General features: G+C 72.0%; 41 protein-coding genes and 6 pseudogenes (1 of these 47 running past the window's edge). 20 read left to right on the top strand and 27 right to left on the bottom strand.

Annotation, left to right across the window (positions count from 1 at the left end):
- Together SM793_RS25900 and SM793_RS25895 are read right to left on the bottom strand one after the other, a co-directional pair.
- A protein-coding gene (locus SM793_RS25900) for a hypothetical protein (protein ID WP_320440684.1) crosses the window boundary here: on the bottom strand, positions 1 to 167 show its start. It extends 253 nt beyond the left edge of the window; only the first 167 of its 420 coding nucleotides appear in the window; the start codon lies at positions 165 to 167; the stop codon falls past the left edge of the window.
- A gap of 449 nt (positions 168 to 616) precedes the next feature.
- Positions 617 to 1,711: a hypothetical protein gene (locus SM793_RS25895; protein WP_320440683.1), complete on the bottom strand. Its 1,095-nt coding sequence runs from the start codon at positions 1,709 to 1,711 to the stop codon at positions 617 to 619.
- A 196-nt stretch (positions 1,712 to 1,907) separates the two neighbouring features.
- Between SM793_RS25895 and SM793_RS25890 the strand changes: the two genes are divergently transcribed.
- A complete protein-coding gene (locus SM793_RS25890; RefSeq protein WP_320440682.1) occupies positions 1,908 to 2,066 on the top strand; it encodes a hypothetical protein in 159 nt (52 codons plus the stop codon).
- Between the two features lie 286 nt (positions 2,067 to 2,352).
- Here SM793_RS25890 and SM793_RS25885 read toward each other — a convergent pair whose 3' ends face one another.
- The 3 genes from SM793_RS25885 to SM793_RS25875 all read right to left on the bottom strand — a co-directional run bounded on the left by SM793_RS25885 (position 2,353) and on the right by SM793_RS25875 (position 6,355).
- Positions 2,353 to 3,840, bottom strand: coding sequence for a S1 family peptidase (locus SM793_RS25885; RefSeq protein WP_320440681.1), 1,488 nt, complete (start codon positions 3,838 to 3,840; stop codon positions 2,353 to 2,355).
- Between the two features lie 72 nt (positions 3,841 to 3,912).
- On the bottom strand, positions 3,913 to 5,727 hold the full coding sequence (locus SM793_RS25880; RefSeq protein WP_320440680.1) for a trypsin-like serine protease: 1,815 nt from the start codon (positions 5,725 to 5,727) through the stop codon (positions 3,913 to 3,915).
- A gap of 109 nt (positions 5,728 to 5,836) precedes the next feature.
- Positions 5,837 to 6,355 carry a hypothetical protein gene (locus tag SM793_RS25875; RefSeq protein ID WP_320440679.1) on the bottom strand — a complete coding sequence of 173 codons (519 nt, stop codon included), beginning with the start codon at positions 6,353 to 6,355 and terminating at the stop codon, positions 5,837 to 5,839.
- A 432-nt stretch (positions 6,356 to 6,787) separates the two neighbouring features.
- Between SM793_RS25875 and SM793_RS25870 the strand changes: the two genes are divergently transcribed.
- Positions 6,788 to 10,144 carry an ALF repeat-containing protein gene (locus tag SM793_RS25870; RefSeq protein WP_320440678.1) on the top strand — a complete coding sequence of 1,119 codons (3,357 nt, stop codon included), beginning with the start codon at positions 6,788 to 6,790 and terminating at the stop codon, positions 10,142 to 10,144.
- A 1,034-nt stretch (positions 10,145 to 11,178) separates the two neighbouring features.
- Here the strand turns inward: SM793_RS25870 and SM793_RS25865 are convergent.
- A complete protein-coding gene (locus SM793_RS25865) occupies positions 11,179 to 11,799 on the bottom strand; it encodes a condensation domain-containing protein (RefSeq protein ID WP_320440692.1) in 621 nt (206 codons plus the stop codon).
- 650 nt (positions 11,800 to 12,449) lie between these two features.
- Between SM793_RS25865 and SM793_RS25860 the strand changes: the two genes are divergently transcribed.
- The 7 genes and pseudogenes from SM793_RS25860 (at position 12,450) to SM793_RS25835 (ending at position 23,015) form a co-directional block, all read left to right on the top strand.
- Positions 12,450 to 14,159 (top strand): AMP-binding protein, encoded by a 1,710-nt coding sequence (locus SM793_RS25860; RefSeq protein ID WP_320440677.1) that lies wholly within the window; start codon positions 12,450 to 12,452, stop codon positions 14,157 to 14,159.
- 119 nt (positions 14,160 to 14,278) lie between these two features.
- Positions 14,279 to 15,940 (top strand): condensation domain-containing protein, encoded by a 1,662-nt coding sequence (locus SM793_RS25855; RefSeq protein WP_320440676.1) that lies wholly within the window; start codon positions 14,279 to 14,281, stop codon positions 15,938 to 15,940.
- 68 nt (positions 15,941 to 16,008) lie between these two features.
- Positions 16,009 to 16,257 (top strand): acyl carrier protein, encoded by a 249-nt coding sequence (locus SM793_RS25850; protein ID WP_320440675.1) that lies wholly within the window; start codon positions 16,009 to 16,011, stop codon positions 16,255 to 16,257.
- Positions 16,199 to 17,743: an AMP-binding protein gene (locus SM793_RS25845; RefSeq protein ID WP_320440674.1), complete on the top strand. Its 1,545-nt coding sequence runs from the start codon at positions 16,199 to 16,201 to the stop codon at positions 17,741 to 17,743. The genes SM793_RS25850 and SM793_RS25845 overlap by 59 nt, the downstream gene beginning before the upstream one ends.
- Positions 17,740 to 21,123, top strand: a pseudogene (locus SM793_RS25840) (ABC transporter ATP-binding protein); the annotation flags it as partial. The gene SM793_RS25845 and the pseudogene SM793_RS25840, both read left to right, overlap by 4 nt.
- Positions 21,124 to 21,204: 81 nt before the next feature.
- Positions 21,205 to 21,390, top strand: a pseudogene (locus SM793_RS36500) (hypothetical protein); the annotation flags it as partial.
- A 128-nt stretch (positions 21,391 to 21,518) separates the two neighbouring features.
- Positions 21,519 to 23,015, top strand: coding sequence for a thiamine-phosphate kinase (locus tag SM793_RS25835; RefSeq protein WP_320440672.1), 1,497 nt, complete (start codon positions 21,519 to 21,521; stop codon positions 23,013 to 23,015).
- Positions 23,016 to 23,063: 48 nt separating this feature from the next.
- Here the strand turns inward: SM793_RS25835 and SM793_RS25830 are convergent, their stop codons facing one another.
- Positions 23,064 to 24,875, bottom strand: coding sequence for a phosphoenolpyruvate carboxykinase (GTP) (locus SM793_RS25830; RefSeq protein ID WP_320440671.1), 1,812 nt, complete (start codon positions 24,873 to 24,875; stop codon positions 23,064 to 23,066).
- 139 nt (positions 24,876 to 25,014) lie between these two features.
- Between SM793_RS25830 and SM793_RS25825 the strand changes: the two genes are divergently transcribed.
- Genes SM793_RS25825 through SM793_RS25815 form a run of 3 tightly spaced genes read left to right on the top strand, consistent with a single transcriptional unit; the run spans position 25,015 to position 26,749 of the window.
- The gene (locus tag SM793_RS25825) at positions 25,015 to 25,458 is read left to right on the top strand and encodes an HIT family protein (RefSeq protein ID WP_320440670.1); all 444 of its coding nucleotides are present in this window, start codon (positions 25,015 to 25,017) and stop codon (positions 25,456 to 25,458) included.
- A 23-nt stretch (positions 25,459 to 25,481) separates the two neighbouring features.
- Complete coding sequence (locus SM793_RS25820) at positions 25,482 to 26,210, top strand: HIT domain-containing protein (RefSeq protein WP_320440669.1); 729 nt, start codon at positions 25,482 to 25,484, stop codon at positions 26,208 to 26,210.
- Positions 26,207 to 26,749, top strand: coding sequence for a bifunctional adenosylcobinamide kinase/adenosylcobinamide-phosphate guanylyltransferase (locus tag SM793_RS25815; RefSeq protein WP_320440668.1), 543 nt, complete (start codon positions 26,207 to 26,209; stop codon positions 26,747 to 26,749). The genes SM793_RS25820 and SM793_RS25815 overlap by 4 nt, the downstream gene beginning before the upstream one ends.
- A 52-nt stretch (positions 26,750 to 26,801) precedes the next feature.
- Here SM793_RS25815 and SM793_RS25810 read toward each other — a convergent pair whose 3' ends face one another.
- The 8 genes from SM793_RS25810 to SM793_RS25775 form a co-directional block, all read right to left on the bottom strand.
- Positions 26,802 to 28,073: an iron-containing alcohol dehydrogenase gene (locus tag SM793_RS25810; protein ID WP_320440667.1), complete on the bottom strand. Its 1,272-nt coding sequence runs from the start codon at positions 28,071 to 28,073 to the stop codon at positions 26,802 to 26,804.
- Positions 28,073 to 28,636, bottom strand: coding sequence for a flavoprotein (locus tag SM793_RS25805; protein ID WP_320440666.1), 564 nt, complete (start codon positions 28,634 to 28,636; stop codon positions 28,073 to 28,075). The genes SM793_RS25810 and SM793_RS25805 overlap by 1 nt, the downstream gene beginning before the upstream one ends.
- Before the next feature lie 3 nt (positions 28,637 to 28,639).
- The gene (locus SM793_RS25800; protein WP_320440665.1) at positions 28,640 to 29,557 is read right to left on the bottom strand and encodes a hypothetical protein; all 918 of its coding nucleotides are present in this window, start codon (positions 29,555 to 29,557) and stop codon (positions 28,640 to 28,642) included.
- A 319-nt stretch (positions 29,558 to 29,876) separates the two neighbouring features.
- Positions 29,877 to 31,241, bottom strand: a complete 1,365-nt coding sequence (locus tag SM793_RS25795; RefSeq protein ID WP_320440664.1) for an aromatic ring-hydroxylating dioxygenase subunit alpha — start codon at positions 31,239 to 31,241, stop codon at positions 29,877 to 29,879.
- Between the two features lie 34 nt (positions 31,242 to 31,275).
- Complete coding sequence (locus tag SM793_RS25790; RefSeq protein ID WP_320440663.1) at positions 31,276 to 31,932, bottom strand: AAA family ATPase; 657 nt, start codon at positions 31,930 to 31,932, stop codon at positions 31,276 to 31,278.
- Between the two features lie 88 nt (positions 31,933 to 32,020).
- Entirely contained in the window at positions 32,021 to 33,364 is a 1,344-nt protein-coding gene (locus tag SM793_RS25785; RefSeq protein WP_320440662.1) for a type III PLP-dependent enzyme, read from the bottom strand.
- 1 nt (position 33,365) lies between these two features.
- On the bottom strand, positions 33,366 to 33,656 hold the full coding sequence (locus tag SM793_RS25780) for a phosphopantetheine-binding protein (protein WP_320440661.1): 291 nt from the start codon (positions 33,654 to 33,656) through the stop codon (positions 33,366 to 33,368).
- Positions 33,653 to 35,167: a class I adenylate-forming enzyme family protein gene (locus SM793_RS25775; RefSeq protein WP_320440660.1), complete on the bottom strand. Its 1,515-nt coding sequence runs from the start codon at positions 35,165 to 35,167 to the stop codon at positions 33,653 to 33,655. Before SM793_RS25775 ends, SM793_RS25780 begins: the two co-directional genes overlap by 4 nt.
- A 305-nt stretch (positions 35,168 to 35,472) precedes the next feature.
- Here SM793_RS25775 and SM793_RS25770 point away from each other — a divergent pair, with 305 nt between their 5' ends.
- Entirely contained in the window at positions 35,473 to 36,513 is a 1,041-nt protein-coding gene (locus SM793_RS25770; RefSeq protein WP_320440659.1) for a LacI family DNA-binding transcriptional regulator, read from the top strand.
- A 34-nt stretch (positions 36,514 to 36,547) separates the two neighbouring features.
- Here the strand turns inward: SM793_RS25770 and SM793_RS25765 are convergent, their stop codons facing one another.
- Positions 36,548 to 38,182 (bottom strand): condensation domain-containing protein, encoded by a 1,635-nt coding sequence (locus SM793_RS25765; RefSeq protein WP_320440658.1) that lies wholly within the window; start codon positions 38,180 to 38,182, stop codon positions 36,548 to 36,550.
- 1,902 nt (positions 38,183 to 40,084) lie between these two features.
- Positions 40,085 to 40,623, bottom strand: a pseudogene (locus tag SM793_RS25755) (transposase).
- Between the two features lie 954 nt (positions 40,624 to 41,577).
- Between SM793_RS25755 and SM793_RS25750 the strand changes: the two are divergent.
- The gene (locus tag SM793_RS25750; RefSeq protein ID WP_320440657.1) at positions 41,578 to 41,811 is read left to right on the top strand and encodes a hypothetical protein; all 234 of its coding nucleotides are present in this window, start codon (positions 41,578 to 41,580) and stop codon (positions 41,809 to 41,811) included.
- 92 nt (positions 41,812 to 41,903) lie between these two features.
- Here SM793_RS25750 and SM793_RS25745 read toward each other — a convergent pair whose 3' ends face one another.
- A complete protein-coding gene (locus tag SM793_RS25745; RefSeq protein ID WP_320440656.1) occupies positions 41,904 to 42,140 on the bottom strand; it encodes a hypothetical protein in 237 nt (78 codons plus the stop codon).
- An 895-nt stretch (positions 42,141 to 43,035) separates the two neighbouring features.
- On the opposite strand from SM793_RS25745, the pseudogene SM793_RS25740 reads away from it, so the two are divergent.
- Positions 43,036 to 44,036: pseudogene (locus SM793_RS25740) on the top strand (IS5 family transposase).
- 19 nt (positions 44,037 to 44,055) lie between these two features.
- Here SM793_RS25740 and SM793_RS25735 read toward each other — a convergent pair.
- The gene (locus SM793_RS25735; RefSeq protein WP_320440655.1) at positions 44,056 to 44,247 is read right to left on the bottom strand and encodes a hypothetical protein; all 192 of its coding nucleotides are present in this window, start codon (positions 44,245 to 44,247) and stop codon (positions 44,056 to 44,058) included.
- An 891-nt stretch (positions 44,248 to 45,138) separates the two neighbouring features.
- Here SM793_RS25735 and SM793_RS25730 point away from each other — a divergent pair.
- Both SM793_RS25730 and SM793_RS25725 read left to right on the top strand, forming a co-directional pair.
- Entirely contained in the window at positions 45,139 to 46,329 is a 1,191-nt protein-coding gene (locus SM793_RS25730) for a Mucin-2 (RefSeq protein WP_320440654.1), read from the top strand.
- 121 nt (positions 46,330 to 46,450) lie between these two features.
- The gene (locus SM793_RS25725) at positions 46,451 to 46,783 is read left to right on the top strand and encodes a hypothetical protein (RefSeq protein ID WP_320440653.1); all 333 of its coding nucleotides are present in this window, start codon (positions 46,451 to 46,453) and stop codon (positions 46,781 to 46,783) included.
- A 343-nt stretch (positions 46,784 to 47,126) separates the two neighbouring features.
- On the opposite strand, the pseudogene SM793_RS25720 reads toward SM793_RS25725, so the two are convergent.
- Positions 47,127 to 47,312, bottom strand: a pseudogene (locus SM793_RS25720) (NADP-dependent oxidoreductase); the annotation flags it as partial.
- 30 nt (positions 47,313 to 47,342) lie between these two features.
- Between SM793_RS25720 and SM793_RS25715 the strand changes: the two are divergent.
- Positions 47,343 to 47,612, top strand: a pseudogene (locus SM793_RS25715) (zinc-binding dehydrogenase); the annotation flags it as partial.
- A gap of 202 nt (positions 47,613 to 47,814) precedes the next feature.
- Here the strand turns inward: SM793_RS25715 and SM793_RS25710 are convergent.
- The 4 genes from SM793_RS25710 to SM793_RS25695 form a co-directional block, all read right to left on the bottom strand.
- Positions 47,815 to 49,281, bottom strand: coding sequence for a hypothetical protein (locus SM793_RS25710; protein ID WP_320440652.1), 1,467 nt, complete (start codon positions 49,279 to 49,281; stop codon positions 47,815 to 47,817).
- Positions 49,282 to 49,546: 265 nt separating this feature from the next.
- Positions 49,547 to 51,016 carry a CHAP domain-containing protein gene (locus tag SM793_RS25705; RefSeq protein WP_320440651.1) on the bottom strand — a complete coding sequence of 490 codons (1,470 nt, stop codon included), beginning with the start codon at positions 51,014 to 51,016 and terminating at the stop codon, positions 49,547 to 49,549.
- A 281-nt stretch (positions 51,017 to 51,297) separates the two neighbouring features.
- Positions 51,298 to 51,420, bottom strand: a complete 123-nt coding sequence (locus tag SM793_RS25700) for a hypothetical protein (RefSeq protein WP_320440650.1) — start codon at positions 51,418 to 51,420, stop codon at positions 51,298 to 51,300.
- A 446-nt stretch (positions 51,421 to 51,866) separates the two neighbouring features.
- Positions 51,867 to 52,913, bottom strand: coding sequence for an Lrp/AsnC family transcriptional regulator (locus SM793_RS25695; protein ID WP_320440649.1), 1,047 nt, complete (start codon positions 52,911 to 52,913; stop codon positions 51,867 to 51,869).
- Positions 52,914 to 53,064: 151 nt separating this feature from the next.
- On the opposite strand from SM793_RS25695, the gene SM793_RS25690 reads away from it, so the two are divergent.
- Both SM793_RS25690 and SM793_RS25685 read left to right on the top strand, forming a co-directional pair.
- Positions 53,065 to 54,249: a M20 family metallopeptidase gene (locus SM793_RS25690; RefSeq protein ID WP_320440648.1), complete on the top strand. Its 1,185-nt coding sequence runs from the start codon at positions 53,065 to 53,067 to the stop codon at positions 54,247 to 54,249.
- Between the two features lie 31 nt (positions 54,250 to 54,280).
- On the top strand, positions 54,281 to 54,607 hold the full coding sequence (locus tag SM793_RS25685) for a nuclear transport factor 2 family protein (RefSeq protein WP_320440647.1): 327 nt from the start codon (positions 54,281 to 54,283) through the stop codon (positions 54,605 to 54,607).
- A 410-nt stretch (positions 54,608 to 55,017) separates the two neighbouring features.
- Here the strand turns inward: SM793_RS25685 and SM793_RS25680 are convergent, their stop codons facing one another.
- From SM793_RS25680 to SM793_RS25670, 3 genes are all read right to left on the bottom strand, one after another.
- Positions 55,018 to 55,488: a hypothetical protein gene (locus SM793_RS25680; RefSeq protein WP_320440646.1), complete on the bottom strand. Its 471-nt coding sequence runs from the start codon at positions 55,486 to 55,488 to the stop codon at positions 55,018 to 55,020.
- 626 nt (positions 55,489 to 56,114) lie between these two features.
- Positions 56,115 to 56,492: a hypothetical protein gene (locus SM793_RS25675; protein WP_320440645.1), complete on the bottom strand. Its 378-nt coding sequence runs from the start codon at positions 56,490 to 56,492 to the stop codon at positions 56,115 to 56,117.
- Positions 56,493 to 56,963: 471 nt separating this feature from the next.
- On the bottom strand, positions 56,964 to 57,455 hold the full coding sequence (locus SM793_RS25670) for a hypothetical protein (protein ID WP_320440644.1): 492 nt from the start codon (positions 57,453 to 57,455) through the stop codon (positions 56,964 to 56,966).
- Positions 57,456 to 57,671: the final 216 nt, after the last annotated feature.

The raw sequence follows: 57,671 nt of genomic DNA, 5'->3' as shown, positions 1-57,671 counted from the left end.
GACGCCGTGTAGCCGCTCGTGAAGTGGATCGAGCCCGACGTCTGGCTGTTGCCGTACGTCATGGCGAAGGGCTTGGTCACGTCGCCGGTGGCCGCCTGCGCCGGTGCGGCGGCGAAACCGAGCGCGGCGGCAGCCGCGATGATGGTCGTCAGGAGAGTCCTGCGCATGATCGGCACCTTCTTCGTCGGACGAGATTTCGGTGGACGAGCGTGAGCGACCGACATCATCGTGCCTCCCGGCGACCGCGGGCAAGGGCGCCACACCGGCCGCCGGTCACGGTGAGCCCCTCCCGCGCGTAACCCCGTGGCACAACCCCCGCAGGACTACCCTGTGGCCGGAGCTGACGCCACGGCGACAGCGGCGAGCAGGGCGATCATGCGCACGGTGGGCTGACCAGCTGGAGGTCGTGGTCGAGCAGGCGGCAGGCGTCGGCGAAGACCGCTGCCGGTCCCGGGCCCAGTCGGGCGAGCCGGGCGGCCACCCGCGCGCGGCGCGTCCTCCCGCTCGGGCGGCTGCGGGGCGGAGGCTTGATGCTCAGTCATCCATCCAGGATTTCATACCAGTCGGTCACCGTCACCCGCCTGACCGCGGCACGTCGCGGGCCGGCGGGCCGGTCTCAGGGGCGGAGGCGGCCGTCGATGGCGGCGTCGATCAGGCGCTTCGCGCTGTCGCGGACGGTGGGTGCCGCGGTGCGGAGGTTGCGTTCTACCTCGGCAGCAGGGATGTCCAGCACCCGGTCGAGGCCGCTGAGCAGGGTGGGGAACGGCGCCGCCGCAGTCGCGACGTGCATCAGCTGCTCGGCCCAGCCGTGACGGATCATGGCGGCCGCCATACCCACCAGCAGCAGGCGCAGCAGGGGGTCCTGGTCGAGGGCGGCGGCATTCTGCAGGCCGGCACTGTTGGGCTTGCCGGTGGCCGCGGTCAGCATCCGCGCGGCAGTGGCCAGGCCTCCGGCCAGCACGACGGCGATGCGACGGGCCTGGTCCAGCTCGGCGTCGCTCGCCTGCGCGAGCGCCCGGGCCATGCTGGGCAGCGAGGTGACGGCAGCACCGGCGTCGAACATGTCGACGGCCGGTCCGACCAGCGACGGTCCCGCACCGGCCACCCGCTCACGGCGGCCCGGAGAGATCCCCAGGACCCGCTCGGCCACCAGCGCGTCGCTCTCGCTGACCTGCGGCTGCTCGCCGAACGCGAAGGTGCGTATCAGGGTTTCCAGGGTGCCGGCGCGCTCCGCCGCCGTCACCCGGACCGTGCGTGGCAGGGCGTCCGGTCCGCGGGGGGAGGCCATCTGTGCGGCCAGGGCCGCCAGCGCGGTGTCGCGATCGGCCGGCCGGCTGTCCCCGAGCCGCGCGGCCTGCGCCGCCACCTCCTCGTCGAGCCCGGTGCGTATGCCCTCCAGGACCGCGGCGAGGGCTTCGCGGGCGGCGGCCGGCTCGATCCGGTGGTCGTCCAGCCATAGCAGGGCGAGCAGCTGGGCGCGGTCCTTGGTGCGGGTGCGGTGGGTCATCAGGTCTACCAGCTGGCGGTCGGCACCGGCGGGGTACAGCCACACCGGACGAACGCCGGCGTTGGCCACGCGTGAGGGCCTCGGGATCAGGCCCTGGGAGCGGAAGGTCTCCAACAGCCGCGCGCTGACCTGGTGGCCGGCCGTCGCTGCGGCGTGCAGCAGGTCCTCACCCCGGAGTCGGGGGCCGGCGATGTCGTCCGTCATGGGCCAAGGGTAGTGGCCGCCGCCGGACACGGTTCGAGGGCTCCGGGCCCGGTTCGGGCAGGTACTCCCGGCCACGGTCCCCACAACGTGCAAACAGGCAAGTCACGCTTGATGCAGCGCAGTTCCCGTTGGTTGTGTGGTCTTGGGCCCGCTGCGGGGCCTGCTCGGGAATTCGATGCGAAAGGAACTATTGATCATGAAGACGAAGTCGGTGTCCGTGGTGGCGCTCGCGGCGCCGTGCGCGCATCTGCTCGCCCGCCGGTGGGCCCTGCGCAACGGCCTCCGCCCGTGGGAGGTGTCCCTGGTCGCGTGGGCGGCCGGCGCGCTGGTGTCAGCGGCGGTAGTGCGGCTGTAGCGGTTGGCGGCGTGTCGCCCCGGGTGAAGGCGCCATTGCCCAGGGCGTGCACGGCACTCCTAGGCCATGCCGAGTAACTACTCCGGCCTGCGGGCCGAGGGCCTGGCGGGTGCCCGGCCGGGGCCGGCCAGCACGCCCGCCGGGCCCGGGCCGGGACCGCTGTGCTGTCAGTTTGCCGCGGGGCCCTCCGACAGAATTCGTTCGACCTGTGGGGACGTCCGGTCCACCGGGATTCATTTCCCAGGCCGCCGGAGAAGGTCTCCCAGGGCACTCGTTGCGGGATGCTTCATCGGCCGGGGACGGCGATGCCCTGGGTCGTCCTGCCGCTTCCGCTCCAGTCGCCGGTGACGGGGAATCCGCTGTCGCCGTAGGAGACGGAGGTGGTGGAGCCGTCGGGGGCGCCGCCACGGAAGTGGAACACGCTGCCGGCGGCCCGGTAGACGCCTACCTGGGTGGTGCCGCTGCCGTTCCAGTCGCCGGTGAGGGGTGTGTCGCCGCGGTTGCCGAATCCGATGACGGTGTCGGCCTCGCCCCCGTGCGGGGAGTTCACGAGGTAGAAGGTGGCGGTGTCGGGGTCGAACAGGCCCGGGGTGTCGTAGCCCTTGTGTGTCCAGTCTCCGGCGATCGGCTTCCAGTTGCCGCCGTCGCCCAGGCCGAAGGACGTCACGGTGCCGTCGTGGTGGCGCAGGTGGAACTCGGCGGTGCTCGGGCGGTAGATCCCGACCTCGGTGGTGCGTCCGCCGTCCCACCGGCCGACCACGGGGACGTCGCCCGGATTCCCGAACCCGAACTCTGTGCTGCTGGGGCCGCCGTCGAGTGAGTTGGTCAGGTAGAAGTGGGCGGTGGTGGGGTCGTAGGCGCCGGGGGTGTCGCCGCCGATGCCGTCCCAGTTGCCCGTCAGCGGGATCATCGGGCTTTTGCCGAAGTCGACCGCGACCCGGGTGGCGACGTTCGACTGGGCGGAGTCGGAGAGGAACCAGCGCAGGACGCCAGGGGCCTGGGGCGGCAACGGGCGGGAGCGCACGAGCATGATCCATTCGGCGAGGTCGTCGGTGCGGGTGTCGTAGGCTCCGGTGCGGGTGGTCGGGGCTGCGCCGAGGCAGCCGTTCTGCCAGGAGCGGCTGTTGAGGGCGGCGAGTTCGTCGTGGTCGCCCACCTTTCGCAGGGCGGGGCCGCCGGTGTCGCCCTTGCAGACGGTGGCGTCCGCGGGAGTCTTGGCGGCGATGGCCAGACCGGTCGGATCGACCGTGCCGACCGAGAAGAGCGCGGTGTGGAGCTTGTCGGGCACCCACTCGGTCCTGGTGCGGCCGTAGCCCGTCACCCGGAGTTCCTCGCCCGGAGTGGGGGCGGTAGCGGACACGGCGAGCGGGGTGATGCCGGTGACAGGGGTGGCGAGCCGGGCGAGGACGACGTCGCGATCGGCCCGGGGGACGAGTTCGGCGATGTCCCGGACCTGACCCGCGGTGGTGGTGAGGTCGGTGCGGCCCACGGTGGCGACGGTCCTGAGGACGGGCGGGCCGGCGGGGACCGTCGTCGGCAGGGCCGGGTCGTCGGCGAAACAGGAAGCGGCGGTGACGATCCAGTACGGGTCGACCAGCGCACCGGTACAGGCGCGCTTGCCGTCGCCGATGTCCAGCTTGGCGGTGAACGCGTACGAGCCTGTGGGTGCGGTGTCGCCGCTGACGGCGGGCGCGGGCGTGCCGGCCAGCAGCGTGCCGGCGAGGGCGGCGGCGGTGAGCGTCCCGGCCGTCCGTGCGGAGCGTGGGCGAAGCATGGGGTGGTTCTCCGTTCCTGGATCTGGGGGCGCGGTGGGTGCGGTCAGCCGGTTGCACTCGACCGGTGGCGGTCAGCCCGTCGTGGGGATCTGGCCGACGATGGACCAGCCGGACCAGGCCCCGTCGGCGACCTTGGTGGCGTGGGCCATGACGCCGTCGGTGCCCTGGCCGAAGACCTCGGCAACCCTGGTGTCCGGGTTGTAGACCGCGGAGGGAGAGTTGCCGAACCTCCAGGCGCCGGTCATGGTCCAGGGCCCCCAGCCGGTGGCACGGCTCCACGTCGCGCGGTACATGGACCCGTCGGTACCGACCGCGAACACCTCCAGGGTGTTGCCGGCCGGATTGTGGAGGACACTCGGCACGCCCGTGAACCGGCCCCCGGGGTTGAGGGTGAAGGGGCCTTCCCAGCCCACGCCGTCGGTGTTGTAGAGGTGGGCCATCACGCCGTCGGTGCGCAGGGCGAAGACCTCGGCCGTCCTGGTGTCCGGGTTGTAGACCGTGACGGGGGAACCGCCGTACTTCCAGTCACCGGCCATGATCCAGGACGTCCAGCCGGCGGCGCGGCTCCACGCGGCCCGGTACATGGACCCGTCGGTGCTGGTGGCGAACAGCTCGAGGGTGTTGGTGACGGGGTTGTGGACGACGGCCGGCGTGCCGACGAATGCGCCGGAGGGGTTGAGGGTGAACGGGCCGTGCCAGCCCACGCCGTCGGTGTTGTAGAGGTGGGCCATCACGCCGTCGGTGCGCAGGGCGAAGACCTCGGCCGTCCTGGTGTCCGGGTTGTAGACCGTGACGGGGGAGCCGCTGTACTTCCAGTCACCGCTCATCGTCCACGGTTGCCAGCCCGTGACACGGCTCCACGCGGCCCGGTACATGGACCCGTCGGTGCTGGTGGCGAACAGCTCGAGGGTGTTGGTGACGGGGTCGTGGACGACGGCCGGCGTGCCGACGAACCGTGCGCCGGGCCCGACCAGGTGCCAGCCGTTCCAGCCTTGACCGTTGGTGTTGTAGGCGTGGATGAGGGCGCCGTCCGCGCGCAGGGTGAAGAGCTCGGCCGTCTTCGTGTCGGGGTTGTAGACGGTGTTCCGCGTGCCGAATCGGCCGCTCACCACAGCGTTCCAGGCGGCGACGGTCTGCTGGATCCAGCTGCCGAGGTCGTCGGTGCGGGTCTCGTAGGCGCCGGTACGGGTAGTCGGGGCGGCCCCGAGGCAGCCGTTCTGCCAGGAGCGGCTGGTGAGGGCGGCGAGTTCGTAGCGGTCGCCGGCGCGGCGCAGGGCGGGGCCGCCGGTGTCGCCCTTGCAGAGGGCGGCGTCGGCTGGGCTCTTGGGGGTGATGCCGAGGCCGGTCGGGTCGACGGCGCCGACGGTGAACAGGGCGGTGTGGAGCTTGTCGGGTACCCACTCGGTCCTGGTGCGGCCGTAGCCCGTTGCCCGGAGTTCCTCGCCTGGGGTGGGGGCGGTTGCGGTCACCGCCACCGGGGTGATGTCGGTGACGGGGGTGGCGAGTCGGGCGAGGACGAGGTCGCGGTCGGTGCGGGGGACGAGTTCGGCGATGTCCCGGACCTGGCCGGTGGTGGTGGTGAGGTCGGTGCGTCCGACGGTGGCGGTGGCTTTACGGGCGGGCGGGCCGGCGGGGACGGTCGGTTGGGCGGGGGTGTCGGCGAAGCAGGAGGCTGCGGTGACGATCCAGTACGGGTCGACCAGGGCGCCGGTGCAAGCGCGTTCGCCCTCACCGATCACCAGGCGCGTGGTGAAGGCGTAGGTATTGTCCGCAGCGGCGTCACCGACCACGGCGCCCGCCGGGACGAGTGCGCTCAGGGTGACGACGGTCAGGGCCGCGGCCAGTACTCCGGCCCGCCGCGAACGGGGAGGGGCCTTGCGGGGCATGGGAGTGCCTTTCGGAAGAGTGAGTGAGGCGGCCCGGTCGGTGTGGAACGGTCTTCCTCCGCTGTCGTGCGGCGGCCGGTGACCGTCGGATGGACGCACGGACCGGGCGTCAGGCCGTGGCGGTGATCTCCAGCAGGGTGAACACGCGCTCCTGTGGGTCCGCGGTCTCGCCGACCTGCGTCCACTTGTTCTTCTCGACGTCGAAGGACTTGGCCTCGGTGCCTGTCCGCATGTCGAGGCGTACGGCGTAGTCGTTGCCCTTGGCGGCGTAGACGGAGGGGAGTTCGAGACTCAGCCGGCCGGTGGAGCCGCTGACCTGGAAGCAGAACCGGCCGCGGCCGACCGGGTCCGTGGCCGTCATACCCCGGGCATTGACCTCGAGCAGGCCGGGACGGCTGTCGCAGGTGACGAGCAGGATCCGTCCGTCGCCGCTCTTCAGTCTGATGCCGCGCTCCTGGAAGATCCTGTCCGCCTGCGGGTATGTGAAGTCCTCGACGGCCGGCGGCGGGGTGTCGTCTGCGGAGGGGGCGCCTGCCCCTGTTGCGGCGGGTACGGGGGCGGCGCCGACCGCGGTCAGTCCCCCCAGGGCGACGACACCGACGGCCAGGCAGCGGTACAGGGTCTTCATGCTGGCATGCCTCCTCGTGCAGGAATTGCGTGGGCAAGGTAATGGTGCAATCGAAGTAAACGATGCGTGGGCGCCGGCCGGAGCCAGGTGCTTCGCCATCGGACCGAAGGCCCATTGGTATCACGACCACCGAGTTCCACAAAGAGTCGGGTTCGAGCCAATGCCACGACCGGAACGACCTGCGAAAATCTCTTCCGGAATCCGGCCATCCGGCTGTCAACTCCGTACCCTTCCATGGCAACCAGCGATTTCCTCCAGCTGTTGGCCCCGACGCGATCGATCCGTGGAATGGCTCGTAAGTTCAACATCAAGTCCGTGGGTTCACGACCTGTGCGACAGTTCGAAAATCTGTTGCAGATGAACCAGAAAAGCCTTCTATTTCCCATCGAGAGGCACTCAAGAAATGGGGGAGAAATGGTCGACAGGCGACCCGTGACCGTGCCGATTCGTCGGCGCCGCGCCCGGTTCACTGCGGCGACGGCGCTGTCGCTGGTTATTGCGGTCTTCGGCACGACGGTGGCGGCGGCGGTCCCCGCCGAACCGGGGCCGGCGCCGCTGCCCGCGGGCGCGCGGGCCCAGGTGGTCGAGGCGTGGACCACTGGAGGGTCGGCGGTCAAGGACGCCGCGGCCGCCGCCCTGCTCGGCGGTGACGGCGAGATCGGCGACTTCCTGGCCACCGGCCTGCAGTGGGCGACCACCGAGGACGAACGCCTCGCGGTCCTGAAGATGCTCGCCTTCTCCGGTACCGGTGTGCGGACCGCCGCCCAGACGGCATTGAGCGGTTCGGACGAGGAACTTCACCAGTTCGTGCTGACCGGCTTCCAGGCACCGCTGCAGGAGGACCGGCGCGCTGCCGCCCTGGTCGCGATCGGCACAGGCGGCCGCGCGGTCCAGGAGGCGGCGCGGAAAGCGCTCGACGACGGTTCCGTCAAGGCGTTGACGGACTTCATGGGTGAGGGTCTCGCCCGGGCGAGGGAGGAGGACGACCGGGTCCGGGTCATCAAGGTCCTGGGGACCGGCGGCCCCGAGGTGCAGGAGCTCGCGCAGCGGGCCCTGAACGGAACGGCCGAGGACATCACAGATTTCCTGGAGAACGGGCTGGAGCTGGCCCGGGCACGTGACCAGGAGACTCTGACGATCGGCCAGCTCGTCGAGGCCGCCACAGAGGCAGGCAAGCGCGCCAAGGCCGAGACCGAAGCGGCCAAGGCGGCGGGCGAGCGAGCCCAGGAGGCCTCCCGGCTGGCCAAGGAGGCCGCGCAGAAGGCCGCCGCCGAAGCCGAGGCGGCCAAGAACGACCTTGTGAGAGCGGGACAGGCGGCGAACCGCGCGGCCGAGGCGGCGGAGGGCGCGGCCAACGCCGCGCGGACCGCGATCCAGGCCTCCAACATGGCGGTGGCCGCGGCCCGGACGGCGGCGAACGCGGCCCGAGGCGCGGCCAGTGCCGCAGCGGCCGCAGGGCAGGCCGCCACACGCGCCTACCAGGCAGCCTCGGCGGCTCGCCAGGACGCGGGCCAGGCTCAGGCGGCCCGCAACGCGGCGCAGGCCGCCCGGGAGGCGGCGGCCGGCGCCCGCAGTGCCGCGGACGCCGCCGCGAGCGCGGCCGTCGCGGGCGGGCAGGCCGGGCTCTCCGCTGCGAGCGCGGCCGGCGCGGCGCGCCACGCGGCGGATGCCGCGGACGCGTCGCGCGCGGCCGGCGTGTCCGCCGGCCAGGCCACCGCGCAGTCCCGGCGGGCGACGGAGGCGGCCGCTGTCGCGCGCAGCGCTTCCGCCGCCGCGGACGCGGCATCCAAGCGGGCCAGCTCGCTGGCCTCCCGGGCGGCTTCGGCCGCGAGGGACGCCCAGTCGGCCGCCGCCGGGGCCGCCACCCACGCGGAGAACGCCGCGAAGGCAGCGGACGACGCCGCCAACCAGGCGGGCAACGCCCAGGACTGGGCGAACAAGGCCACCGAGCACGCCAACGCGGCCGTGGCAGCCGCCCAGTCGTCCACGAACGCGGTGACGGTGGCGCAGGGCGTCGAGGCGCTCGCCCGCGAGAGCGAGCAGGAGCAGCTCGACGCCGACAGCAAGGTGGGGGTCGAGGAGGCCACAACGCTTCGCAAGGCCGAGCAGGAGCTGGAGCGGTCGCGGGAGACCGCCGCAACCCAGGCGGAAGCCGTCGACGAGGCCACCCGGCAGTTGGTCGTCAAGGCCGCCGACCCGGCGGTCGACACCGCGACCGCCGTCGCCGCCGGCCGCAGGGCCGCCGTCAACCTGCTGGCCAGCGGTGGTGCGTGGACCAGCCGGGCGGCCCAGACCGCGCTCTCCGGCACCGACCGGGAAGTGATCGACTGGGCGGTGTCGCACTACCCGCAGGCCCTGCGGCAGGACGATCGGGAGAAGGCCCTGGTGCTCGCCTCCGTCGGCGGCCCCGGCCTGGCGGAGGCGGCCCAGCGGGCGCTGGCGGCCGACAGCCCGGCACAAGTCCAGGCCTTCCTCACCCAGGGCGTCCACGACGTCCAGGCCGAGGACAACCGGGTCCGGATTCTCAAGCTGATGAACAACGCGGGCAAGGCGGTCAGCGCCGCCGGGAACGCCGCCCTGAACGACGGTTCCTCGAAGACCCTGACCGACTTCCTGGTCACCGGCTACTGGCCGGCCAAGGCCGAGGACGACCGGGTGTCCGCGACCGCCGTCATGGGTCGTGGCGGTCCCGCCGTGGCGGCCCTCGGGCAGGTCGTGCTGTCGGGTCCGGACACGATGCAGAGCGACTTCGTCGCCTGGGGCCAGTACCGGGCGGCCCAGCAGGACCAGGACACCGCCGCCCACGTGGCGGCGGTTCGGGCGATGATCGCGAACGCCGCCGGGGTCGCTGCGCAGGCGAACCAGGATGCGGCCGAGGCGTCCGCGGTCGCGGCCCGGGCCCGTTCGGCCTCCGAGGAGGCAGGCCAGTGGGCCGATCGGGCCCGGGCATCGGCCTCCCAGGCCAAGGGCTACGCGGACGAGGCACGCAACAGGGCCGCGGAGGCCACGGCCTCCGCCACCGCTGCGGCGTCCTCCGCCCAGCAGGCGACGACCGCCGCGGTCACGGCGAGGCTGGCCAGCCGGCAGGCCAACTACTCCGCGAGCCAGGCCGCGTCGGCGGCCCACGCCGCGGTCGCCTCAGCGGCCGGCGCCGCCGCGTCGGCGGCCGGCGCCAAGGAGGCGGCGCTGGCCGCCGGCAAGAGCCAGGAGGAGGCCCAGCAAGCCGCGAACGACGCCGGGGCCATCGCGACCCGCAAGTACGCGCAGGAGCAGGCGGCGGAAGCGGCCAGGGCAGCGGAACAGGCCCGCCAGGACGCCGCGAACCACGTCAACCGCTTCGACAACGCGGCCTACGAGACCGTCCAGCTGTTCTCGACGCCGGGCCCCGATACCTTCATCGACCCCAAGGCCCTGGCCCGCAGGTATGCCACGCTGACCGGTGACGTGAGCACCTGGCTGGGCGGCGCGTCGGCGCTGAGCCTGTTCGCCGGCCCGCCAGGCCTGCCCTTCTCCGAGATGTTCGGCGTGACGTCACTGGTCACCGGCGGCGTGAGCGCCCTGCTGTCCGGATACGGGCACGGCTGGACCAGCTCGCAGTTCAAGTCCTCCGTCACGATGTTCGGCTTCAACCTCCTCCTCGCCGGGCAGGGGTACACGGTCAAGAACTTCGCCCAGCTCGGACCGGAGATCGCGGACAGGGGGGCCCAGGCCCTCATCGGCGGAGGATCGGCCGCCGTGAACTTCATCACCTCGAAGCCCTGGAAGCGAATCCCTCACCCCCACTGGTGACGAGCGCCCGTGCGGCGGCGGCCCCGGCCCAGCCGCCTGTCCGGCGCCACCCGCCCGGCCGTCATCCGGCAGGGCGGGTTCCGTGGCACAACGTCGAGGGCCCCTCACGAAACCGTGAGGGGCCCTCGACGTATCCGCACAGCAGAACAGCCGGTCAAGTCGGCATGGTGTCGGATCGACCGGCCGCATTGGGTCGGTTGACCCGCGGGCACGGCAGGTGCCGGACGGCGTCGTCGTGGTGATCGTCACCACTCACACGCGCGGCTGCCCGGTGTGGGCACGGTGCTGATCCGGATACCTGCGCGTCGGCTGTGGCCCGTGGCGCCGCGCCGGTCAGCGCTGCGTCCGAGCTGGTCTGCCTGGCCGCGGCCCAGGTGCTGCTGGGCTTTCACTCCGAGGCGCGCTGGACCGGGTGAGGTCGTCGGCCTCGCGCCACTCCTCCTGGTCGGCAGCCCCGCCGAGCTCGCGGTGGCGGGCGCTGACTGAATCCGGCACCAACGCAACGCGATGACCGTTGCTCTCAGCGACGTCTACTCCAGCCTGCGGCGGACAGGGAAAGGCATTTTCTTCCGCGCCGCCGTCGGCGCACTGTCCAAGGGAGATTCCTGACCTGGCAGTCCGGCAGGCCATCGACCTCTACGACTGCCGCGTCGCTGAGGGAGAGGACGCATTGATGCATGTTGGCACCTGCATCTTGTCGCCAGACCTGCGCGCCGGGGCCCGGCACCGCTGGTCGTCTTGGACGAGTTGGGTGAGTGGCGTGATCTTCCGGCCTTCCGCGGCTCTCTCAAGGGCAACGCGTGGCTGACTGTGAGGGGCCGGTTCGTGCCGCAGATCCTGTCAATCGCCGTTCTGGGTGAGGTCCTCGCCGTCGCCAAGCCGGGCAGCACCCAGTGGTGGCAGCCCGTCTTCCCCTCGGTGGTGGTGCTGCGGCAGGCGGCTGTACTGGTATCTGCGGGAGTACGCCAGCGTCGGTGGGCTGAGCACCATCCGCTACGGCTACCTCACCCTGCCCCGCCAGATCCTGCAGGAGGTCATCGACAGGGGTCTCCCGGCCCTGAGGCCTGACCTCGAGCGATGGTTCCCGCCTCCGCGCCGGCCGACGCCTCCCAAGTCCTGGCCGCCACCGCCTCGGCGAAGGAACCGGCGGGTGGGCGGGCGGGTGCGGCGAGGCCGGCCACCCGGCGGCGGTAGCCGGACCAGAGCTCCCGCAGCAGGATCCGTCGGGCGGCGTCGTCGGCGGCGTGCAGGCTGAGGGTGGCGAGGAAGGCGTGGTGCCCGGGCTCGTGGCGGAGCAGCCGGAACCGGAACGGCGGGGCGGTGGCGAGGTCCCACGGGCGGATGGCGTCGAGGGCCGCTCGCCGGTCGGCGAAGGCGGTGAACCGTTCCGGGGAGGTCGGCGCGACGCGCTGGTACCGCAGGGCCTCGGCGCAGGCCGGCGGCTCGCGGAACTCCTGCACCGCGGGCCCGGTGGCCGGGCGGGTCACCCGCAGCCGCAGCGCGTCGTGCCGGTCGACCAGTTCCTCGATCGCCTCGCGGAAGGCGCCGAGATCGAGTTCTCCGCGCAGTCGGCAGGAGAAGGCTGTGGTGAACCGCACCTCGGGCCAGCGCTGGGCGACCTGGTCCAGGGCCTGTTGGGCGAGGGTGAGCGGCAGTGCGGGGCGGCTCGCCGGTCCGGGTGGTCCACGTGGGGTGCTCTTCCTCGTTCGGTCCTCGTCGGGTCCTCGTCGGGATCCTGTGTTCGAGTGCTCGTCCGGCTGCTCGCCGGACGGTGGAGCGGCCGGGCGGCGGCCGGCACCCCGGGTGGGATGCCGGCTCCGGCTTCCGCCGACTGCCTACGGGCAGCCCGGCGTGCCGCCACCGACCAGGTCGTCGAGAGCGTCGTCGTCGAGCAGTTCAAGGTCGATGAACTCCGCGTCGAGGTTCTCCATGCCATTCACCTCCTTCGGGTGTCGTTCAGCCAGGTATCGCCGTCCGCCGCCCGGCGGGTTGAAGCGGCGTCAGGGCCCGCCGGCGTCGGGCACCGGCCGGCGGGCGGACGACTGGAGGTGGCCCGGGTCCGGTGGGACGGGCCCGGACGAGGGTGGGACCCGCTCCGTTCGCGCAGGAGCCGCGCCGCGCGAGGGCTGTGGTCCTGGAGAGTTGGTGGTGCGGCCGCGGTCCGGTGGCTTCTTGACGGTGGATGATCCCCAGCCGTGGATCACTATGTCAAGGTGTGACCGGTGACATTGCATTAGGGTGGAGGTGTGCGCCGGCTCGGGCCGGACCGTCGCACCGCCCGTTCCGAACCGCCGTGAGGATGGCCATGGATGACAAGATCACCCACCTCAACGACCTCGTCGAGGCCCGCCGCCACGGCACTGGACGCTATGTCGGACTGACCCCGGAGGGTCCGCGCGTGCTCGCGTTCGCGGACCTCGCCGAGCTGTGCGGCGCCCTGGCGGTCCGGCTCGCGCGAGCCGCTGCGCCCGGCCGGGAGGCCGAGGGGCGCAAGAACGTGCTCATCGCCCTCGGCGACCCGCTCGCCTTCGTCCAGTGCTTCTTCGCCGCCTCGCTCGCCGGCCTGGTCCCCGTCCCCGGTCCCACCCGCTCCCTGCGGCACCCAGGCCACCGGCGGCGCCTGCTCGCCATCCTGGCGGCCTCGCGGCCCTGCCTGGTGGTGGTTGACGACGCGATCGTGCCGGAGCTGACGGCACTGCTCCCGGACGGGCGCACCCCGGTGACCTGCCTCGGGGGGCCCGTGGAGCCGCGCGGCGGCGCGGCGGCGGGTGCTCGCCCCGGTGCCGCCTCCGACATCGGGAGCGGCCGGGCCGACGTCTGCTACGAGCAGTACACCTCGGGCTCGACGGCGCAGCCACGGCCGATCGCGATCCGGCAGCGCCACGTCCTGGCGCAACTGCGCCAGGCGGCCGAGGTCTTCGGCGAGTCACGGGACTCGGTCTCGGTGAACTGGACGCCGCTGTTTCACGACATGGGCCTGGTGACCAGCGTGCTCCGCCCGCTCTGGTCCGACTACACCTCGGTCCTGATCGAGCCGCGGGCGTTCGCGATGCGGCCCGAGTGCTGGCCCGCCGCGCTCTCCGAATGGCGCGCCACCCACACTTCCGCCCCCGATTTTGGGTACGCGCTCTGCGCGGCCAGGACACCGCGGCCGCAGGCGTACGACCTGCGTCCGCTCGTCGTCGCACGCAGCGCCGGGGAGCCGGTGCGCGCCCGGACGCTGGCGGCGTTCTCGGCGGCGTTCGCGCCGGCGGGCTTCGACCCCGCCGCCTTCAAGCCCTCGTACGGGCTGGCGGAGGCGACGCTGACCGTGACCAGCTGCCCGCTCGACGCTCCGCCGCAGGTTGTGGAGTTCTCCCGGAGGGCCCTGGAGCGCGGGCGCGCCGAGCCGGCGGCGAATCCCTCCGACGCCCGGGTGCTCGTCTCCTGCGGCCTGCCGATGCCGGGCACCACCGTCACCATCCGGCGGGAGTCCGGGAGCGGGCGGCTGCGGGCGGGCGAGGCGGGCGAGGTGTGGATCGCGGGCCCGCAGGTCGCCGCCGAGGGTGAGGGCGGGCGGACCGGTTTCGGGACGGGGGACCTCGGATTCCTGTGGGAGGGAGAGCTCTTCCTGCTCGGCCGCGGGCGAGACCGGTTCCAGGTGCGGGGCCAGAACTTCTACAGCCATGAGATTGAGGACGTGGTGGTGGCGGCCGACCTCCAGCTGCGCCCCGGGCGGGCGGTGGTGTTCCCGGCCGAGACGTCGGGGGGGCGCGGGCCGGCTCTTGTCGTCGTGGCCGAACTCCGGCGGAGCACCGAGCCGTTGACAAACGCGCAGGAGCGGTCGGTGGTTTCGGCGATTGTGACGGCGCTCAGCCGGGAGTTCGAGCTCTCGGCTGCTCCCACCCTGGTCCCGGCCGGCACCCTGCCGCTGACGACCAGTGGAAAGGTGCGCCGCGGCGACTGCCGACAGCGCTATGCGGCAGGGGAGTTCACCAGCGGCGAGGCGGTTGCGGCCGGCGCGGAAGGTCATTGACAGCCTTTCGGGTGTCATGCATCATAAACCCGCCCGTTACCGCTCACGTGATCGATAACGGCCGGGATCGATCCGGTCACCGAGGGCGCAGCGCCGGGAGTCATGGGGGGAGGGGACGCGTGTCGACGAACGTGAGCCGGGACCTCCCGGCGCGCCGGGTGCGATCCGGCCCGACGACCCTCGGCCAGACGGCCCAACTCCTCGACTACGAGGGGATCCTCGTCCGCACACCGGAACTCGCCTGGACCCGCAACCTGCTGCTCCGGTGGACCGCGCCCCGACCCCACCCGCTGGACGCCGTCCGGCGGGCGGTGCGTCTGGTGGCCGAGCGGCACGAGGTGCTCCGGTCGACCTTCCACGGCGCGTCTGGGGCGTCCCCCGTCCAGGTCGTCCACCCCTACGACGAGTCGGTGGCGCTCTCGGTGGAGCTTGACCCGGCGCCCGGCGACGGCACCGGCAGTGGCACCGGCGACGACGCCGAAGGTGGCGCGGCTCAACGGCCGGAGACCCGGATCTTCGCGATCGACCAGGCCCCGCCCCTGCGCTTCCACCTCCGGGGGCGGGACGGCGAGGTCACCGAAATCGTCCTGGTGGCTCACCACATCGCGCTCGACGTGACCGCCGCCCGGATCGTGCTGCGGGAACTGGCGGCCGTCCTGGACTCCGGTCCGGACGCCTTCGACTCCCTCCCCGCCCCGGTCCAGCCGATCGAGGTCGCCCGCGAGCAGGCCGCACGGGACGGGACGGCCCCGCTCGCCCGCTGGGACCGGTTCGTCCGGGCCGTGCCACCGACTCCCATGCCGCTGATCGGACCCGCCGGCCCGGGCCGGCCCCATCTCGCCCAGTACGTGTCGCCCGGCCTGGGTGGTGCCCTCGCCGCAGTCGCACGCCACCACCAGCTGCTGCCCGCGCAGATCCTGCTGGCCGCGTTCGCCGGTGCCGTCGCCGACCGCACCGGCGTCCCGGACGTCGCCGTCGGCGTCATCTCCGCCAACCGGTTCAGCTACCCGGCCGCCGTCCACTGCTGCGCGCTGCGGGTGCCGGTGGTCGTGCGGTGTGAGGGAGCCAAGGACCTGCCCGAACTCCTCGGCCGTATCCGCGCGCTGACGCCCGAACTCGCCGCCAACGCCGATCACGACGTCAGGCTGGTGCGCCGGATACAGGAGGAGGAACACCTGCGCTCCGGGCACAACACCCTGATCCGGATCGAGTTCAACTTCCTCTCCCGCCGCCCTCCGCGGACGGGTTCGCGGCCGGCGGCGGGGCCGGGCGGCTTCTCGTACGGGCCCGCCGAGGGCTCGGACCCGTGCCTGCTGTATTTCGAGGCCCGGTACCGCGGCCCCTCCGCACCGGTCGTCCTCGCCCTGGAGGCAGGGGACTCCTTCCTCCCGCCCGCCGCGGCCGAGGAACTGCTGCGGAGCGTCGAGCACCGGCTCGGCCGCCTGGCGGAGGGGAAGCCCGTGCCGCTCCCGGCCGGGACGGGCCCGGCGGGCCCCGGCGGCGGGCGTCCGGTGCACTACCGGCGAGGGCTGGTCGACCTCGATCGCACCCGCGACGCGGTCCGCGCAGCGACGGGCCTCCCGGTGACGGTCGTGTTGGAGGACATGGCGGACGGGTCGGCGCAGGAGCTCACGGCCTACGTCGGCAGGCCGCTGGACGCCGGGTGGCTGGCGGCGGTCCGCGGCCGGCTTGCCGAAGCGGCCCGGTGCGATCCGGCCCTGGTGGTGCCGAGCCGGTACCGGTCCGGCCGTCCGGCGGCAGGCCCCCAGCCCGGTCCGTGAGCCCGACCCCGGACCCGGCCGGACCCGGACCCGAGGACAGAACCGTCGCAACGTCAGGGAGGTGGGCCGTGGACGACACTGGCCGGGCACTCGTGCTCGCCGTCGCCAGTCAGGTGGTGGGCAGACCCGTGTCCGCGGAGGAGAGCTTCTTCGACGTCGGAGGGGACTCCCTGCTCGCGGTCGACCTGGCCCTCCAACTGGAGGCGGTTAGTGGGGCGCAGATCGACTTCGATTTCCTGCTGGATGGGAGGACCTTCGGTGAACTCGCCGACTCGCTCACGCAGTTCGGTACCGGTTCCGCTGCTGGACCGGCTTGAGGCCCTCGCCGGCGAGGAGCCGGACCGGACCGCGCTGACCGAGGACACGGCCGAGGGAACCGGTGTCCGGCTCACTGCGGCGAACCTGGTCACGGAGGTCCGCCGGGCGGCGGACGCGCTGGCGAGGGCCGCCGCCCCCGGCAGCGTCCTGTGCGTGCCGGCCGGCAACACCGCCGCGACCGCCGTCACCCTGCTGGCCGCCCTGGCCGCAGGGCTCCCGGTCTTCCCACACTCCGCCCGCTTCGCCCCCGAGTTGCTGGACGAGGTGCTGCGCGGCGAGGGCTTGACGGGGCCGGCGACCGGCCCGTGGGACGGCGGTCCGCTCGGCCCCCGCGGCACCCTGGTGCGCTCCGACCGGACCGACCTGCCCGCGTACTTCCTGGCGACCAGCGGATCCACCGGGACCCCGCGCATGATCCCGTTCCGGGCCCACCGGAGCTACGACGCCCGGGCGGTACCGGAACTGACCTTCCGCAGCTGTGGATGGCGCTCCCGGCAAAGGCAGTTGATCGTCCTGCCGGTCTACCACATCGGCAACTTCGCGGCCCTGGTGCAGGGCCTCCTCGACGGCAACGAGGTCGTCCTCGCCGGAGCCGGCGCCGAGCGCGTCGCCCGTGCCTTCGAACGCCACCGTCCGGAGTGGACGATCCTCACCCCGGGGCTGATGGAGCGGATCCTGCCGTTCGCCCGCAGTCGGCCGGAGGCGGTGCGAGGGCTGCGGGCGCTCGTCCACACGGCGATGCCGTGCCCGCCGGCGGTCAAGTGGGCGTGGATGGACCTCTTGGGCGCCGAGCGGGTCTTCGAGATGTACGGGGGCACGGAGGGGGTCGGCGTCACCCTCCTCCGGGGCGACCAGTGGGCCGCGCACCCCGGTTCGGTCGGCCGCGGTCTGCTGACCGAGATCCGTGTCCTCGACGACGAGCGGCGCCCGCAGCCCGCCGGCGAGGTCGGACAGGTCTTCCTGCGCCGTCGGGGCTCCGGACGCACGCCGTCCGCCGCCGCGCCCTGGCTCGAAACCCTCCCGGACGGCTTCACCAGCCTCGGTGACCTCGGGTGGGTCGACCAGGACGGCTACCTGTACCTGTTCGACCGCAGTGCCAACCGGCTGGTCCGGGAGAACGGCACGGCCTGGCTGGGGCGGATCGGCCTTACCCTGCGGGCGCACCGTGAGGTGGCGGACGCCGAATGCGTGCCGGTACCCGGACCGACGGGGACCCGGATCCGCGCGGTCGTGGCCGCCCGGCTGGGCGCCCGGCGACCGGTGGAGACGCTCCGCGAGCACTGCGCGGCGCACCTCGCCCCCCACGAGCAGCCGGACGAGTACGTTCTGGTGCCGCAACTGCCGCGCACCGAGGCAGGTAAGCCCGACCGGCGCGCCCTGCTCGCGCTCGCGCCCACCGCCGAGGCGCCCGCCGAACCTGTGCCCGCCGCACCCGCACCCGCGCCCACGGCCGACACACCCGCCGCCGACGGGCGCCCGTCGTGACCGCGGCGGCCCCGCCCCGCAGCGGCTGGACCCGCAGGCTGGCCGAGGTCTGCCCGACGTACCGCCGGGACCTCGCCGTCGCGGTCGGCGGCTCGCTGGCCGCCGAGGCCGCGTCCCTGCTGCTGCCGCTGATCCAGCGGCACATCGTCGACGACTCGATCATCACGGACGCCTCCCCGCTCGCTCCCTGGATCGCCGCCATGCTGGCCGTGATCGCCGTCCAGTACCTCGGGCTGCGCCACCGCCGCCACCGGGGCGCCGCCCTCGCGCTCGACGTGCAGTTCGGCCTGCGCACCCGGATCTTCGACGCGATGGCGCGTTCGGACGGCCCGCAGCAGGACGCCCTGGCCACGGGGCAACTGCTCTCCCGGGCTGGCGGCGACCTCTCGGCCGTGCAGAGGTTCGTCTCCAGCCTCCCGATGCTGATCGGGAACGCCGTCTTCCTCGGCTGCTCCCTGGTCGTCATGGCCTTCCTGTCGCCGCTGCTGACGATCGCGACCCTGGGCGCGGGGCCGGTCCTGGCCGCGGTGGCGGTCGCGGCCCGCACCCGCCTCTACGCCGCGAGCCGGGAGGCGCAGCGGCAGACCGGCGAGCTGACCGGGGTGGCCGCCGCCGCCGTCGACGGCGTGCAAGTCGTCAAGGGCTTCGGACAGGAGCGGCTGGAGGTCGACAAACTCGCCCGGGCGGCCGGGCGGCTCTACGCCGCCCGCCTCAGGACGGTGCGCCTGACCAGCGTCTTCGACCCCGTCCTGCGGGCGATACCCGCGCTCGGCCAGGTCGGGGTCCTCGGCCTGGGCGGCTGGTTGGCACTGCGCGGCGAGCTCTCGCTCGGCACCTTCCTGGCCTTCTCCACCTATCTCGCCCGGATGCTGGGGCCCGTGCAACTGCTGACCGGGGTGATGACCACCACCCAGCAGGCACGGTCCGCGCTGACGCGGATCCTCGAACTTCTCGACGCCCGGCCGACGGTGGTCGAACCACCGGACGCACTCGCGCTGCCCGCAGGGGGAGGCGGCACCGCCCCCGGGATCGTCTTCGACGACGTCACCTTCGGCTACGACGCCGCCCACCCGGTGCTTCGGGGCTTCACCCTGACCGTCGACCCCGGGGAGACCGTGGCGCTCGTCGGCCGGTCGGGCTCGGGCAAGTCGACCGTCCCGTTGCTGCTCGGACGCTTTCACGACGTCTTCGAGGGCACGGTCCGCGTCGGCGGGTACGACGTTCGCGCGGTGACGCTGGACTCGCTGCGCGCGGCGATCGGGCTTGTCCCGGAGGACGCCTTCCTGTTCTCCGGTACGGTGCGCGCCACCATCGCGTACGGCTGTCCCGGGGCCACCGACGCGCAGGTGCGGGAGGCGGCCCGGATCGCGGGGGCGGAGGAGTTCGTCGCCGCTCTGCCCGACGGCTACGGCACCGTGATCGGCGAGCGGGGGCGGTCCCTCTCCGGCGGCCAGCGTCAGCGCCTCGCCCTGGCCCGGGCGGTGATCACCGCACCGGACATCCTGGTGTTGGACGACGCGACCTCCGCCCTCGACGCCCGGGTCGAGGCCGAGGTCCAGGTCGCGCTGCGCGGTGTCACGGCCGGCCGCACCACGCTGCTGATCGCCCACCGCCGGGCCACGCTGGCCCTGGCCGACCGGATCGCCGTGCTCGACGGCGGCCGGGTGGTCGACACCGGCACCCACGGGGAACTGCACGCCCGCTGTCCGCTCTACCGGCTGCTGCTCTCCGGTGAGGAACCGCAGGTCGGGACCGGCGCGGTCACCGACCCCGTCGCTCAGGCGGTCAACGACGCGACCCACGCCCGGTCCACACCCGCGGCCCGGCTCACGCCCGCGACCCCACCGCCCACCGAACCCGCGCCGCCCGTCGACCTGGCGACCGCCACCGCGCCCGACCCGCACTTCGGCCTGCGTACCCTGCTCCGCCCCTTTCGCAGCACCCTCCTGCTCGGGCTGCTGCTGGTCGCCGCCGAGACGGTGGCCGGACTGCTGCTGCCGATGCTGTTCCGCACCGGCGTCGACGACGGCGTCCTCGCGGACTCGACGACGGTGATCCTCGCCGCCTCGGCCGCGGCGCTCGCCGTCGTCCTCGCCGACGGCCTGCTCGACGTGGCGCAGCAGCGGGTCACCGGCCGCACCGGCGAACGGGTGCTGTACCTGCTGCGTCTCAAGGTGTTCGCCCAACTCCAGCGGCTGGGACTGGACTTCTACGAGCGGGAGCAGGCCGGGCGGATCATGACGCGGCTCACCACGGACGTCGACGCCGTCTCCCGGTTCCTGCGCGCTGGTGTGCAGCAGACCGCGGTCGGCGTGGTGACCTTCCTCGGGATTGCCGCGGCGCTGCTGCTGACCGACTGGCGGCTGGGTCTGCTGGCGCTGTCCGTCGTGCCGGTGCTGGTCCTTGCGACGCTCCGGTTCCGGGTGCGGTCGCGGGCCGCCCGGACCGAGGCGCGGGAGAGGCTCGGGGCCGTCGACGCCGACCTCCAGGAGAATCTCGCCGGACTGCGCATCACCCAGGCCTACCGCCGGGTGGGCCGCAATCGGGACCGCTTCGCCGCGCTCGCGGACGAGCACCGCACCGCCCAGCTGCAGAGCCAGCGCCAGACCGCCGCGTTCTTCCCGCTGGTGTACGCACTGACCGACCTGGCCTGCCTCCTCGTCCTGGTCGGCGCCGTCCCCCGGGTGCACTCGGGCGCACTTTCGGCGGGCGCGCTGATCGCCTATCTGCTCTACCTGGAGCTGGCGTTCGGCCCGGTGCAGCAGCTCTCGCAGGCGTTCGACGACTACCAGCAGGCCGCCGTCGGGCTCCGGCGGATCGGCGAACTGCTGCGCACCCCGCCCTCCACGCCCGAGCCGCGGTGCCCGGCCACGCCCGGAGGCGCCGGCGACCTCGCCCTGGAGAACGTCACCTTCGCCTACGCGGGCGGCGGAGGACCCGCCCTGCGCGATCTGACGGTCCGCATACCGGCCGGTCAAACGGTGGCTCTGGTGGGGCGTACCGGTGCTGGCAAGTCCACCTTCGTCAAACTGGTCGCCCGCTTCCACGACCCGGGCACCGGGCGGGTCACCGCCGGCGGCACGGACCTGCGCGACCGCTCCCTCGCCGACTGGCGCCGCCGCTTGGGGGTCGTCCCGCAGGAGGTCTACCTGTTCGGCGGGACCGTCGCCGAGGTGATCGCCTACGCCCGCCCCGGTGCGGGCCCGGACCGGATCGAGGCCGCCGCGCGGGCGGTCGGCGCCCACGCCATGATCACCGCCCTGCCCGGCGGCTACCAGCACCCGGTCGCCGAACGCGGCCGGAACCTCTCGGCCGGTCAGCGCCAGCTCCTCGCCCTCGCCCGCGCCGAGCTCGCCGATCCGGAGGTCCTCCTCCTCGACGAGGCCACCGCCGCGATGGACGTCGCCACCGAGGCCGCGGTCGTCCGCGCCACCGAGGCCGCCGCCCGGCGCCGCACCACGGTGCTGGTCGCCCACCGCCTCAGCACTGCGGCCCGGGCGCAGCGGATCCTCGTCCTCGACGCCGGCCGCATCGTCGAGGACGGCACCCACGACCACCTCCTCGCCGCCGGGGGCCCCTACGCCGAACTCTGGGCGGCCCACGACACCGCGGCCCGGGCCGCCGGCACGGAGGCCCCAGCCCCATGACCCCCCCGGGCTCCACGACCACGGCGCCGCGACGCGGCGCCGTACCCCTGGGCCGCGAGTCCCGAGCCGGGCTCCGGCGCCGTGACTCCTGCGCAGACCAACACCACCACGAGGGAAAAGGGGGCGACATGCCAGGGCATTCCGGCACCGACCTGCCGGCGGAGATCGTCGGCTACTGTGACGACCTGCTGCTCGCTGTTCCGTACGCCGGGACGATCTGTGTCGATCCGTCGGCCATGGAGATCATCGGTCATCTCGACACGGACCCGGCGGACGGTCCGGACCCGACGGCCCTCGGTCGGCTCGTCGGGCCGGTGACCACGAACCTGGGCGGGCTCACCGTGGACGGCACGGCCGTCCGCTACCACTGCACGATCGCGGGCCGCGAGGTCCCGGTCAGCTGGTACCCGCAGTCGCGGGTGGTCGGCTTCGCGGCCGGCGGGCCGGCGGGGGAGCCCTGCGACGAGCGGGAGGCCGAGGGGTACCGCCGGATGGTGGTCGTGTCCTCGCGCTCCCGGGAGGTCAGCTGGGCGCTGGAGGACATCCGGAACGCGGGCGAGGAGAGCGGTCGGGCATTGACCGGCGCACTGGATCCGGACGCCGCGCCCACGTGGCTGACCGAGCTGTTCCCGGCGGCTGCCGGTGTCCTCGCCGGCGTCGGCGCGGACGACTGCGGCATCGTCTGCACCGAGGCCGGCTGCCTGGTGGTGACCACCGACTTCATCAACGCCAGGCCGATCTGCCTCGAACTCGGCCTCGCCGACCGCCGCGCCCTGGGCCGGCTGGTGGTCGGGCACAACCTCTCCGACCTCTGCGGCTCGGGGGCCGCGCCGACCGCCCTTTTGATCGGCGTGATGGCCGAACACGGCGCCGGCACCGAGGAGATGCGCCAGGTGATGGAGGGAGTCCGCGAGGCCTCCGGCCGGTTCGGCGTCCCGGTGATCGGCGGGGACACTAAGCTGGGCAAGGCCTGGACGATCTTCGGGGTGGCCATCGGCAGCGCGCCGGACGAGGACGCCCTGTTCATCAAGTCCCGGGCCCGGGCAGGGGAGGACGTTTGGGTCTCCGGCCCGGTCGGCGACTGCTGCGGCTCCCTGCTCGCGGTTCTCGACACCCCGGACGATCCCGCTGTCCGGGCCTGGGCCACCACGGCGATCGCGGACCCCATCCCGCCAGTCGGGCGGTCGGCCGCGGTGGCCGCGTTGCGGCTGGTCCGGGCCGGCACCGACCTCAGCGACGGCCTGGCCGCGGACCTCGGCGACCTTTGCCGGTCCAGCGGTGTCGGCGCCGAGCTCGACGCCGAGCTGATCCCGGTCTCCGACCGGGTGCGGTCCTACGCCGAACAGCGGGAAACACCGGCCTGGGCCTTCGGTCTGGTGCTGGGCGGCGACCTGCAGTTCATCGTGACGGCGCCGCCGTCTGCCCGCGAGGCGCTCGCCAGCCGCGGGATGACCCGGATCGGCCGGACCGTGCCCGAACCGGGGTTGACCCTGCGCTGCGGCGACCGGGTCGAGCCGCTGGCCGAACTTGGGCACAACGACGCCCGGGGTCTTCCGTTCAGCGCGGAGGCCCGCTACCTGGTAGACCAGGTAAGGGAGTTGGGGTTCACTGCCGTCCGGCCGTGACCGGGGGCGGGTGGCCCGGCCGGGAGTCCGGGCGGGCCACCCGCCGGCTCAGCCGAGCCGGCCGACCAGGGCGCGGTGCTGCTCCCGCAGCTCGCCGGGCAGGCGCTCACCGATGCCGTCGAGGTAGTCCGCGATCAGCTCCGTCTCCCGGCGCCAGGCCCGGGCGTCCACCGACAGCAGCCGGGCCAGGGTCTCCTCGTCGACGGCGAGACCCTCGGTGTCGAGGGCGGAGGCCAGCGGGAGCTTGCCAATCGGGGAGTCCAGGGCGGCGGCCTCGCCGTTGATCCGCTCGACGATCCAGCGCAGCACCCGGGCGTTCTCGCCGTATCCAGGCCAGAGCAGCGTGCCGTCCTCGCCCCGGCGGAACCAGTTGACCGAGAACAGCCTGGGCAGTCGGTCCGGGCCGACCGTCCGTCCCAGCTCCAGCCAGTGCCGCAGATAGTCGCCGAGGTGGTAGCCGAGGAAGGACTCCATCGAGAAGGCGTCCCGGCGCGGTGTGCCGTCCTCCGGCGTCCGGCCAGGCCCCGACTCCACCGAGAGGCAGGCGCCGAGGAACACCCCGTGCGCCCAGTCGTTGGCCTCGGTGACCAGTGGCACAGTGGTGGAGCGCCGCTCGACGAAGACGATGGCGGAGATCGGCACGCCCCGGGGGTCGTCCCACTCCGGCGCGACGGTCGGGCACTGGCTGGTGGGGGTGGTGAACTTTGCCCGGGGGTGAGCGGCGGGCTCCGGGGAGTCCGGGGTCCAGTCGCGCCCGCGCCAGTCGGTCAGGTGGGCCGGCGTCTGCTCGGTCATGCCGTCCCACCAGATGTCGCCGTCGTCGGTCAGCGCCACGTTGGTGAAGAGCGTGTTGGCGTGCATGGTGCGCAGCACGTTGGGATTGGTCGACTCCCCGTTGCCTCTGGCCACGCCCAGGATCCCGAACTCGGGGTTGACCGCCCGGAGCCGGCCGTCGGCGTCGAAGCGCATCCACGCCATGTCGTCGGCGAGCAGCTCGTAGTTCCACCCGTTGGGCGTCCGTCCGAGCATGGCCAGGTGGGTCTTGCCGCATCCGGCAGGGACGGCGGCGGCCACGAAGCGGGGCTCCCCGGTCGGGGGAGTCACCTTGAGGACGACCATGTGCTCGGCGAGCCAGCCGTCCTCGCGGGCCATCACTGAGCCGATCCGCAGCGAGTAGGACTTCTTGCCGAGCGCCCCGTTGTCGCCGAAGGCCGAGCCGAACGACCAGACCTCCCGCGACTCGGGGAAGTGGGCCAGATGCTTGACCGGGTTGGACGGCCAGGGCACGTCGGCCCGGCCTGCGGTCAGCGGTGCCCCTACCGAGTGCACGCAGCGGACGAAGGAGCCCGACTCTTCGATGAGGCGCAGCGCTGCGGTGCCCGCCCGGGTACCGATCAGCATCGACGCGGCGACGAATGGGGAGTCGGTGAGCTCGACGCCGAGCTGCGATACGGGCCCGCCCAGGGGCCCCATCGAGAAGGGGACGACGTACATGGTGCGTCCGCGCATGGCGCCGGCGAACAGCCCGCCGAAGGTGGCGCGCATCTCCTCCGGGTCGCGCCACCGGTTGGTGGGGCCGGCGTCCTTGGGGTCGCGCGAGCAGATGTAGGTGCGGTCGACGATCCGGACCGCGTCGTCCGGGCTGGTGGTGGCGACGAAGCTGTTCGGCCGCTTGGCGATCCGGACGACTGTCCCCTCCGTGACCAGCCGGTCGGTGAGCCGCTGCCATGCGTCCGGCGATCCGTCGCACCACTCGATCCGGTCGGGCCGGGTCAGTCCGGCGATCTCCCGTACCCAGGAGAGCAGGCCGTCGTGCGTGGTCGGTGCTTCCTCCGTATCGCGAACAACCTGATCGGACACGTTTCCCCCTTCACCCTGGCAAGTTGCCTCGGCGGACGGGGCCGAGGAACTCGTGCCAGTGTACTATTGCACTGTTTCCGTGGTAAGCCTTGTGTATCACCAGGGAATCTGCCAGGCTGTTTAGAGCGGAGATTTTGGCATGGGTACGGACGGCTGTTTCTTCTGCCGGATCGCCGCCGGCGAGCAGGAGTCGGACTGCGTCATTTACCAGGACGGCCTCGTCGTGGTCTTCCCGGGGTTGTACCAGCGTCCGCAGAATCAGGCGCACATCGAGGTCGTGACCCGTGCACACGTGCCGACTCTCTATGAACTAGACGACGAATCAGCGGCCCGGGTGGCCACGGTCTCTCGGAAGGTCGCGCTCGCCCTGAAGGCCGAGTACGGGGCCGAGGGCGTGACGATCCACCAGCACAACGAGGCGGCCGGCGGGCAGCATCTCGACCATTACCACATGCACGTTGTCCCACGTTATGCCGACGACCAGTACTGGGCTTCCTTGGGGATCCGGGAGCACGAATTCCTGACGGTCCCACGGGTTCTCCTGGCGGAGCAGGCGAAGCGTTTGCGGGCCCATTTCAGCTGACACCGTGATAACGGGGGGTGTTCATGAACACGGGATCGGAAGGATCGGTCGTCGACGCTGCTTGCCGCTCCGACCTGGGAGAATATCGGTGCCCGCTCTGTGAGGCCGGTCGCGGGCGGGGCGCCGTCCCGCTGGACCGGCCTTGGCTTGAGAGCGAGAACGGGGTCGTCCTGCCAGCCCTCGGGCATCTTTTGCGGGGGCACCTGTTGATCTGTTCCAAGGAGCACCACCCGAACCTTCTGTCGGCGCCGGACGAGATCGCCGAGGAGCTCCTGGAATTGCTCGACGAGACATCCGGACGGCTCCGCGAGGCGTTCGGAAAGGATTGTTTCGCATTCGAGCACGGATTCGTCGGGAAGAACACCGAGGAGATCGGCTGCAGTATCGACCACGTTCATCTGCATGTCATTCCGCTGCCGGCCGGGACGCTCGACCTGGCCCGCGGATGGCTGACCGGATTCACACCACTGAAGGAATCCGGAGCAGCCGACCGGCAGCGCTACCTGCTGGCCCGGGTGGGCGCCGACGGCGACTGGCTGGTTTCCCCTGATGGAATGCGAGTGACCCATCGGCACTTTCTCAAGCTGGTGGACGAGGAGATCGGACGGACCGGTCGCTACGACGAACTCCTGGGAGTTTCCGGCCACCTTATCGAGCAGACCCACGAGGCGCTCGGACTGCGCGACGGCGAACTTCCGATCCGCGTTCCGGTGCGCGCTCGACACGTATATCAGGAAAGGTTGACGGTGTGATCACGCTGGTACTCGGCGGCCGCCGGTCGGGAAAGTCGGACATCGCCCAGGAGGTGGTCGGATCGGGGCCGGTCACCTATTTGGCCACGCTGGTGGCCGACACCCCGGTGACGGAGGCCAGGGTCGCCCGCCACCGCTCGGTGCGCCCGGCGTCGTGGCGGGTCGTCGAGGAGCCCCGCGAGATCGCTGCGGTGCTCCGGGCGACCGAGGGGACCGTCTTGGTCGAGGACCTCACCGGCTGGGTCGGCAACGACGTGGAGGGCGCCGACTTCGAGTCGCTGGCCTTCGCGCTCGGCTCCCGCGCCGGGGACACCGTCCTGGTCAGCGAGGACGTCAGCGCCGTCCGCGGCCGTCTGCCAGCGGCCGAGGAGCGATACTACGACCGGCTCGGCGAGCTCAACCAGATCGTCTCGCGGATGGCCCAGCGGGTGCTCTACGTGGTGGCCGCGCGTGCCATCGAAGTCCCGCGCTGGCACCCCGAGGGGTCGGGGATCGTGCCCCTGGACGCCCGCCCCGGGTACGGGCTGCCCTCCGTCTGAGCCGCCGCCCGGACCTGCCCGTCCGGGCGGACAGCCGTTCGGGCGGCACGCGTCAGGACACCCCGGTTGTGGGATCGAGGCGGGACCCGATCCCACAACCGCCGTCGGGCAGCGCTGCCGCTCGGACGCGGTTGAGCTCCACGGCCTCCGCCAACAGTTCGGCCGGGACGTCCTCCAGGTAGCCGACGGCACCGATCCGCCCGCGCGGGACGGGCGCCCACAGGGCGCGGCCGCCACGCTTGGAACGCATCGCTTCTTGGCCGGCCAGGAGGATGTCGGACCGCTCCAGGACCGGGTCGTACACCGCGAGCCCGAGGCGGCGGTTGAGGGCATGGATCCGCTCGCGGTCCACCGCGGGCAGCCAGCCGACCAGCTCCGCCAGCGTGGTGCTCAGCGCCATGTCCACCGCGACGGCGTGGCCATGCAGCAGCCCGGCGCGGCGCTCGAAGCCGGGGCTCCAGGTGTGCCCGTACGCGTGCGGCCGGTCCTGGTAGATCTCGTAGGCGTTGGTGCCCTCGTGCCGCAGGTAGGACAGTAGCGAGCGGTGCAGTACCTCGTCGCCGGTCTTGCGCAGCGCCGCGTCGTCGCCCGTCGAGCCGAACCGGGTGGCCAGCAGCCGCTCCCCGTGCTCCTCCAGCAGCTCGAACAGACGCAGTTCGTCCACGGCGGCCATCTTCACGATCTCGGCTATGCCGTGCCGCAGGTGCCGATCGTCCAGGGTGGCGAACAGCCCGCTGTCGACGACGCTGAGCACGGGCGGGTGGTACGCCCCGATTGAGTTCTTGAACTGGTCGCCGTTGACGCAGGTCCGGGGCGAGGGTCCGGCGTCGACGGCGGCCACCACGCTGGTCGCCAGCATGACGTACGGGGTGCGGCGGTGGAGCAGCGCGGCCGCCAGCCCGGCGGTGTCAGAGATCACCCCGCCCCCGACGACCAGGATCGGCTCGTCCCGGGCGACGTTGCAGTGGTTGACGCCGAGGAAGTCGAGGATCTTCTCGACCGTCCGCAGGGTCTTGTCCGACTCGGCGGCGGGGCAGACCATGACGGTCAGCCCGATCCCGTGATGGGCGAAGTACGCACGCAGGGCGGCGCCGTAGTGCCGGTCGACCACCGCGTCCACGACCGCGACGCACCGCCCGCGCGGCCCGTACACCTCCAGCAGGGTGGGGTTGTCCGGCCCGAACACCCCGCTGGTCACCGTCACCCGCATGGTGGCGGTGAGCGAGGCGGTGATCTCGATGCCGGTGCCGTCGGCCGTCTCCCGCACCTCTCCGCCGCCTCGGTAGTACTCGCTGGTGGCGAAGAGCTCTCGTTGCGCATTCATCACGTACTCGGTTTCGTCGTTGTCACGGCGCGGGCCTGGGAGAGGAGTTCGGAGACGCTCCGGGTGAAGTGCGGCGTGTCGAAGCCGACCGCGTCGCCGTACCGGTCGGAGCTCGCGGCGGTCGCGCCGATCGGCTCGACCACCAGGTGGCCGTCGGCCCGCAGTTGGTCGACGGCGCGCCGGACGGCGGGGTGACACCACATCCGGATGTTCATCGCGGGGAAGAGGACCGCCGGGCGCCTGCTGCCCAGCAACGTGGCCAGCAGGAGGTTGTCGGCGAGGCCTACGGAGGCCTTCACCAGGGTGTTCGCCGTTACCGGGGCCACCACCACCAGCTCGGCCCGGTCCGCCAGCGTGACGTGAAGGGGCCTGCGCTGCCAGTGGCGATCCCGGTGCACGGGGATGTCCAGCCGGGGAAGAAAGCGTCGGCCGGCCGGGGTGACGACCACCTCGACCCGGTCAGTGAATTTGGTGCGCAGCGCGGCCACCAGCTCCGCGGCGATGGTGGCCATGCTGGAGCCGCACACCCCCAGCAGCACGCCGTCGAGCGGCTTCCCCGGCACGGCCTACGCCCCGACCTCGCGCAGGTACCCGCGCATGGCGTCGGCGATCTGCCGGGTCAGGTCGGCCGGCACCTGATGATTGGCCATGCGCTCGTCCAAGACCCGGCGCCACCACTGGTCGGTCCAGCCGGTGAGCTCCAGGTCGATGAGCTCGTCCTCGACCGGTGCCAACAGGGCGTAGATCTCCAGGACCGCCCGCTTGTCGGTGATGTCGGCGCGGCGGGCCGCCCGCAGTACCTCTGCCAGGGCCTTTCCGGCGGTGCCGATCTGGTCCAGGGAGTGCCCGGAGAGGATCCACTTTCGGCAGGGCGGCAGCCGGTCGGCCTTCAGGTGGGCGAGGGCGACCAGGAGTTCGCAGAGGTAGAAGACCTGGTGGGTCCAGGTCAGTTCCTCGTCCCGGAGTACGCCCTGGTAGACCGATCGCCAGTAGTGGATCGCGTACCGGCGCAGGAGCTCGGGGACGAGGACCTCGCCGACGCGGCGCAGGGCGCCGTTCTCCAGCCACAGCTTGTGCGCGGCCAGCAGCCCGCCCTTGTCGAACCGGACGTCCATCGTCCAGTAGTTCTCAAGGTTCTCCATGTAGTCGAGGTCCCAGCTGGGTTCCTCGCGGCAGAAGTCGGTGAACAACTCCATGCGCAGGAACTTGAGGTTCAGGATGACCCCGTCGACCATGATGTTGAGCACGACATAGTCGGCCCAGGAGTCGTCCCGGCCCTCGTCGAGCGCGCCGTCCAGGATCTGTTCGGGGATCAGCTCGGACCAGACGTACCGGCTGGTCAGCTCGGTGTTCGGAGGGAGGAAGACCCACAGGTCGTAGTCTGACCAACAGTCCTGTGCGCCGCGCCGGACGGAGGCGCAGACGGCGGTGCCGGCGATCCGGTCGTCCGAACGATAAAGCTCGATCAGCTCCTCGACAGTCACGCGCGGCCTGTCCCTTCGCGGAGTGGTCCGATGGAATGTGCCGGCGCGAGATCTGGCTTCCGCGCGGTCGGTTGGAGGCCCGTGGACCTCGCGCCGGCGATCAACTACCTGCTGTCCTGTCGGCCGACCGCGGGGTGCCGGGCCGGGCGGTCGGGTCGTGTGTCAGCAGGGCTTGTGGGTGACCGGCTGAGTGGCCTTCTTGGGCTTGCGAATGATGCTCATATCGGTTTCCCCTCCTTTCCTTGATATTCTCGGTGGATCCTCCGGTATTCGACGCTAGCAGACCGGAAGAAGGTCGACAATGCGTCTCACGGGAAATTCACGAAGGCTCCTGGGATCGCCGGAAGAATCCTTGGAAAGGACTTCTCTGGATCATCGGATCGATTCCCATTGCCTCTTCGTAGGTCCGTCGGACATGCGCCGGCTGGCCTTCCTGGAACGAGTAGTAGCTGCCGTCCGGAAAGCGTTTGCGCTTGGCCGCGAGATCGGCCTCGAAATTCTCCCGGCCGATGCCCAGGGCGTACCGCCCGTGGTCGTGCACCGGAAGCTCCACGGCGGTGTCCGGCGACCCCTGGTCCCGCTCCCGCAGGCCCATGAGCCGCTCGCCGCGTTCCAGGCGGCCCAGCTCGTCGAGGAAGCGCTGCCGGAGCATGATCACCCCGGCGTCGCTGCGGCCCAGCCGCTCCACGGTCCGGTCCGCGATCACCCCCTGGCCCAGCCAGGCGGCGAAGTCCTGGTTGAGCGGCCGGCGGTCGAGTGGGCGCACGGTGGCGGGGTCGACCACGGGTCCATACCAGTAGGGCACCGGGTCCTGGACCAGCGGCCCCAGGTCGGTCGGCCGGGGCGAGTACCACCAGGTGATGATCAGGGTCTTCGTGTCGTCGACCGGCACCCGCCACTCGAAGTGGTTGCCGGTGAACAGCGCGTTCGGCCACAGGCAGACCAGGCCCGCCGACTGCGGCCTGGTCCGCACACTGGCCCAAGGCAGGCCGGAGCCGTCCGCCCGGTCCTCCGTCCGCCGTCCGCAGACGAATCCGAACTCGAACTCGTCGAAAGTCAGCTCCACGTGCTGCGGCCCAAAGGCGGCGTCACCGTCCGGCCGGCGCTGGGTGGCCGACCAGTTCACGTGCAGCCACTCGAAGTGCACCGGGTCGATCGAGTTCTCCTGGCACTGGAACCAGTTGCAGTCGATCTCCGACAGCACGACCTGGACGAAGCCGTGGTCCCAGGTGAACGGCTCGAAGCGGGGGAGCAGCGGAGCGGGCGCCGGCCCCAGGTAGGCCCAGATCAGCCCGCCGAGCTCGGCCGTCGGGTAGGCGGTGGTGCGGACCTTGCGCCGGAACCGTCCCTCGGGATCGACCGTGTCCTCGAAGGGCTGTTCCAGGCAGGCGCCCGTCTCGTCGAACGCCCAGCCGTGGTACGCGCAGCGGATCCCCCGCCGCTCGACCCAGCCCTGGCTCAGGTCGGCCCGGCGGTGCGGGCAGGACCGCTCCAACAGGCCGTGGGTTCCGTCGCGGTCGCGGTAGAGGACAAGGTCCTCCCCGAGCAGCCGGACTGGCTTGACCGGGTGGTCGCGCAGCTCGCCGACCGGGGAGATGGGGTGCCAGTAGCGGCGCAGCAGGTTCCCCATCGGGGTGCCGGGGCCGACCCGGGTCAGTAGCTCGTTCTTCTCGCGCGACAGCATCGGGACCCTCCTTCCTCGATGGCGGGGCGGCGGGTCATGACCGGCCCTCCGGTGACCCGTCCGCCGTCGGCCCGTCAGTCACCGGCTCGTCCGCCGCGAAGCAGAACCGGAGGATCGGGTCCAGGTCCACCTCGCCCGGGCCGGAGGTGTCGACGACCAAGGTGGGCGGTGCGGCGTCGGCCAGCGTGAACTCGGCCAGCGGGAAGGAGCCGTCGGCCAGGTCGGCGAGGACCCGGGCGTCCGGGAAGGGCCAGCGCGTGCCGGGGTCGTCCGCGAGCCGGGCACGGACCCGGTCGAGCAGGACCTCGCGCGGCGCGGTGCACTGCACCAGCCGCAGCTCGGCGACGCCGCCGAGGAGCGGGAGTAGTTTCCTCGCCGTGGTGCGGTGCAGCGCCCACTCGGCCACCAGGCTGACGCCGGCCGTCGCCAGCTCCACCAGCGTCGTCCGGAACCGCTCCGCGGTCAGGGCGGCGATGTCGGCCGGGACCTCCCCGTGGGTGAAGCAGATCCCGCCCTTCAGCGCGTCGCGCGAGATCACCGGGAGGCAGGACCGGTCGGCGATGCGGCGGGCCAGCGCGGACTTCCCGCTGCCGGGCGGACCGCTGACCATGACCAGGATCGGTCGGGGCCGGGGGCGGCGGTACGGCCCGGCCCCGGCCGGGCTGTCCGTGTCGTACCTGCGACTGGCCACGTTCCCCCTCAAACATGTCGAAAGGCCGGGGCGGCCGGTGTGGCGGGCCCCCGTCCGCCGGCCTTCTCCAGGCAAGTGCAATTGCACTCTAGCAAGAGTTCCGGATGCATACAATTGCACTGTAGTGAATTCGGTCGGATGGCGCCGGCTTTCTATCCGATGGTCCTCTATGGGAGGGGGAGACAACGGGTGGAGGTGATTCGAGGTAATGCCGCTCGGGAGGCCCGGCCGGGGCTTCGCTGTCGCCGTCGAGGACGACGACAGCGGGCAGTGGGCGGCTGAGGAAGCCGGTCAGGGCGGCGGTGAGACCGTAGGCGCCGACGTTGGGGATCGCGAGGACGCTGCCGGGCGGCGGGACGGGCATGGTGACGGCCCGGGCCAGGACATCGGCGGGCGTGCAGAGCGGACCGACCAGGTCGAGCGGGCGGGGCTCGCCCAGCGGGCCGGGGGTGCTCAGCACGGTCGGCCTGGCGCGGGGTGGGAGCAGCCGGCCCAGGCCGGAGTACCCGCCGAGCACATTGGTCCCCGCGTCCAGGACCACGTACGTCCGGTCACGACTTTGTTTGACGTCCAGCACGGTGCAGAGCAGCGTGCCGCTTTCCCCGGTCAGGAAGCGCCCCGACTCGAAGGCGGGCCGTACCGCGCCGGTGCGCCAGCTGGGGAACTCGGCGTCCAGGAGGCCGGTGAGCGCGGCCCGCAGGCGCGGGTAGGCGCTACGGGGGCCCGGGCGGGCGAAGGGAGAGCCGAAGCCGCCGCCAAGGTCGACCAGGCTCGGCTCGATCCCCAGGCTCCGGGCGGCTTGCGCGGCGGCCTGGGCGCCGACCGTGAATTCCCGGGCCAGTGCGTCGCCGTCTGCGATGTTGGTGGCCGAGAAGAGGTGGCAGCCGATCAGCGGCGCGAACCGATCACGGTCGGGGTGGCGCAGTTCGCCGATCCGGTCGAGGTCAGTGCCGAACTGCGAGGGGGTGCCGGACATCCGCAGCCCGGGACTGGCAGTTGCCTGGCTGGCGTTGACCCGGGCCAGGCAGCGGACGTGGGTGCCGGCGTCCTCGGCGAGGTCGGCGACGCGCCGGTAGTCCGTCACGGACTCGACGGAGAACAGCTCGACACCACTCGCGATAGCCTCGGATACCTCGGCGGGAGTCTTTCCGGGGCCGGTGTACAGCACCTTGTCGGGGCGCTGGCCGGCGGCGAGCGCCGTGCGCAGTTCACCGGTGGAGCTGACCTCGGCCCGCAGACCCAGGTGGGTGAGCTGCTCGACCACAAGCGGGTGCGGATTGGCCTTGAGGGAGTAGAAGAGCTCGGCGTCGGCCGGGATGGCGGCGCGCAGTTCGGCGGCGGCGGTGCGGATCCGGTCGAGGCGGTGGACGTAGCACGGACTGCCGTGGGTGTCCACGAGATCAGTGAGTTGGGCCACTTCGTGGAGGCGCACGTCAGTGGCCCTCAGGGGTGAGACTGGAGATCGTCGCCCAGAGCGTGCCCGGCGTGGCGAAGGTTTCGAAGGTCAGCAACTCGTCGGGAAGGACGACGCCGTACGTTTCCTCGACGAGCGTCAGCAGCTCGATGACGGCCAGAGAGTCGAGCCCGGCCGAGGGAAGGTCGAGGTCCGCGGTCAGCTTCCCGCCGGGCGGGAACTGCTCGACGACCTCCTGGACCAGGCGCTCGAAGGTCTCGTCCCACGGCGGGGCAGCGGGCGGGGCTGGGGTGGCGGTGGAATCGGTCAACTCTGGCCTCCTGCGGGTGCGGTCTGCGGAATCGTGTCGGTGAGCCGTCGCCGATCGATCTTTCCGTTCACGGTGCGGGGCAGGTCGGCGACGGACGCCACACCGTCCGGCAGCTTGGGGCCTTCGAGGCGGTCCCTGAGTCCGGCCGTCACCACCGCCGGATCGGCAGGGCCGGCGTACCAGAGGGTCAGAGTGCCGTCCTTCGCGCCCGTCAGGCAAGCCTCCGCGACGCCAGGGACGTCGCAGGCGGCTGCTTCGATCTCGGTGGTGCTGGTGCGCATGCCCCGCCGTTTGATGAGATCGTCGCGCCGTCCCTCAAGTCGGAGCCGGCCCTCGGCGTCCAGCGAGCCGTAGTCTCCGGTGCGCAACACCCGCCGGCCGGTGCAGTCGTGGCCGTAGCGCAGCGCGGTCTCCTCGGGGTCGCGCCAGTAGCCGGCCATCAGGTGGGGGCCGGACACCACGATCTCGCCGACCGTGCCGGGCGGCACGGGCTCGCCGTCCTCGTTGAGGATTCGCAGCGTGGTGCCGGGGAGTGCTCGGCCGACGCAGGCGCGCAGGGCGGGGTCGGCCCCGGGCTCGGGGTCGGTGACCGGGTCGGCGATCGTGATCCGTTTGCACTCGGTCATCCCGTACATCGGGACGACCTCTGCGCCGGGGAAGGCTGCCCGGAGCGCGTCGGCCCGGGTCGACGGGAGGTGTTCCCCAGTGTTGGTGAACAGCCGTAGCCGGGTGGGGCGCGGGTCGCGGCGGGCCAGGGTGAGCAGTGAGGTCGCGAGGGTGGGCACCAGTGGCATGACGGTGGCGCCGCTGTCGCGGGCGATCCGCAGGGTGGCGACCTCCGGCTGGTCGCCGGAGACGACGAGCGTCGCTCCAGCGAGGGCGCACAGCAGGATCTGGTACAGCCCGTAGTCGAAGGAGAACGGCGGCCGGCAGTACACGGTGTCGGCCTCGGTGTAGCCGAGGCGTTGGGCGATCGCGTGGACGGCGAAGAGAACGGCCCCGGGCGGACAGATCACGCCCTTGGGGTCGGAGGTGCTGCCCGAGGTGTAGAGGAGGAAGGCCGGCGGCTCGTCGGGCGGAGGTGGCACTGCCGTGGGGGGCAGGGCGGCGGGCAGGTCGTCGGGCGTGTGTGTCGGGAGGCCGTTTAGGAGGGGCAGGTCCCGGTCGGCGCGGTCGGCGAGCAGGAGGATGGGCTGGGCGTTCGCTGTGATCTTCCGCAACTGGAACGGCTTGGCGTCGGGGCTGACCGGCACGGCGGTGGCGCCGGCGCGCAGGACGGCGTAGAGCGACTCCACGAAGGCGAGGCTGTTGGCCATCAGCAGGACGACGCGGTCGCCGCGCTGGACACCGATGGCGGCGAGGCGCCGCGCCAACTGGTCGACGCGCCGGGAGAGGCGGGCGTAGTCGACGGCGCGGGCGCCCTCGATCACGGCCGTCCGGTGGGGATGGCGGGCGGCGGCGTCATCCAGCAGCCGGTGGAGCCCCTTGGGTGTTGGGTCCTGCTCGCTCATCATGGGTCCATCAATCTGCCGACGGGTGAGGTGTCGTGCTCGCTGACGTGAGCGATCACGTGAGCGATCACGGTATGATTGATCAACGTCCACGTGAGTGTCAAGCCCTCTAAGCACAAACATAGTTGGCGTCGAAATGAAGGCATTTCGTGCACCGCGCGATCCGCCCCGATCGGCCCGGTCCGTCAGGGTCCGGCCCGGCAGTGCTCCTCGACGCCGAGGTCGAGCTCGGGCACCGGGTCGCCGTGACCTAGAGTGACCTCACCGAGGGACGGCCGCGGGGCAATCGAGTGAGGAGCGGACGGGTGAACGAGCGTACGGCGGCCAGGCCCAAGCGGGTCACCATCGACGATCTGGCCACTGCGGCGGGGGTCTCCCGCCAGACGGTGTCGCGGGCGATCAACGACAAGGGCGAGATCGACCCGTCGACCCGCCGGCGGATCCTGGACATCGCCCGCTCTCTCGGATATCGGCCCAACCGCTTCGCGCGCGCCATGGTCCATCAGGACGAGGTCACCCTGGGCCTGCTGGTGCCGAACATCGTCAACCCCTACTTCCCCGAGGTCGCGGACGGCGTGCTGGAAGCCGCCTCGGCCCTGGGCTGGCATGTGGTGATGCACCGAACCAGGGAAACGCTCGACGGTGAACTCCGCGCCGTGAAACTGATGTCCCGTCAGGTGGACGCGTTCGTCGGCTACCTGGGGCACCCGGAGGCGGTGCGAGAGGCACGGGATTCGGGTCTGCCGTTCGCCCTCCTGGACGGTGAGGTCCTTAACGCCCTCGCCCCGGAGGAGTCGGCCGTCGGCCGGGTGGAGGTCGACCTGGAGAGCGGCGTCCGGCAGGCCCTGGCCCACTTGGTGCAGCTTGGCCACCGGCGGATCGGCCTGCTCGACGCGGGCGGAACGGTGCAGCCCAGCCCACGAGGGCGTCACTTCGAGCACTGCGCTCGAGAGTTCGGCCTGTCAGACGAGCCCGGCCTGCGCCGCCCGGGCCGCAACTCGGTCGAGGGCGGGCAGCGGGCGATGGGCGAACTCCTGGACGAGCACCCCGGTGTCACCGCGGTGCTGGCCTACAACGACCTGGTCGCCCTCGGAGCGGTCCGGGCGGTCCGGGAACGTGGTCTGCGCGTGCCGGAGCACTGTGCCGTGGTCGGTTTCGACGGTTTGAGTGTCGCTGCCCTGGTCGATCCGGCCCTGACTACCCTGCACATCGACAAGCAGAGGCTGGGTGCCGAGTCCGTCCGGTTGGCCGCCGCTGCGCTCGCCGACCCCGGAGTGATGCCGGAGCGGGTCATCGTTCGGCCGGAACTCGTGGTCCGGGAATCGACCGGCCCGGCAGCCGTCTGAAGCGCCCGGTCGACGGATCGGCCCCGGCGCGGAGTCAGACGGTCACCAGCTCCAGGGGTACCACCAGCGCGGCGTCGGACCCGGCCCGGCGGCGCAGCGCGGTCAGGACGTCCTCCCGCAGGGCGGGCGCCAAAGGCCCACGCACCCGCGCCACCAGGCGTTCGTGCGCCGTTCCCCGGTCCGCGACGGTGACGTCGACGGGCGGCGAGGGCGTGGGTTCCTCCCGGTGGGCCCGTAGCTCCTCCGCCACGGCGCGCGCCACCCGCTCCCGGTCAACCAGACCGGAGTGGTAGGGAAGCAGTTCCCCGGCCCGAGGGCCGGCCCGCCGGGCATGGTCCAGATGCCACCGCCAGCTCCCGGGTTCCGCCGAGCCCCCGCCTTTGCTCTCGTGGCCGGCCAGGTTGTCGGCCAGCGCCTCCACAGCCCGGAGTAGTGACTCGGCGGAGGGCAGCGGGAGGAACGCCTCGTTGGACTCCAACGCCAGCACCAACGGGCTGTCGTCGTCGGCGGCTCGGGCTTCCAGGTAGCTAAGTGAAGGATCGGCCGGGCAGGTGCGCCGATGACTGAACCGTCCCTCCCCCATGCCCTCGGCGCCTGGCCCGCCGGCGCCCGGGACCGAGGAGCCGTCCACCCGGAGGTAGTTGAACTCCGTTCGGAAGTGGGTGTTGAACCCGGTCTTCGCCTGCAGGGTGGCCAGGAGCTGGCGCAGTTGCCCGGCGTCGTGGTCAGCGTTGCGGAATAGCCCATCGGTGGACTTCCGGACCGCCTCGAGAAGCCGGCCTACCTCGTGGTCCCCGGTGACCGGCAGTGCGAATGGGACGCGCAGCGCGCAACAGTGCACCGCGGAAGGGTAGGCGAACCGGTTGGACGAGATCACGGCAATGGGGCTGGTGTCGAGGCCCGTGTAGCGTGCAAGGGCGAAGGCGTACAGTCCGAGCAGCACCTGCGCAGGGAGTAGGCGGGCGCTGTGCGACAGCTTTGCCACGGCCACGCCGAGGCTGGCCGAGGCGAACGTCGCCGTGTAGCTGTCGCCACGCCGGCTGTCGTCGAGGACGGGCATCGGGGTGGGCGGCGAGGCGGCGAGTACCTGACGCCAGGGAGCTAGGAGGTCATTTTCGCCTGCTCGGGCCTGCTGGGCCGTCGCCTCGTCGACCGGCTGTCGCGGTACCCGCCGTACCGGGACCCCGCCGTTCGCACCGGCGGCGAGTAGGCGGTTGAGGTCCCGTCGGAGGAGTTGGCAGGTGCGGACGTCGGCGACGATGTGGTGGTAGAGCATTACGACGTCGCGGGCGAAGCGGCCGTCGGTCAAGACCTCGAACTGCACCGGCGGTGCTGGCTGCAGATCGAGCGGTCGCCGCTGCAGCACGTCCATCCACTCCCGCACCGAGCCGTATCCGGCTAGGACCTCCCGCCGGTCGCGCACCCGGACCTTCTCCCGCCCGGCCGGATGCACGCGCTGCACCGGCCAACCCCCACCGTCGCGGCCGAAGCTGGTTCGCAGCACCTCGTGCCGGTCGGCGAGGGCGTGCAGGGCGGCCGTCGCGGCGGCGACCTCGCAACCGACCGGCAGGGCCCAGTGACAGCAGGCGGTGCGGGTCCACGCTGCCTCTGGGGAGCGCTCGACGATCTCCTCGTGCTCCAGCAGTTGAGCGGTCTGACCGAGAGTCATCGGCCCCTGCCGTTCCACGTCCGACTCCACGGACTTCACCTCCTTTGTCAGTCCCAGAACCCGAAGGAATACCTCCGTTACCGCTCACGTTAGCGATCCCGGATGGCTCTGACCACCCCCGATCCGGGCCGCCGGGATCACGACGCCAGTAGGAGTTGCGCCGGTTGGTGGGGCGGTTCGATGTTCGTATGGTGGGTCCCTTCGATGAAATCTGCTAGCCGTTCTCAAATCTGAAGGTCGCTGGGCCTGCAATCGGAGACCCGCCCTGCGTGGTGAGACCGACAGACGTCTGCAGCGGCAATGGAGTCCCGGTGAGGCAGAAAGGGCCGATGCCCTTCGAGGTCTCCGTGGCGGACGACCTCGGGGGGTCGGAGACTCAGCGGCGTGAAGCACCGGAACGTCTGCCGTTCCTTCTGACCTACAGAGCCAGCCGGAACCGACGCCACCTACAGTGGTGCGCGTTCGTCCTGTCGTACCTGTGGCCACGGCGCGAACAAGTACCTGATGACCCCGGGCTGGCTCTGCCCGTGGGTCGTCGCCCTGGAATCGAGCCGAGCCTCGTGGGGCCGGCCCGCAGGCCGCCTGCTTGTCGCTGCCGTCGACCTTCAATGCCTGCCTTCTGGACGGAGTGAAGACGAGCCCCAGTCGGAACCGGCCCCGGAGCCGCAGGCGCAGCCGTCGATCATCCCAGCGTCACCGGGAGCGGTTGGAGGCTGAGGCGCTCCGTCATCTCGCCGCGGTACTTGGCCGCCCGGCGAGGCCCTCGCCCTGAAGTACGCCTCCGGCACCTTGAAGCTGCCCTCGACCGCGATCGGCGAGAGCGAGTTCGCCGACTGGGCCCTGTTCGACGGCCCATCCGACCTGGCCGCCCTCGTGGACCAGTACCTGGCCGACGGCCTCGGCCGATGACCCCCGCCAACCGCGCCGCCGCTGTTTGGCGGTCGCCGACACCGGTGTGCTGCTCAGCGCCTTCAACGGCCGCGACGTTCTCCACCCGGCTGGAGTGGAGGCGCTAAACTTGCCACGAACCCTGGTCATCTCGTCGCTGGTGCTGGCTGAGCTGGACCACCCCCCGCGCCGCGCGGGCCGCGGTCGACGCTGTCACACGGCTCGGGGCGCTTGTCGGCCAGGGCTGCGTCCAGATCGTAACCATCGACCGGCCCCTGCTCGTCGAGGCAGAGGAGCTGATGCGCCGCCACCTCGGCCAGGAACTCGGCCTGGGCGACTGAGTCAACGCCGACCTCGCCCAGCGTCTCAGTCGGCCCATGCTGCTCACGTTCGACAAGCACTACAGCACGGTGATCGCTTTTGCGTCGCCGCCGTGAGAAGCCGATCGAGGCCCCCGGGCCCGGCCGGTCAGGCCGGGTCTGGGGCCCGGCGCGGGGAGCGGACCCGTGGCAACCGTCCTGACCACCGATCACCCTGCGCCAGGAGCAGCCCGACGGAGCTGGCCGCGCCCGACAGCATGGACGCTCGGCCGTGGGTCACGGGCGGACGTCGGTTTGCGGGTGGCCCCACTGTGGCCGGTGCGCGGGATGCAAGCAGGTCACGGTCCTCGTGGGATGCGAGGACCGTGACCTGGCCGCAGGCCGGGTCCACGTGGTGACAGCCATCCGCTGGGCTGCGGCCCGATCGCCGGGTTCTACGCCGAACGCCACGGCTACGATGCGCGGCAGGGAAGCGGACGGGGAGGGACATGGCCGACCGCCCGAGGAGGCGTTCGTGGCGCTGGCGGCCTCGAATTACCCCTGAAGCCCTGCAACCGGCTTCGGCGCGCTCACGCGCAGGCCGCCCGCTCGGCTTCGACACCGGGGCCCACAAGGAACGGGACGCGGTCGAGCGGTGCATCGGCCGCCTGAAGCGGCGGCGCGGCCCGGCCGTGCGCACCGACTACTGAGGTTTTCAGGGTGGGGTCGGTGGAGCGAGCGACAGTCCGGTGCCGGCGGGGCACCCGTCGATGAGGGCAGGCCGGAGTTGGATGTGTCGCAGGCCCCGGCGAAAGGTGCGGGTGAGGTGGTCGGGGTCGGTGAAGGCGGTGTTCGCCATCGGGCCGCGTCGCAGGACGACCAGAGGCCTTCGACCGGGTTGAGGTCCGGCGCGTACGAGGGAAGCTGGAACACGGTGAGCCAGTCGTGCTCGGCCGCGTACCGCTTCATGCCGACGGCCAGGTGCGTGTTCAGATTGTCCCAGACCAGCACGATCGGGCCGCCGAGCTGGAGATGCGCCCGGACGGCAAGGTCGCGGTAGTCGGTCCAGGCGAAGCTCTTACGGGCACCTTTGAGCAGCAGATGGAAACGGGGACGGTAGATCATCCTGCTCTTCTGCCCGGGCTTGTAGCAGCACAGCGCGGCCACCGAGATCCGGCGGCGGGAGCGCCCCCGGACGCGGACGACAGGTGTGTGTCCGCGCCGGCCCCAGGCGCGGGCGCGCGGCGGCGTCATCGCGAACCCGGCCTCGTCCTCGAAGACGACCCAGGCCCCGAGCGCCGCCGCGGTCACGGCCATCCTGGACCGAGGACGCCTCCACATACCCGGACACCGTGGGGCACGGGATGCCGACACTCATATGCCCGAACCCGTGCAGGTCGGCGAACTCGCGCACCCGCTCGACAGCCCGATGCATCGCGTCGTGACGCCGGGCGGCCGCGACCCCGTTCAAGTCGGCGTCCGACTCGGCGAAGGCCCTCCACCGAGGCGCCTCCAGGAACCTCGCCACGTCCATGGCAGCACGTCCGGCCGCCGACTGCCGGGCGGCCACTACCAACGCGGCCACCAGCGAGGCCCGCAGACCGGGCTCCCAGCCGCGCCACGGACCGGCCACCCGCAGCACCGCACATCCGGACGCCGCCACCAGCAGCCCCGCCCACCACGGGACCCACCGAACCGCCGCCCGCACCCAACCGGGAACCCCCCGGGTGCTGCTCCCCTCCACCCTGCGCCCCTCTCCCGCACCCGGGTTCCCCGGCACGCCGCCAGTTCGCCAGGCCGACCGTGACGAACCTATCCCTTCGACCCCGCACCCGCGCCGCGTCGCCCATCCACGCGCAGACCACCAGGCATCGACCACCGTCCCCGCCCCAGAAACCAACGGAAGCCGACGGACACACGCATGGCGGGTCAACTCCCGGACCTGACCGACGGAACAGGCCGACGAGCCGGCTCGAGCAGCAGTCCATCGCCAGCCCAACCTAGCGTTTGGCGGCCTGACGAGGGCACGTGTACGGGTCCCGTGCCGCCCCTGTTCCACGACTGCGAGTGTGCCGGTGCGGCCGTGAGAGCCGCTGCTTCCTCTGTGGTTGTGGTACGCACCCGGGCGGATCGGTACCAACCTGACAGCGAGGCGTCGAGCCCGGTGACCCGAAGCCCGCGGACGCCCCGGGCTCCTTCGACGGCGCCGTGATCGCCGACACCTTCCACTGGCTCGACCGCCCGCGCGTCCTGGCCGCCCTCGACACGCTCGTACGCCCGGGCGGATTCGTCGCCGTCGTCGGCTACCGTGCCCCCGGTACCCCGCGCGAGTGGTGGCACCCGCTGCTGGTCCCGTGCAGCCGGCCGGCCGATCCGCAGGGCGCGGCGGGCGCCTGGTGGGGTGCCCGGGCGGCGAGCCGGGAGTCGCTGTGGGCGGCCTAGGCATCACGAACGAGATCGCCTTGCAGTGCCCGCCCGCGCAGGCCGGAGGTCTAGCAGAGCACCGATCGCGGCCGTGGACTTCGACCTCGACCTCATCGCGCGCGGCCCCAGGCACGCGCAATCGCCACCGAGCGGCTGTAGTCGATGCCGACGCTGATCACCCGCAGGGCCTGCTGCAGTTTCTCGACGGCGCCGGCGAGCTGTCCGATCGAAGGCAGCTCGCCCCTGTCACCGAAGCGCAGGGGCGGTTCGAGGGAGAACGGGCCGCCGGCGCGGGAGGGCCACTTCTTCGCTCGGGAATGGTTGATCAGGAGATCGTCGAAGGCCACCCGGAGTTCGGCCAGGGCCTCGATGGTCTTCCCGGCGTCCTGGTACTCCTGAGCGGTGCGCAGCCGGGTGGCGACGGCCTGGTCGGTGACGAGGTCGCTCCTGTCGATGGTGCGGAAGTCGCAGCCGAATACGAGCGCGGTCGCGTCCCACGTCCTCTCGGACTTGCCCGATGTCGGAGGGCGAGGGGATGGTTCCGTGGTGCTTCAGGTTGACGGGGCTTGTTCATCCGCTCCATGGCCTTCTTGGCGGGCAGCTGGGTGCCGGCGGGGAGGCGGGGTTCGAGCTTGCTCCAGTACTCGGCGAAGCTGATCTGGGTGGGCAGGTTCGCCTGCAGGTGCTCGCCGGCCAGGACGAGGAACAGCTCGACGGCGTCGTGGAAGGACAGCACGGCTGTCGCGGCGATCGGCTGGGGCTGACGGCTCTGGGAGAGGCCCTGGTCGTGGAGGAAGCGTATGAACGCGAGCCGTCGCACGGTCAGGACTGTCCGTCCGCCCCAGTGGTCCTGCCGTACCGGACACCCGGGGCCACAGGACCGGGGCATGCGGCTCGGCGCGCCGACAGCCCCGTGGCCCTGGAGGCTCGATACCTTGCGGTGTGAGCATCTTTCATCTGTCGCTCGCCCCGTAGGTCGCCTGCCGCTGCGGCTGGAAGGACGACAGGTCTGGGTGCGGAGCGGAGCGATACCGAACGCGTCCGGTGCCTCGTGGTGCTCCTCACCGCGCATCGCCCTGTGAGGAAGCGGATTGGCGCTGATGTTCGCCTCGGCCTCTCGCAGTAGCGGTTGTCTGTCTCAGGCGCCCAGGGCCTGATCCGATGCTAGGGCGCGTGTTCGGTCGTGGTCAATCTGTGCGATTTCGTCTTCGCGGCGGGTCCTGATCCGGTAGACCGTGGTGTGTGACGCGAGCGCAACTGACGGATGCGGAGTGGGCATTGATCGGGCCGTACTTGCCGATCGGCGAGTACGGCCCGTACCCGGAGCGGCTGCGGCAGCAGTTCGAGGGCGTGATCCGGTGATTCCGGACGGGCGGGCAGTGGCGGGAGATGCCGGAGGAGTTCGGTGCGTGGTCAACCGTCTCCAATCGGTTCCGGCAGTGGAGGGACGCCGGTGTCTTCGAAGCCCTGATGGAGGGCGTGATCGCGGAAGCCGCGAAGCGCGGCGAGGTGGACTTGTCCCTGGTCAGCGTGGACTCCACCACCGTGCGCGCTCACCACGACGCCGCCGGGATGCACCTCGACTCCGACACCATGACCGCCCTGGAGAGCGCTGCCGAGGAGGCGGAGAAGGCCCGGCAAAAGGGGGAGGCCCGGAGGAACAAGACGGGCGGGACGCCTCAGGTGACCCGAAACGGGAAGAACGGCGACGCATCCGGCGCCGGCGCAGGCTCCGACTGAAGGAAGCCCTGCTCGGACGCTCCAGGGGTGGGCAGACCAGCAAGATCCACGTTGCCGGTGAGCGGAAATGCCGCCCGCTGGTGTTCGTCCTGACCGAGGGCCAGGCCGCGGACAGCCCGCAGTTCATCCCCGTACTGAAGAAGGTCCGGGTTTGCGGACCCGTCGGCCGTCCCCGCACCCGACCGGACGCGGTCGCCGGGGACAAGGCCTACTCGTCCCGCAGCAACCGTGCCCACCTGCGCAAACGCCGCATCAAGGCGGTCATCCCGGAGAAGAGGGACCAGGCCGCCAACCGGAAGAAGAAGGGCAGCCGGGGCGGCCGGCCTGTCAGCCACGACGCCGAGCTCTACAGGGAGCGGAACACCGTCGAGCGCCTTATCAACAAGCTGAAGGCCTGGCGAGGCATCGCGACCCGGTACGACAAGAGCCCGGAAAGCTACCTCGCCGGCCTTCACCTCCGCGGCGCAATGATCTGGATCACGGACCTCACCCGAACCCATTGATCACAATCGAATACGTGCCCTAGCCGGCTGGACGGTCCAGCCGGACGTCCTGCTGGTCCTCGGTGAGGGCCACCAGGTCGGCTGGGTCGAGCGGGGCCTCGACGGCGGCGACAGCTGGGTCGCGGTCTGCGAGGGCTACTTCATCGGCGACCCGGTCACCCTGGAAGCACGCCTGCACGCCACCCCGGAGCACGCCGCCCGCACCGTCCACCAGGTCTACCTCCAGAACCTGTGACGGGCCCCCGGCCGGGCCCACCAGCACAGGCCACACCCACCTACCCGCACCACCCACCGCCCTGGGTTTCGCCCCACACCCAACAGCGGGGCGAAATCCAGGACGGACCGTCAGCCCCGGCGGCTACGATCCCGGGCATGGACAGCGCCTGCCGACCGCCGCCACCGACCAGCCGGCCGACGACGCTCCACCGGCCCCGCAGTGCGCCCGGTCCGGCTGCGCGAACCCGGTTCCCAGGCCGCGCACCGGGCGGCCGCGCACCTACTGCTCGCGCTCGTGCCGCAGCAAGGTCGACCGCGCCGAGGCCAAGGTCCGCGAAGAAGCAGCAGGTGCAGCAAGGAGTGGTGCTGCATCCGATCCGGGTGCGGCACCGGGCGGTGCAGCAGTCGACCCGGCCGCTGCACCGCCGACGTGCTGCACTGCGGTTGACCCGCTTCCTGGGGGAGACCCCCGCCCGGACACCAGCCTCCCCCCACACGGCCGTGCTGCTTGACGCAGCCCTGGGAGCGGTGACGTCCAGCACGTCAGAAGCGACCGCGAGGCGGCAGGAGAGCGACAGCGCAGGGGGATTCGATACGAGCAGGCCTTCCCGTTAAGCATCCGACGGTCTGGCGGCGGGGGATCATGGTCGTGGGCCAGCCATCGGAGACACAGGGGAGGGGAATCATGGTCGCGTTCCACGCGTCCGCGTTGGACGGGGTCGCCCGTAACCCGGCGTTGCCGACACCGTTGCTGCTGTGCTTGCTCGCTTTCGACGGCAGCGGTGACGGCCCGCCCCGTCACGCTCTCCAGCGGGTTGGACTCCCCGGGCCGGCCGTCGAGGTGATCCTGGCTCACCCGAACCCGGGTGCTCGGATCGACTTCGCGATGAGCAACGGGGCCGAGCCCGCGCAGCGGGCCCGGCTCGCGGACGACCCTTCCCCCGAGGTGCGGGCCGCTCTCGCGTACGGACCCGAGTGGTGCGACCCGCGTACGACGCTCGCGCCGCTGCCGGACGCCGTGTGCGCCCGCCTGCTCGACGACCCCGACCCTTCCGTACGGACAGCCCTGCTGGACTCACCAGACCTCCCGCCGGCGTTCGTGGCCTCCTTGGCCACGCACCGCGATCCGGCAGCGCGCCGAATCGCGGCGCGTGCACGGGAGAAGCTGCCGCCGGGCGAGCGGTCAGCGCTGTTTGCCGACCCCGACCCCGAGGTGCGGCGGGCCGCCGCACTCCTGGAGTGTCGACGGGACGCACGCGTCACCGCCGAACTCCTCCTTGATCCCAAGTCCGCCGCCGAGGCGCTGCGCCGCGGACTCCTGGACCGCGCCGACGCCGAACGATGCGTTGTCGAGCGGACACACCTGGCCGCCCTCGCCGAGAACCCGTCGCTGCCCGCCGACCTCGTGGAGCAGCTCGCCGTCGACCCCGACGACGCCGTGCGGCTCGCGGTCTCCCTCAGGCCCGAACTCGGCGAGACGCGGCGCATGACGATCGACTTCACGGTCGGGGACTTCGACAGGGGGAACGTCGAGTGGGTACGGGACGGGCTCGCCGACACCGAGGTGCTGCGACGGGCCGCGACCTCCGCTCACCCGCTGCTCCGGCGCACCGCCTCCCAGAGCCCCCGCCTGCCGCCCGACCTTATGCGCCTGCTCGCACGCACGGAGGACCCCCTGGTGGAAGACCTCTTGAGTGTGCACCACCCCGACACCCCGGAGGAGGTCCTGATGCGTGTGTACGCACGGCTCGGCGGTACATTCTCCGCCTGGATGGCGGAGACGCACCCCCGCTTCCCCCGCGAGGGTCTCGCCGCGCGCTACGCGGACCACCCGGACGGCAACTACCGACGGCTGGCCGTCCGGGATCCGGCCGCCACACCCACGCTGATCGCGCGGCTCAGCCATGACCCCGCGGTTTGGACACGCCAGGCGGCGGCCGGCGACCCGCGCCTCCCGCTCCACCGGCTCCGTGAGGCACTTCACGTCCCTGAACTGGCCTCCAGCGCGGGTGCCAACCCGGCGCTCCCCGAGGACGAGATGGCCGCCGTCCTGAACCGGGCCGGCGTTCCCGCCTGACCGCCGAGCAGAACCGCCCGACCCTGCGCCGCTCCCCTCTGGCTTGTCCGAGTGGCCCCCGGATACGAAGGCGGCCAAGCGGTCGCTGATGAGATCACATGGATCCACCGAAGGAATATAATTGCAGCTCTTCATTCGGGCTATCATCATCGGCGAGATCGATGAGGAGCAGGTGCCTCAGATTACGGCTGATGCTCTGGACACTTTCAACCACAACCCGTTCATCGTCTTTGCCGATGACTGGGAGATCGAGATCGGCACGACGTCCGACCTCAAGGGTGATGCACCCTGGCAGCCAGGCATCGAGCGTTCGACGTACTACCTGGACTGTTCCCCCGTAGGTGATCAGCCATGGCAGGAAATCCACGCCGCGCTGGAAAACCTCCGCCAGGGCTTCGAAGCGGCCGGTACCCGGCTCGCCTGGCAACTCGTTGACAACCTCGCCGAGTCATAGTAGGTGCATAGCAAGAGGCGGTACCACCGGCCGGTGGTACCGCCTCTTGTGCTTCTCCAGGCGAGGCTGCTGGACTGCCGGCAATCCACCTATGACAAGGTCTGCGCGAACCTCACACCGGCCGGGAGCGAGGGAGTCGAGGGCCGATGCGCCGACGGGAGGACCCCGCCGTCCGCGCCGCGGCCGCCCGCATCGACGGCGGTCTGGGTGTCAGTGGCGTGGTCCCAGAGCCGCATGCTGCTGTCGGAACCGCAGATGGCGAGCCAGGTGCCGTCGGGGGACATCGCCGGGGGACAGATGTTGCTGAGCCGGGAGTGGGTGAGCTGCTGCGCGTGGGCGCCGGTTCTGCCCACCCCTCGCCGTAGGTCGTGGCCAGAGCACCCAGACCCCGCAGGTAGTCCTGATTCGCGGCCCCGGCCGTACCGATCACCCTGATGCCACGCGCACGAGCGACCTGCAACACCGCCGACCCCACACCACCCGACGCACCACTCACCAACAGCGCCTGCCCCCACCCCACACCGACCTCCGCCTCGTCGAGGCCATCACTGTGGACCACGTCTCGATCGCCGACCTCGGTGCGCCGCGGTTGGGTGTCCGGTTCTCCGGTGTGGCGGGGAGTGTGCCGGACGCGTTGGCCGAGGCGGTCGACCTCATCTCGCGGGGCGGGCTCCGCATCCCGGTCGAGAGGTCGTACCCGCTCGGCGAGGCGGCGGTGGCCCACGCCGACAGCCGCGCCGGCCATACCCGGGGGCGCCGGGTTCTGGTCGTTCGGGCCGGGTCCAGCCCGGTGCCGGGCGCCGAAGGGCGGGTTGTCGGCGGAGGGTGAAGCCGTTTCGGAGGGTCCGTTGCCCCGGCTGCCCTGCCTCGGCTGCCCTGCCCGGGCTGCCCTGCCTCGGCTGCCCTGCCCCGCCTGCCCGGCCTCGGCTGCCCTGCCTCGGCGGTCATGCCCGGGCGGCCCCGCCCCGGCGGCCTGTCGGTCGGCGTGGGGCGGGGCGGTCGGGGCGGCGGTGGGTCTCAGTGGGTGGGTTTCAGCGGGTGGTGCTTGCGGTGATGGCGCCGGCGTTGTCGGCTCCGCCGGGGACCTCCGCCCAACTGCCGCTCCACTGGCCGGTGGTGTAGTCGGCGTCCTTGGTGTAGACGCGGCCGGTGGAGCCGAGGACGTAGACGTGCACGGTGTTGCCGGTGACCGCGCTCGCCACCGCCCCCCTGAGGCCGGTGCCGCCCTGGGTGGTCCAGGTGCCGGACCAGCCGGTGCCCGCGTAGTCGCCGTCGGTGGTGTGGAGCGCGCCGTCGGAGCCGACGATGTTCAGGTGGACGCGGTTGCCGGTCGCGGCGGCGGTGATGGCGCCGGCGCCCTCGGCGCCGCCGGGGACCTCCGTCCAGGTGTCGCTCCAGCGGCCGGTGCTGTAGTCGGCGTCCATGGTGTAGACGTGGCCGGTGGAGCCGAGGGCGAAGACGTGCATGGTGTTGCCGGTGACGGTGCTGGCGAGGGACTTGAGGCCGGTGCCGCCCAGGGCCACCCAGGTGCCGGACCAGCCGGTGCCCGCGTAGTCGGCGTCGGTGGTGTGGAGTGCGCCGTCGGAGCCGATGATGTTCAGGTGGACGCGGTTGCCGATGGTGGTGGCGCTGACGGCGCCGGCGCCCTCGGCGCCGCCGGGGACCTCCGTCCAGGTGCTGCTCCACTGGCCGGTGGTGTAGTCGGCGTCCTTGGTGTAGACGTGGCCGGTGGAGCCGAGCGCGTAGACGTGCATGGTGTTGCCGGTGACCGCGCTCGCCACTGCCTTGAGCGCGGTGCCGCCCTGGGTGGCCCAGGTGCCGGACCAGCCGGTGCCCGCGTAGTCGCCGTCGGTGGCGTAGAGCGCCCCGTCCGAGCCGACGGTGCTGACTCGCGCCTTGGAGGCGGGTGCGGGTGCGGGGGCGGGGGCGGTCGTCATCGCGGCGACGATGCGCTGGGCGTCGGTGGCCTGGGGCTGGTAGGCGCTGGGGAAGGCGGAGCCCTGGACCTTCTGGCAGACGACGCCCACCGGCTGGGTCTTCCAGCTGCCGTTGGGGTAGGCCCGCAGCATCCCGTCCAGGAAGGCGTTGGTGGAGTAGGCCGGGTTCAGGCGTTCCTCGGTGCTGCCCCACCACGTCTGCTGCTGGAAGAGTCCGACGCTGCTCGCGTCGAGGACGTTCGGGTTGTTGCGCAGCTCGGACTCGACGATGGCGGTGGTGACGGCGATGACGGCGGCCTGGTCGGGCAGGTCGTGGGCGCGGGTGGCGGCGACGATGGCCCGGGCGCAGGAGAACCGGTACGCGGTCATCGCATGGGCGAGTTTGCCGGTGAGGACGGTGTTGAGGCTCGCGGCGGCCGCCGAGTCCGCGTCGGTGACGGTTCCGCAGGAACGGTCGGGCTGGAGGGCGGCGTGGGCGGAGGTGGCCGTGACCGCGAGGGGCGACAGCAGCGCGGCGACGGCGGCGGTGGCGGGCAGGAGCTTGCGGAACTGCTTGCTCATGAGGATGCGGTTCTTCCTGGGTCTCGGGGCGCCGGGTACGAGGCGCGGAGCACGGGCTCGGGGGCGGCGGGCAGGGGCCGGTGGCGGAGAGGAGGTGGGGCGGGGTGCGCGTCCCCGGTGCCTGTGGCCCGAGCGGCGAGGGCACCGGGCAGCGGGGGCACCGGGCAGCGGGGGCACCGGGCAGTGAGGGCACCGGGATCCGGCCCGGCCCCGGGGTGGAGCCCCGGGGCCGGGTGGACGGTCCTGCGGTCCTGCCCGGGTGGGATCAGGCGCCCGAGGTGGCGGTGATCTCCTGGATGCCGCTGTTGCCCTGGAGCGGCTGGAAGGTGCTCCAGGAGCCGTTCGCGTAGTTGGCGTTCGCGTTGTAGATCCGGTCGTCGGAGCCGACGGCGTACAGGTGGACGGTGTTGCCGACGGCGTTGGCGGTGATCTTCTTGATGCCGCTGTTGCCGGGCAGCGGCTGGAAGGTGCTCCACGTGCCGTTCGCGTAGTTGCCGTCGGCGGCGTTGACGGTCCCGGTGGAGCCGGTGGCGAACAGGCGCACCGTGGTCCCGGTGGTGACGGCGGTGATCTCCTGGATGCCGCTGTTGCCCTGCAGCGGCTGGAAGGTGCTCCACGTGCCGGCCGCGTAGTCGCCGTCGGCGGTGTAGATCCGGTCGTCGGAGCCGACGGCGTACAGGTGGACGGTGCTGCCGACGGCGGTGGCCGCGATCTTCTTGATGCCGCTGTTGCCGGGCAGCGCCTGGAAGGCGCTCCACGTGCCGGTCGCATAGTTGGCGTCGGCGGTGTACACGGTGTCGTCGGAGCCGATCGCGAACAGGTGGACGGTGCTGCCGACGGCGGTGGCCGCGATCTTCTTGATGCCGCTGTTGCCCTGTACCGCCTGGAAGGCGCTCCACGAACCGGTCGCCGTGTCGCCGTCGGCGGTGTACACGGTGCCGTCCGAGCCGATGACGAACAGGTGGACGACGGAGCCGATCTGTACGGCGGAGACCTGCTTGATGCCGCTGTTGCCGGGCACCTGCTGGAACGCGCTCCACGCGCCGGACGCGAAGTCGCCGCCCGCGTTGAAGACGGTCCCGCCCGAGCCGAGGGCGAACAGGTTGGTGACGTCCTTGGCCACCGGGGCGGGGGCCGGGGCGGGGGCCGGGGTGGTGTCCGTGCCGCCGATCGGGGAGGCGTAGCCGCTGATCGACTGGCCCATGTAGGAGCTGTAGCCGAGCGCCGAGTTGTACGGCCCGTCGAGCCGCACCCGCGACGTCGCGGCGAAGTTGCCGCGCTGGCCGCCCTCGTTGCCGCCGATCGTCTTGATCTGGCCGCCGCTGACCTCCGCGACGATCGCGACGTGGTCGGCGTAGCCCGCGCCGTTGTAGTTGAACACGACCGCGTCGCCGACGTGCGGGGTGCTGTGCAGGCCGCCGTTGTACTGGCCGAAACTGCCGGCCGCCGGGGTCAGGCCCGAGACGTTGACACCCGCCTGCGCCCACACCCACTTGGCGAAGTCCGCGCACCAGTTCTCGGGCTGGCCGCCGTTGCCGGTGCAGCTGGAGTAGAAGCCGGTGCTGCCACCGCTGTTGGTCGCGCAGGCCGTCTTGTAGTTGTTGGCCAGCGCGATGCCTGTGATGTTCGAGCCCACGCTGGCGTGGGCCGAGGAGGCGCCGAAGGCCAGGCTGACCGGCACGATCGCGGTGGCGAGGGCGAGGGCGGCGCTGCGGCGGGCGGTGAACACGGACATGGTGAGTACTCCAGTCAACAGGCGGACGAGCGGCGGTGGGAGGTCGGTCGTGTTGCGATGCGTCGGGGCGGTTCGGCACCCCGGCGGAAAGTGCGTGAGGCGGCGGGGACGAGACGCGAGGCGTTGCAGCGCGGGTGCGGTGCGGTGCGGGGCGCGTTGTCGCCGTGGGCGCGGTCGGCGCGGTGCGACCGTCCTGACCAGGGGGCGCCGATTGTGGCAGCTCCCCGAGCGGACGCGGTGGCGGTGGTGGTAGCGGCGGTGGCTGTCGGGCGGCCGGTCCGTCAGCCCCGGTACGCCGTGGCGTGGTCGCTGCCGGCGGCCGGGGCCGGGGAGCAGACCACGGTGGCGGTGGCGGTGGCGGTGGCGGTGGCGGTGGCGGTGAGGGCGGGAGCGGCGCGGAGCATGGCGGTGTTCCTTCGGGAGAAAGAGGGGGTGCCGGCGCGGTGGACCCGGCTCACGTCCCGTGGTGACGCTCCGTCCGGTCCGCCGCCCCGAAGCGGTGCTCCCTGGCGGCGATCACTAGCTTCGTCGCAGCTCAGGCCGGGCGGAAGGGTTCTTGGGTGGACGGAAACGTCCCCGGCCCGATCCGGCCCGATCCGGCCCGATCCGGCCCGATCCGGCCCGCGGGGCCGGGAGCGGCCGGCAGCCGTGTGGTCCGCTGTGACAACGCCGTCCGCAGGTGCGGCCACGGCGGGCGTGTGTGACGTTCGCGGGTGTCGGCGTACGGGTCGTCACGTACCCCCTTGTACGAGTGACCGCGCGCCGGGGTCGATGCGGCGTGGCGGCTGCGTTCGGCGAGCCCCCTGTCGTCGTCCTTCCGGGCACTGCGCAGGCCCACCTGAACGACAGGTCAGGCTTCTGGGATCGGGTCTCGCCAGATGTCCATGGGAACGGCGCGCACCGCGCGTCCGTCGGCGTCGAGGATCCGGCCCATCCGTTTCACGGTGCGCAGCGACACCCGCCGCTCGGCCACCCGCAGGTCGGGGAACCTGCGGGCGAGCGAGGTCTCCAGGCGCTGGACGTCGGCGAGGGAGCGCTGCCAGACCGACAGGACGAGGTTGTGCGGGCCGGTGACGGATACGCACAGCCGGATCTCGGGGAGTCTGGCGAGCTGGGGGCCGACCGTGTCGAGCCGGTCCGGGGGGAGGTCGGCCCGGAAGGTCGCCAGGATCGGCCGGCCGGCGTCGCGGGCGGCGATCTCGCAGCGGAAGCGGATCGCGTCGCTGGCGGCCAGCCGGTCGAGGCGGCGGCGCAGCGTGGAGGGAGTGAGGCCGGTGGCGGCGGCGAGCCCGGCCTGGTCGAGGCGGCCGTCGACGCCGAGTCTGATGAGCAACTCCCGGTCTTCCTCGCGGACTTCGGCCCGCGCCGCGGACGGTTTCCCGCCACCCGTCGGCTGGTCGTCGTGCAGTTCGACGCGCTGGGGGGGGTCCAGTGAGTCCAGTCGCCAGCGGATCCCCTCGGCGTAGAAGCCGGTCGCCAGGTGGACCCGGACGGCGTTGATTCCGGGGAGTCGGCCGAGCCGTTCGGCGGTGTACCGGGAGAGCGCCGCGAGGTCGGTGAAAGCGGCGGTGACGACGAGGTCGCAGCCCTGGGAGAAGTGCTCGATGCTCATCACGTGGGGGTCCTCGGCCAGCTCGTCGGCGAGCTGCCCGATCCGGCCGGGAGCGCAGTCGAGGTCGAGGTAGGCGACGCAGCCGCGGTCCTCGGGATGCGGCAGGCCGTAGGCGGTCACCCAGGCGATCCCGGCCTCGGAGAGTCGCTGCCAGCGGCGGGCCGCGGTGACCGGGCTGATCCCGAGGGTCTGGCCGAGCAGCGACCAGGGTGCCCGGGGCCGCAGTTGCAGCGCGTTCACCAGGGCGAGGTCCAGCTCGTCCACCCTCACCTCGTCACCGCTCACCGGCCACATCCGGTGGATTCGTTCATCGGAGCGCCTCCTGGTGGCGTGATCCTGCGAGATCGCGGGAAACTCCCGCGGCGAGAACCACAATCACCGAACGAGATCACTCGGCACAACTTTCCGCCGCAGGCGGATTCGACGGAGGTACCCCGTGTCCCTGTACGACGACGCTCTCGGGCTGGCCCCGGACCTGGTCCGGCTCCGCCACGACCTGCACCGGTTCCCCGAGCTGGGCCTCGCCCTCCCGCGTACGCAGGAGCGGGTGCTGCGGGCCCTGGACGGCCTGCCGCTGGAGGTGAGTGAGGGTTCCGCGCTGAGTTCGGTCACCGCGGTACTGCGCGGCGGGCAACCGGGGCCGGCGGTGCTGTTGCGCGCCGACATGGACGGCCTGCCGGTCACCGAGAAGGCCCCGCTGCCGTTCGCCGCCGACAACGGCGCCATGCACGCCTGCGGACACGATCTGCACACCACCATGCTCGCGGGCGCCGCCCACCTGCTGTCCGCGCGGCGCGAGGAGCTCCACGGTGACGTGGTCTTCATGTTCCAGCCCGGGGAGGAAGGCTGGGACGGGGCCGGTGCCATGCTCGCCGAAGGCGTGCTGGACGCCGCGGGCGGGCGCCCGGTCGCCGCCTACGCCCTGCACGTGGCGTCGTCGATGCCGCACCGGGAGTTCAGCTCCCGGCGCGGGCCGATCCTCGCCGCCTCCGACGCGCTGAACGTCACCGTCCACGGTGCGGGCGGCCACGGCTCGATGCCGCACCGGGCCAAGGACCCCATCCCGGCGGCCTGCGAGATGGTCACCGCCCTGCAGACCATGGTGACCCGGCGCTTCGACGTGTTCGATCCGGTGGTGGTCACCGTCGGGCTGCTGCAGGCCGGCACCCAGCGCAACATCATCCCCGAGAGCGCCCACTTCGAGGCGACCGTGCGCACCTTCTCCGCCGAGGCCCGCTCCAGGGTCGCCGACACCGTGGTGGAACTGGTCCGGGCCGTCGCCGCCGCCCACGGCCTGCGCGCCGAGATCGACTACGCCCCCGGATACCCGGTGACCGTGAACGACGCGGCCGAGAGCGACTTCCTGGCGGACACCGTCCGCGAGGTCTTCGGCGAGGAACGCTTCGTGACGATGGCCAACCCGATGACCGGGTCCGAGGACTTCTCCCGGGTGCTCGAGGCCGTTCCGGGGTCGTTCGCGTGGCTCGGCGCCGCCCCGGAGGGCACCGACCCCGACGACCTGCCGCTCAACCACTCGCCCTACGCGGAGTTCGACGACGCGGTGCTCCCCGACGGAGCCGCGCTCTACGCCGAACTCGCCACCCGCCGCCTCGCCTCCTGAACCCCGTACACCGAAGAAGGAACGATCAAGCATGACCCAGCCGCGCGACGTGGTCGAGCAGCAGCTCACCGCCTACAACAACCACGACATCGACGCCTTCGTCGCCACCTACGCCGAGGACGTCACGATCCACCGGGCCGACGGCAGCCGCCTGCGGGGCCGGGCGGCCCTGCGCGAGCGGTACGCCGGCCAGTTCGCCCAGGGCCGTTGCCGGGCGCAGATCGTGGGGCGGCTCACCGAAGGCGACTGGGTGGTCGACCACGAGATCGCCCACGGCCTGGCCGCCGAGCCGGTCCGTGTCCTGGTGGCCTACCGCGTGCGCGAGGGCCTCATCGACCGCGTCGACTTCCTCGGCTGAACAGCCCGCACCCGTGCCGCCCGGCAAGCGAGCCGAAGCGCACCCGGACAGCACAGCAGCGCCGGCCGGCCCGACCTCATGCCGGGCCGACCGGCCGCACCTGGTCGACCACCAGAACCCGCTGCCGGCGGCCGGCCTCCTCCGTGGTGAGCCACTGCCGCTGTGCGGAGGCTTGAGAGCGGCTTCTGACCGGCGCGTCTCGTGCTCCTACGACGCCGCCGACGCCGCGCTGTACGGCACAGCGCACGGCGCCGCCCGCCTGCGCGCGGGCATCCAGGCGGTGACGGCCGACGACCTCGCCGCCGCCTGCACGAGCCTGCCGGCGTGGGACGCCTACTTCCACGCTGTCGTCTGCGGCAAGGGCCCGGTCGCAGCCGACCTGAACACCGGCCTCGGGCTCGACGGCCGCTTCACCGTGCACGGCGACTTTCGGACCGGCGTCTCCACGTTCTTCGGTAGCCCTCGCGAAGAGGCCCGCCGACCAGGTCGGAAATCCCCGATGCCGCGCCGATCATGGGCCCCGGATCGCCCGACCTGCACAGGCGCAGGTGTCCTTCGAGCAGGGCGGCCCCACGCTCCGCGTCCGCTTCCAGAAGGCGCCGCGGCAGCCACTTCCCACTGCCGATCCACGCGTAGTGGTAGTCGCAGAGCAGATCGGCCGCAGCGTTGAGGACGAAGCTGGCCACCGCAAGGCGCTCGATCTGGTCTCCCGCGTCGGCGAGATCGTCCAGAGCGTCCGTCAGCCCGTACCTCTTCGTTTCGACCCTCTCCGGTTCCAGTGACGGCGGACCCTCGCGGAGGTCCGCCTCGGCCAAGGCGCGAGCGCGTCCGGCCTCACCGTTCGTGTCGAGCAGGACCTGGCGTTCCAGGAGCGGAGGCAATGATCGCTGCTCGTTGGTCGTCGAGATTCACGACGCTTTCGGGGGATGCCGGGGCGAAGATGTCGACCGTCTCGGGGACCTCGCTCGGAGGTTCCGAGTGGCGAACGTACGCCTCTCGCCCGTTGGTGAACTGTCGTAGTTGTCCCGAAGGGTGGACATTGGGCCGAGCGCCTTGGCAGCAGAGCAGGCGGCCGTCACGTTCCAGCTGTCGCCGGGCCCGGGTGAGGCAGTCGAGATAGTCGGCCCCGCTGAACTCCGTACGTGAGCCGGCGTCGAGGAGTGCGATGACGGCTGCGGAAGGGGCACCGAGGTGGACGCTGACGTGACGGACCGAACCTGCTGTGTCGATGGTCTGAAGACCTATCTCCTCGGTCCACTCCGGCTGGGGACCGCTGGTGGTCTCGGTTGTGCCCTGCTCGGGCCGACTATGCATGTCAACCATGATCTCTACCGTTCGCAGGTTGAGCCAGAATCCGGAAGTCGAGCCAGAACCCAACGATGTGATCAGAGCCACCCGGCCGGCCTGCGCCCCGCTGACCTGGCCTCACCGGAGCGCAGGGCTGCCCTGGTGGTGCCGGGCGACCGCCTCCGGCAACGCCTTCCGCGCACGCGACAGTCGGCGGTGTCTACGGGCGGAGCCGGTCGGGGTCGTGGGAGGGGCAGCGGTCGAGGTCGCGGACGGTTTCGGAGTTGGCCTGGCAGTGGGCGGTGGGCCAGTACGGGGACTCGCAGGGGCCCGGGGCGACGGGTGCGCCGTCGGTGGGCAGCAGACGTTCGCAGTACTCGCAGCACAGGGCGGCCTGTACACCGCCCTCCTGCAGGCTCCTGAGAGCGGCCACGGCCGCCCCGAACGGAAGCTCGGCCCGGGCGGTGACCGGTGCACTGTCGAGAAGCCGCCGGCTCTGCCACAGGCTCCGGCCGGTGACCGTGCGGATCGCCCTCAGCGCTCCCGGCCCGTTGTAGGCCGCCCCCGTCAGGACCACCCTGAACTCCGGATCCTCCACGGACTTCCTCCCCGGCCGACGTGGCACCGTGAGCCCAGTCAACCCCCTGCCACCGCCGGACGGCCACCACATTCAGACGCCGCCGAACCCTCTTGCGCCGAGGACTTCGGCCACGAGCTCGACCGTCCGGGCCACTGGGACACCGCGGCTGGTCGGACGGCCTGCCTCCGAAATCCCCGGGGCGACCACCTATCGGCTCGCGGTCGGCACGTCGGTCGCTGGGTCCCGGGGTGGCTTCGGCGCCGGCCGGTGGCCGTCGGGCTCCGGCGCTGTCGGGATGGTCGCCGATCAGGTGGCGGTAGGCGCTTTCGGGTGTTCGTGTCCGGCGCGGTGTCCGGCGGAGTGCCCGTCGGGCACCGCGCCGCCTGACAGTCGTCCGCCCGACGACCGTCCGCCCGACAGCCGTCCGCCCGAGTGTCGCGGTCTGCCGGCCGGGGCGCGGGGAGGGGGTCGGGAGCGGCCGGGGGGCGGTCAGAGAGCGGTCGCCGCGGGCTCCTGGGTCCCGGGTACGGCCTTCCCGCCGCCGGCTATCGGCGGCCCGTCGACGTACCAGTTGTTCCAGTTCCCGTTCTGGTTGCGGTCCCGGGACCACATGTGGTTGTAGTCGCTGCCGCGCGAGGTGATGGTGAAGGCGCCGCCGAGGGTCTGGCGGGTGATCACGACCTTGCTCGTGAAGTAGCCGCCCAGGGAGGTCCAGCTGCTCGGCTTGTGGGAGCTGCCGCTCGTCCAGCGCGTCCACACGGCGTTGTCGGTGCCGATCACGAAGATCTCGCTGTTTCCGTCCTGGAAGCCGAAGTAGGTCACGCCGTCACGGAAGTCACCGCCGCACAGGAAGCTGCCGCCGAACTGCTTGTCGCTGCAGCGCGCGGGGATGTTGATGTCACCCGCCGAGGCGGGAGCGGCGCTCAGACCGATTCCGGCGAGGGCGGCGAGGGCCGCGACGGCGGCCTTGATCTTGTTCATGTCTGCTCCTGATCGGTCGGGGCGGGGCCTCGTCGGCCGCCCGGTGGTGCCGGGGCGGCGACGCGTCGGGTGGTCGCCCGGCGGGCCCTCACCGGGAGCAACGGGAGCGGCGGTCGATCGAGTTCATCGCCGGCCCGTCCACCTGCCCGCGAACGCGGGGCCCAGAGCTGCCGTAGACCGTGGGGGGTCGCACAGGTTGTCGTCGGCGGCCGTTCC

Source organism: Kitasatospora purpeofusca, from assembly GCF_034043715.1.
In the GTDB taxonomy this organism is placed as follows: Bacteria; Actinomycetota; Actinomycetes; order Streptomycetales; family Streptomycetaceae; genus Kitasatospora; species Kitasatospora purpeofusca_A.
The sequence above is the reverse complement of the archived record's forward strand: the minus strand, read 5'-3'. Positions and strand labels throughout refer to the sequence as shown.

Coding starts and splice junctions, on each gene's coding strand:
- SM793_RS25895 (WP_320440683.1), bottom strand. CDS start 1,711: ATGACGGACGACATCGCCGGCCCCCGACTCCGGGGTGAGGACCTGCTG.
- SM793_RS25890 (WP_320440682.1), top strand. CDS start 1,908: ATGAAGACGAAGTCGGTGTCCGTGGTGGCGCTCGCGGCGCCGTGCGCG.
- SM793_RS25885 (WP_320440681.1), bottom strand. CDS start 3,840: ATGCTTCGCCCACGCTCCGCACGGACGGCCGGGACGCTCACCGCCGCC.
- SM793_RS25880 (WP_320440680.1), bottom strand. CDS start 5,727: ATGCCCCGCAAGGCCCCTCCCCGTTCGCGGCGGGCCGGAGTACTGGCC.
- SM793_RS25875 (WP_320440679.1), bottom strand. CDS start 6,355: ATGAAGACCCTGTACCGCTGCCTGGCCGTCGGTGTCGTCGCCCTGGGG.
- SM793_RS25860 (WP_320440677.1), top strand. CDS start 12,450: ATGGATGACAAGATCACCCACCTCAACGACCTCGTCGAGGCCCGCCGC.
- SM793_RS25835 (WP_320440672.1), top strand. CDS start 21,519: ATGCCAGGGCATTCCGGCACCGACCTGCCGGCGGAGATCGTCGGCTAC.
- SM793_RS25825 (WP_320440670.1), top strand. CDS start 25,015: ATGGGTACGGACGGCTGTTTCTTCTGCCGGATCGCCGCCGGCGAGCAG.
- SM793_RS25820 (WP_320440669.1), top strand. CDS start 25,482: ATGAACACGGGATCGGAAGGATCGGTCGTCGACGCTGCTTGCCGCTCC.
- SM793_RS25810 (WP_320440667.1), bottom strand. CDS start 28,073: ATGAATGCGCAACGAGAGCTCTTCGCCACCAGCGAGTACTACCGAGGC.
- SM793_RS25795 (WP_320440664.1), bottom strand. CDS start 31,241: ATGCTGTCGCGCGAGAAGAACGAGCTACTGACCCGGGTCGGCCCCGGC.
- SM793_RS25775 (WP_320440660.1), bottom strand. CDS start 35,167: ATGAGCGAGCAGGACCCAACACCCAAGGGGCTCCACCGGCTGCTGGAT.
- SM793_RS25765 (WP_320440658.1), bottom strand. CDS start 38,182: ATGACTCTCGGTCAGACCGCTCAACTGCTGGAGCACGAGGAGATCGTC.
- SM793_RS25730 (WP_320440654.1), top strand. CDS start 45,139: ATGAGCAACGGGGCCGAGCCCGCGCAGCGGGCCCGGCTCGCGGACGAC.
- SM793_RS25710 (WP_320440652.1), bottom strand. CDS start 49,281: ATGAGCAAGCAGTTCCGCAAGCTCCTGCCCGCCACCGCCGCCGTCGCC.
- SM793_RS25705 (WP_320440651.1), bottom strand. CDS start 51,016: ATGTCCGTGTTCACCGCCCGCCGCAGCGCCGCCCTCGCCCTCGCCACC.
- SM793_RS25700 (WP_320440650.1), bottom strand. CDS start 51,420: ATGCTCCGCGCCGCTCCCGCCCTCACCGCCACCGCCACCGCCACCGCC.
- SM793_RS25685 (WP_320440647.1), top strand. CDS start 54,281: ATGACCCAGCCGCGCGACGTGGTCGAGCAGCAGCTCACCGCCTACAAC.
- SM793_RS25670 (WP_320440644.1), bottom strand. CDS start 57,455: ATGAACAAGATCAAGGCCGCCGTCGCGGCCCTCGCCGCCCTCGCCGGA.